General features: G+C 73.5%; 50 protein-coding genes, 1 tRNA gene and 1 pseudogene (1 of these 52 only partly in view). 36 read left to right on the forward strand and 16 right to left on the reverse strand.

Translation table 11 applies throughout. The features are described from left to right. Window positions 1–120: 120 nt before the first annotated feature. On the forward strand, window positions 121–1,569 hold the full coding sequence (locus tag IE180_RS05525; protein ID WP_190155596.1) for an MFS transporter: 1,449 nt from the start codon (window positions 121–123) through the stop codon (window positions 1,567–1,569). 129 nt (window positions 1,570–1,698) lie between these two features. Here IE180_RS05525 and IE180_RS05530 read toward each other — a convergent pair whose 3' ends face one another. Continuing rightward, complete coding sequence (locus IE180_RS05530) at window positions 1,699–2,118, reverse strand: DUF3151 domain-containing protein (protein WP_190155597.1); 420 nt, start codon at window positions 2,116–2,118, stop codon at window positions 1,699–1,701. A gap of 237 nt (window positions 2,119–2,355) precedes the next feature. Between IE180_RS05530 and IE180_RS05535 the strand changes: the two genes are divergently transcribed. The 8 genes from IE180_RS05535 to IE180_RS05570 all read left to right on the forward strand — a co-directional run bounded on the left by IE180_RS05535 (window position 2,356) and on the right by IE180_RS05570 (window position 12,129). After that, window positions 2,356–3,264: a DUF3152 domain-containing protein gene (locus tag IE180_RS05535; protein WP_190155598.1), complete on the forward strand. Its 909-nt coding sequence runs from the start codon at window positions 2,356–2,358 to the stop codon at window positions 3,262–3,264. A gap of 119 nt (window positions 3,265–3,383) precedes the next feature. Continuing rightward, the gene (locus IE180_RS05540; RefSeq protein ID WP_190155599.1) at window positions 3,384–4,235 is read left to right on the forward strand and encodes a tryptophan 2,3-dioxygenase family protein; all 852 of its coding nucleotides are present in this window, start codon (window positions 3,384–3,386) and stop codon (window positions 4,233–4,235) included. Beyond that, on the forward strand, window positions 4,228–5,430 hold the full coding sequence (gene kynU / locus IE180_RS05545) for a kynureninase (RefSeq protein ID WP_190155600.1): 1,203 nt from the start codon (window positions 4,228–4,230) through the stop codon (window positions 5,428–5,430). The genes IE180_RS05540 and kynU overlap by 8 nt, the downstream gene beginning before the upstream one ends. Before the next feature lie 93 nt (window positions 5,431–5,523). After that, window positions 5,524–6,393 (forward strand): alpha/beta hydrolase, encoded by an 870-nt coding sequence (locus tag IE180_RS05550; RefSeq protein WP_190155601.1) that lies wholly within the window; start codon window positions 5,524–5,526, stop codon window positions 6,391–6,393. A 128-nt stretch (window positions 6,394–6,521) separates the two neighbouring features. Then, the gene (locus tag IE180_RS05555; RefSeq protein WP_190155602.1) at window positions 6,522–8,768 is read left to right on the forward strand and encodes an FG-GAP repeat domain-containing protein; all 2,247 of its coding nucleotides are present in this window, start codon (window positions 6,522–6,524) and stop codon (window positions 8,766–8,768) included. 74 nt (window positions 8,769–8,842) lie between these two features. Beyond that, window positions 8,843–10,156 (forward strand): sensor histidine kinase, encoded by a 1,314-nt coding sequence (locus tag IE180_RS05560; RefSeq protein ID WP_190155603.1) that lies wholly within the window; start codon window positions 8,843–8,845, stop codon window positions 10,154–10,156. Beyond that, entirely contained in the window at window positions 10,153–10,815 is a 663-nt protein-coding gene (locus tag IE180_RS05565; RefSeq protein WP_190155604.1) for a response regulator, read from the forward strand. Before IE180_RS05560 ends, IE180_RS05565 begins: the two co-directional genes overlap by 4 nt. Before the next feature lie 117 nt (window positions 10,816–10,932). Then, the gene (locus tag IE180_RS05570; RefSeq protein WP_190155605.1) at window positions 10,933–12,129 is read left to right on the forward strand and encodes a cytochrome P450; all 1,197 of its coding nucleotides are present in this window, start codon (window positions 10,933–10,935) and stop codon (window positions 12,127–12,129) included. Window positions 12,130–12,132: 3 nt separating this feature from the next. Here IE180_RS05570 and IE180_RS05575 read toward each other — a convergent pair whose 3' ends face one another. Both IE180_RS05575 and IE180_RS05580 read right to left on the reverse strand, forming a co-directional pair. Further along, window positions 12,133–13,734: an ABC transporter permease gene (locus IE180_RS05575; RefSeq protein ID WP_190155606.1), complete on the reverse strand. Its 1,602-nt coding sequence runs from the start codon at window positions 13,732–13,734 to the stop codon at window positions 12,133–12,135. Beyond that, window positions 13,731–14,630 carry an ABC transporter ATP-binding protein gene (locus IE180_RS05580; RefSeq protein ID WP_190155607.1) on the reverse strand — a complete coding sequence of 300 codons (900 nt, stop codon included), beginning with the start codon at window positions 14,628–14,630 and terminating at the stop codon, window positions 13,731–13,733. The genes IE180_RS05575 and IE180_RS05580 overlap by 4 nt, the downstream gene beginning before the upstream one ends. A gap of 62 nt (window positions 14,631–14,692) precedes the next feature. Here IE180_RS05580 and IE180_RS05585 point away from each other — a divergent pair, with 62 nt between their 5' ends. Then, on the forward strand, window positions 14,693–15,214 hold the full coding sequence (locus IE180_RS05585) for a GbsR/MarR family transcriptional regulator (RefSeq protein WP_190155608.1): 522 nt from the start codon (window positions 14,693–14,695) through the stop codon (window positions 15,212–15,214). Here IE180_RS05585 and IE180_RS05590 read toward each other — a convergent pair whose 3' ends face one another. Then, window positions 15,215–16,525 (reverse strand): hypothetical protein, encoded by a 1,311-nt coding sequence (locus IE180_RS05590; RefSeq protein ID WP_190155609.1) that lies wholly within the window; start codon window positions 16,523–16,525, stop codon window positions 15,215–15,217. Window positions 16,526–16,615: 90 nt separating this feature from the next. After that, window positions 16,616–17,419 (reverse strand): diacylglycerol kinase family protein, encoded by an 804-nt coding sequence (locus IE180_RS05595; RefSeq protein ID WP_229860306.1) that lies wholly within the window; start codon window positions 17,417–17,419, stop codon window positions 16,616–16,618. Window positions 17,420–17,562: 143 nt separating this feature from the next. Here IE180_RS05595 and IE180_RS05600 point away from each other — a divergent pair, with 143 nt between their 5' ends. Continuing rightward, entirely contained in the window at window positions 17,563–18,846 is a 1,284-nt protein-coding gene (locus tag IE180_RS05600; RefSeq protein WP_190155611.1) for an adenylosuccinate synthase, read from the forward strand. A gap of 109 nt (window positions 18,847–18,955) precedes the next feature. Here IE180_RS05600 and IE180_RS05605 read toward each other — a convergent pair whose 3' ends face one another. Further along, window positions 18,956–19,786: an oxidoreductase gene (locus IE180_RS05605; protein WP_190155612.1), complete on the reverse strand. Its 831-nt coding sequence runs from the start codon at window positions 19,784–19,786 to the stop codon at window positions 18,956–18,958. Window positions 19,787–19,887: 101 nt separating this feature from the next. On the opposite strand from IE180_RS05605, the gene IE180_RS05610 reads away from it, so the two are divergent. The 3 genes from IE180_RS05610 to IE180_RS05620 all read left to right on the forward strand — a co-directional run bounded on the left by IE180_RS05610 (window position 19,888) and on the right by IE180_RS05620 (window position 21,790). Next, window positions 19,888–20,793: a LysR family transcriptional regulator gene (locus tag IE180_RS05610; protein ID WP_190155613.1), complete on the forward strand. Its 906-nt coding sequence runs from the start codon at window positions 19,888–19,890 to the stop codon at window positions 20,791–20,793. 74 nt (window positions 20,794–20,867) lie between these two features. Continuing rightward, complete coding sequence (locus IE180_RS05615) at window positions 20,868–21,458, forward strand: DUF6232 family protein (protein WP_229860307.1); 591 nt, start codon at window positions 20,868–20,870, stop codon at window positions 21,456–21,458. Continuing rightward, the gene (locus IE180_RS05620) at window positions 21,455–21,790 is read left to right on the forward strand and encodes a hypothetical protein (RefSeq protein WP_229860308.1); all 336 of its coding nucleotides are present in this window, start codon (window positions 21,455–21,457) and stop codon (window positions 21,788–21,790) included. Before IE180_RS05615 ends, IE180_RS05620 begins: the two co-directional genes overlap by 4 nt. Here IE180_RS05620 and IE180_RS37095 read toward each other — a convergent pair. Then, a complete protein-coding gene (locus tag IE180_RS37095) occupies window positions 21,787–23,682 on the reverse strand; it encodes a serine/threonine-protein kinase (protein ID WP_190155614.1) in 1,896 nt (631 codons plus the stop codon). The two genes, IE180_RS05620 and IE180_RS37095, sit on opposite strands and share 4 nt — an antisense overlap. 227 nt (window positions 23,683–23,909) lie before the next feature. Then, window positions 23,910–25,436: a substrate-binding domain-containing protein gene (locus IE180_RS05630; protein ID WP_190155615.1), complete on the reverse strand. Its 1,527-nt coding sequence runs from the start codon at window positions 25,434–25,436 to the stop codon at window positions 23,910–23,912. A gap of 194 nt (window positions 25,437–25,630) precedes the next feature. On the opposite strand from IE180_RS05630, the gene IE180_RS05635 reads away from it, so the two are divergent. From IE180_RS05635 to IE180_RS05660, 6 genes are all read left to right on the forward strand, one after another. Beyond that, window positions 25,631–26,581 carry an NADP-dependent oxidoreductase gene (locus IE180_RS05635; RefSeq protein ID WP_229860309.1) on the forward strand — a complete coding sequence of 317 codons (951 nt, stop codon included), beginning with the start codon at window positions 25,631–25,633 and terminating at the stop codon, window positions 26,579–26,581. Window positions 26,582–26,674: 93 nt separating this feature from the next. Continuing rightward, window positions 26,675–27,325 carry an FMN-dependent NADH-azoreductase gene (locus IE180_RS05640; protein WP_190155616.1) on the forward strand — a complete coding sequence of 217 codons (651 nt, stop codon included), beginning with the start codon at window positions 26,675–26,677 and terminating at the stop codon, window positions 27,323–27,325. Window positions 27,326–27,705: 380 nt separating this feature from the next. Beyond that, on the forward strand, window positions 27,706–28,116 hold the full coding sequence (locus IE180_RS05645; RefSeq protein ID WP_190155617.1) for a hypothetical protein: 411 nt from the start codon (window positions 27,706–27,708) through the stop codon (window positions 28,114–28,116). Window positions 28,117–28,645: 529 nt separating this feature from the next. After that, a complete protein-coding gene (locus IE180_RS05650) occupies window positions 28,646–30,007 on the forward strand; it encodes an aspartate aminotransferase family protein (protein ID WP_190155618.1) in 1,362 nt (453 codons plus the stop codon). Window positions 30,008–30,077: 70 nt separating this feature from the next. Next, entirely contained in the window at window positions 30,078–30,788 is a 711-nt protein-coding gene (locus tag IE180_RS05655; protein WP_190155619.1) for a GntR family transcriptional regulator, read from the forward strand. A 141-nt stretch (window positions 30,789–30,929) separates the two neighbouring features. Further along, window positions 30,930–31,580, forward strand: coding sequence for a putative DNA-mimic protein (locus IE180_RS05660; RefSeq protein ID WP_190155620.1), 651 nt, complete (start codon window positions 30,930–30,932; stop codon window positions 31,578–31,580). A gap of 30 nt (window positions 31,581–31,610) precedes the next feature. On the opposite strand, the gene IE180_RS05665 is transcribed toward IE180_RS05660, so the two are convergent. Then, window positions 31,611–32,315, reverse strand: a complete 705-nt coding sequence (locus tag IE180_RS05665) for an SLATT domain-containing protein (RefSeq protein ID WP_229860339.1) — start codon at window positions 32,313–32,315, stop codon at window positions 31,611–31,613. Between the two features lie 260 nt (window positions 32,316–32,575). Between IE180_RS05665 and IE180_RS05670 the strand changes: the two genes are divergently transcribed. From IE180_RS05670 to IE180_RS05710, 9 genes are all read left to right on the forward strand, one after another. Continuing rightward, on the forward strand, window positions 32,576–32,911 hold the full coding sequence (locus IE180_RS05670) for a YbaB/EbfC family nucleoid-associated protein (RefSeq protein ID WP_190155622.1): 336 nt from the start codon (window positions 32,576–32,578) through the stop codon (window positions 32,909–32,911). Between the two features lie 65 nt (window positions 32,912–32,976). Then, window positions 32,977–33,576, forward strand: a complete 600-nt coding sequence (gene recR / locus IE180_RS05675; RefSeq protein ID WP_188271073.1) for a recombination mediator RecR — start codon at window positions 32,977–32,979, stop codon at window positions 33,574–33,576. Between the two features lie 44 nt (window positions 33,577–33,620). Next, the gene (locus tag IE180_RS05680; protein ID WP_190155623.1) at window positions 33,621–34,289 is read left to right on the forward strand and encodes a DUF5063 domain-containing protein; all 669 of its coding nucleotides are present in this window, start codon (window positions 33,621–33,623) and stop codon (window positions 34,287–34,289) included. A gap of 204 nt (window positions 34,290–34,493) precedes the next feature. After that, the gene (locus IE180_RS05685; RefSeq protein ID WP_190155624.1) at window positions 34,494–34,898 is read left to right on the forward strand and encodes a hypothetical protein; all 405 of its coding nucleotides are present in this window, start codon (window positions 34,494–34,496) and stop codon (window positions 34,896–34,898) included. Continuing rightward, entirely contained in the window at window positions 34,895–36,787 is a 1,893-nt protein-coding gene (locus tag IE180_RS05690; RefSeq protein WP_190155625.1) for a tetratricopeptide repeat protein, read from the forward strand. The genes IE180_RS05685 and IE180_RS05690 overlap by 4 nt, the downstream gene beginning before the upstream one ends. Window positions 36,788–36,902: 115 nt before the next feature. Beyond that, window positions 36,903–38,183 (forward strand): aspartate kinase, encoded by a 1,281-nt coding sequence (locus IE180_RS05695; protein WP_190155626.1) that lies wholly within the window; start codon window positions 36,903–36,905, stop codon window positions 38,181–38,183. Between the two features lie 7 nt (window positions 38,184–38,190). Beyond that, window positions 38,191–39,297: an aspartate-semialdehyde dehydrogenase gene (locus tag IE180_RS05700; protein WP_190155627.1), complete on the forward strand. Its 1,107-nt coding sequence runs from the start codon at window positions 38,191–38,193 to the stop codon at window positions 39,295–39,297. 252 nt (window positions 39,298–39,549) lie between these two features. Further along, window positions 39,550–40,278, forward strand: a complete 729-nt coding sequence (locus tag IE180_RS05705; RefSeq protein WP_190155628.1) for a SigE family RNA polymerase sigma factor — start codon at window positions 39,550–39,552, stop codon at window positions 40,276–40,278. Further along, window positions 40,275–41,543, forward strand: coding sequence for a hypothetical protein (locus IE180_RS05710; protein WP_229860310.1), 1,269 nt, complete (start codon window positions 40,275–40,277; stop codon window positions 41,541–41,543). The genes IE180_RS05705 and IE180_RS05710 overlap by 4 nt, the downstream gene beginning before the upstream one ends. A 296-nt stretch (window positions 41,544–41,839) precedes the next feature. Here the strand turns inward: IE180_RS05710 and IE180_RS05715 are convergent, their stop codons facing one another. Further along, window positions 41,840–42,580, reverse strand: a complete 741-nt coding sequence (locus IE180_RS05715) for an SURF1 family protein (protein ID WP_190155629.1) — start codon at window positions 42,578–42,580, stop codon at window positions 41,840–41,842. A 283-nt stretch (window positions 42,581–42,863) separates the two neighbouring features. Then, the gene (locus IE180_RS05720; RefSeq protein ID WP_373302676.1) at window positions 42,864–44,711 is read right to left on the reverse strand and encodes a S9 family peptidase; all 1,848 of its coding nucleotides are present in this window, start codon (window positions 44,709–44,711) and stop codon (window positions 42,864–42,866) included. Window positions 44,712–44,773: 62 nt separating this feature from the next. Between IE180_RS05720 and IE180_RS05725 the strand changes: the two genes are divergently transcribed. After that, a complete protein-coding gene (locus tag IE180_RS05725) occupies window positions 44,774–45,604 on the forward strand; it encodes a class I SAM-dependent methyltransferase (RefSeq protein WP_190155631.1) in 831 nt (276 codons plus the stop codon). 91 nt (window positions 45,605–45,695) lie between these two features. On the opposite strand, the gene IE180_RS05730 is transcribed toward IE180_RS05725, so the two are convergent. Continuing rightward, window positions 45,696–46,730 (reverse strand): Lrp/AsnC family transcriptional regulator, encoded by a 1,035-nt coding sequence (locus IE180_RS05730; RefSeq protein WP_190155632.1) that lies wholly within the window; start codon window positions 46,728–46,730, stop codon window positions 45,696–45,698. Between the two features lie 142 nt (window positions 46,731–46,872). Here IE180_RS05730 and IE180_RS05735 point away from each other — a divergent pair, with 142 nt between their 5' ends. Next, window positions 46,873–48,318, forward strand: a complete 1,446-nt coding sequence (locus IE180_RS05735; RefSeq protein ID WP_229860311.1) for a tetratricopeptide repeat protein — start codon at window positions 46,873–46,875, stop codon at window positions 48,316–48,318. Window positions 48,319–48,500: 182 nt separating this feature from the next. Continuing rightward, window positions 48,501–48,782, forward strand: a complete 282-nt coding sequence (locus tag IE180_RS05740; protein WP_190155633.1) for a hypothetical protein — start codon at window positions 48,501–48,503, stop codon at window positions 48,780–48,782. A gap of 130 nt (window positions 48,783–48,912) precedes the next feature. Here the strand turns inward: IE180_RS05740 and IE180_RS05745 are convergent, their stop codons facing one another. Further along, entirely contained in the window at window positions 48,913–50,070 is a 1,158-nt protein-coding gene (locus tag IE180_RS05745) for a serine/threonine-protein kinase (protein WP_190155634.1), read from the reverse strand. Between the two features lie 208 nt (window positions 50,071–50,278). On the opposite strand from IE180_RS05745, the gene IE180_RS05750 reads away from it, so the two are divergent. Together IE180_RS05750 and IE180_RS05755 are read left to right on the forward strand one after the other, a co-directional pair. After that, on the forward strand, window positions 50,279–51,157 hold the full coding sequence (locus IE180_RS05750; RefSeq protein ID WP_190155635.1) for a glycosyltransferase family 2 protein: 879 nt from the start codon (window positions 50,279–50,281) through the stop codon (window positions 51,155–51,157). A gap of 42 nt (window positions 51,158–51,199) precedes the next feature. Continuing rightward, window positions 51,200–51,535: pseudogene (locus tag IE180_RS05755) on the forward strand (tyrosine-type recombinase/integrase); the annotation flags it as partial. Between the two features lie 96 nt (window positions 51,536–51,631). Here the strand turns inward: IE180_RS05755 and IE180_RS05760 are convergent. Next, window positions 51,632–51,705, reverse strand: a tRNA-Pro gene (locus tag IE180_RS05760). 512 nt (window positions 51,706–52,217) lie between these two features. Beyond that, the gene (locus IE180_RS05765; protein WP_190155636.1) at window positions 52,218–53,156 is read right to left on the reverse strand and encodes a metallophosphoesterase; all 939 of its coding nucleotides are present in this window, start codon (window positions 53,154–53,156) and stop codon (window positions 52,218–52,220) included. Window positions 53,157–53,230: 74 nt separating this feature from the next. Here IE180_RS05765 and IE180_RS05770 point away from each other — a divergent pair, with 74 nt between their 5' ends. Further along, entirely contained in the window at window positions 53,231–53,695 is a 465-nt protein-coding gene (locus IE180_RS05770) for a GatB/YqeY domain-containing protein (protein ID WP_190155637.1), read from the forward strand. Between the two features lie 67 nt (window positions 53,696–53,762). Here the strand turns inward: IE180_RS05770 and IE180_RS05775 are convergent, their stop codons facing one another. Continuing rightward, window positions 53,763–55,997 (reverse strand): transglycosylase domain-containing protein, encoded by a 2,235-nt coding sequence (locus IE180_RS05775; protein ID WP_190155638.1) that lies wholly within the window; start codon window positions 55,995–55,997, stop codon window positions 53,763–53,765. A 1,010-nt stretch (window positions 55,998–57,007) separates the two neighbouring features. On the opposite strand from IE180_RS05775, the gene IE180_RS05780 reads away from it, so the two are divergent. Beyond that, window positions 57,008–57,030: the 5' portion of a WhiB family transcriptional regulator gene (locus IE180_RS05780; protein ID WP_015034550.1), read on the forward strand. The gene runs 322 nt beyond the window's last position; only the first 23 of its 345 coding nucleotides appear in the window; its start codon is at window positions 57,008–57,010; its stop codon lies off the right edge, out of view.

Raw genomic sequence — 57,030 nt, forward strand, 5'->3', positions numbered from 1 at the left:
CGTGCGGGGCGGCGGTCACCGGCCGGACCGGGACACCGGGCTCGCGCTCTCCGCCGCCCCGTCCGCCGTTTCCCCGGATTCCGGTGGGCGGGGCTCCGGCGTTCGCGGGATCATGCAGCCATGGACATCCGGATGAACTCCGGTACGGGACGCTGGATCGTCTTCACGACCGTGCTCGGGTCCGGGATGGCGCTGCTCGACTCGACCGTCGTCAACGTCGCCCTGCCGCACATCGGCGAGGACCTGGGCGCCGACCTCGCCGTCCTCCAGTGGACGGTCAACGCCTACATGCTGACCCTGGCCGGGCTGATCCTCCTCGGCGGCTCGCTCGGCGACCGCTTCGGGAGACGCCGGGTCTTCGTGATCGGGGTGGCGTGGTTCGCGCTCGCCTCCCTGCTCTGCGGCCTCGCCCCGAACGCCGGGGTGCTGATCGCGGCCCGCGCCCTCCAGGGGGTGGGCGGGGCGCTGCTCACGCCCGGCTCCCTCGCACTGATCCAGGCGAGCTTCCACGAGGACGACCGGGCGCGGGCCGTCGGGCTCTGGTCGGGCTTCGGCGGCGTGGGCGCGGCGATCGGGCCGTTCGTGGGCGGCTGGCTGGTGGACGGGCCCGGCTGGCGGTGGGTGTTCCTGCTGAACGTGCCGCTCGCCGCCCTCTGCGTGCCGGTCGCCCTGCGGCACGTGCCGGAGTCGCGGGACGACACCGCGCGCGGCCGCTTCGACGTGTTCGGCGCGGTCCTGGGCGCCGCGGCGCTCGCCCTCGTCACGTACGCGCTGATCGGCGCGGTCTGGTGGGCCGGGGTGGCCGGGGTGCTGGTCGGGGCCGGGTTCGTGGTCGTGGAACGGCGGCGCGGGGAACGGGCGATGGTGCCGCCGTCGGTCTTCCGCTCGCGGCTGTTCACCGCGGTCAACCTGGTCACCCTGTGCGTGTACGCGGCGTTCGGCGGCTTCTTCTTCCTGGCGGCCCTCCAGCTCCAGGTGGTCGCCGGCTACTCGGCGCTCGGCGCCGGCACGGCCCTGCTGCCGACGACCGTGCTCATGCTGCTGCTGTCGGCGAAGTCCGGGGAACTGGGGGAGCGGACCGGGCCCCGGCTCCCGCTCACGGTGGGGCCGCTGCTGTGCGCCGGCGGGATGCTGCTGATGCTGAGGGTCGGGGAGGACGCCTCGTACGTACGGGACGTGCTGCCGGCGGTGCTCGTCCTCGGGCTCGGCATGACGACCCTGGTCGCTCCGCTGACCGCGACCGTCCTCGCCTCGGTGGACGTGTCCAGGGCGGGCCTCGCGAGCGGCATCAACAACGCGGCCGCCCGCGCGGCCGGGCTGATCGCGGTGGCCGCGCTGCCGCTGCTCACCGGGATGGGCCCGGAGACGTACCGCTCGGCGCAGGAGTTCGAGGAGACGTTCCGGCGGGCGATGCCCATGTGCGCGGGGATCCTGGTGGTCGGCGGGGTCCTCGCCTGGACGACCATGCGGACCCCGGCCGCGCCGGCGGGCTGCCACCCGGAGTGCAGGGTCCACTGCGGGGTGCAGTCCCCGCCCCTGGACCCGGGCCGACGGGACGCGACGCCCTGAGCCCGGGGGCTCCGGCCCGGCCCGGGGGCCTGAGCCAGAGGGGCCCCGACCCGGGGCCCGAGCCCGGGGCCCCGGCCTGCGGCTCCTCGACCTGACGGCCGGGCTCCCGGCCCGCGCCCTCGGCCGCCGCTACTTCGAGAGCTCGGCGTACGCCTCGGCGCTGCTGTCCTTCAGGAACTGCCCGCAGCGCTCGGCCTCGTCCTGCTCGCCGATCGCCCCCGCGGCGCGGGCGAGCGCGGCCAGGCAGCGCAGGAAACCGCGGTTGGCGGCGTGCTCCCAGGGGATGGGGCCGTGGCCCTTCCAGCCCGCGCGGCGCAGCGCGTCGAGACCCCGGTGGTAGCCGGTGCGGGCGTAGGCGTACGACTCGACCACGCGGCCCGCCTCCCACGCCTCGTCGGCGAGCAGGGCCCAGGCCAGGGAGAAGGTGGGGTGGGCCGCGACGACCTCGACCGGCGGCTTCGACTCCTCGACGAGCAGGCGGTTCGCCTCCTCGTTCTCCGGGAGGTAGGTCGGGTTCGGCCCGCTCAGCAGGTTCTGGTGAATGTCCATGCGTGCAGTCTGCCACCAGGGAACCGGCGGCCGGCCGGGCGCCGAGGGGCCGTGACGGGGCCGGTCCGCCGGTCCTCCCGGCCCCCGGCCCGTCCCGACCGGCCTGTCCCGCCGGGCCCGTCCGCCTGGCCCGTCCGGCCCGTCCGCCCGGCCCGTCCCGACCGGCCCATTTCGTTCGAAGGCGTTCGAAGCGGCCGGTACGATCGCGGAACCGCAGGACCCAGGGGGGAGTCTGTCGTGGGAGAACGTGCCCGGCCCGCAGGACGGCGGCGTGCCTTATCCGCCGGACGAGGGGGAGCGAGAAGGAAGCGCGGGCGGGGCTCCCGCCTCGTCCTCACGGCCCTGACCCTGGTGACGGTCTCGCTCGGCGCCGGGGCCGCGTTCGCGCACCTGCGGGGCGGGGCCCCGGCCGGGACGGCGGCCACCGGGGCGGCGCCCCCGGCGGCGGGACCGCCGACGGCCGCCCCGGCCGCCCCGCCCACGACGGCGAACCCGAAGCCGCCGCCGAAGCCGCCCAGGACCGCCCCCGAAAGGACACGGCGCCCCACGCCCACGCCCCCGCCGAGGCGGAGCACCGTCCCGCAGTCCGGCTCCGGCACCTTCATCACCGCGCGGGCCTCCGGCGAGCCCGTCGGCCACGGCGGCACCCTGCGCCGCTACCGGGTCCAGGTCGAGGACGGCATCGCGCTCTCGGCGCGCGGGGCGGCCGCGGAGATCCAGCGGATCCTGGCCCATCCGCGGAGCTGGGCCGCGCACGGCCGGGGCCGGTTCCAGCTGGTCTCGGAGAACGCCGACTTCGTCATCAGGATCGCCACCCCGGACACCGCCGACGCCCTCTGCGCGCGGCAGGGCTACGACACGCACGGCGAGCTGAACTGCGAGACCGCCGACGGCGTCGTGGTGAACCTCAAGCGGTGGATGCTCGGCTCGCCGACCTTCGCGGGGGAGCCGGCGGAGTACCGGCACCTGATCATCAACCACGAGGTGGGACACGAGATCGGCATCCGCTCGCACATGGGCTGCCCGGGCCCGGGCAGGCCCGCGCCCGCGATGATGCAGCAGATCAAAGGCCTGAACGGCTGCCGTTCGAACGCTTTTCCGTATGACGAAGAGGGGATCTACATCACGGGCCCGATCGTGTCATGATGCGCTTGGGACGCGCGCGAAGAAGCACGCCTCCCGAGGGGACCGGAGCTCCCGTGGCGCCCAGCAGAGCGCACGGTGGAGCGGACCGCTACCCGGTAGCCCGTATCGAGGAGACAGAAATGTCCACCTTCCCCGATGCCTCCGGAGCCGGCTCGGTCGTCGACGACCCGAACCTCGACTTCGCGGGCACGACGCCGTACGAGGACTACGTCCAGGCGGACGTCCTCACCCACCTCCAGCACCTCCGCTCGGACGACCCGGGCGAGATGGTCTTCCTGGTCACGACCCAGGTCATGGAGCTGTGGTTCACGGTGATCGTCCACGAGTGGGAGACCGCGAGCCGCGCCCTGCGCGAGGACCGGGTCCCCGTCGCGATGGACGCGCTCAAGCGCTCGGTGCGCGAGCTGGAGGCCCTCAACCACTCCTGGCGGCCGCTCGCCCAGCTCACCCCCGGCCAGTTCAACGCCTACCGGGCGGCGCTCGGCGAGGGCTCCGGCTTCCAGTCGGCCATGTACCGGCGGATGGAGTTCCTGCTCGGCGAGAAGTCCGCCTCCATGCTCGTCCCGCACCGGGGAGCGCCCCGCGTCCACGCCGAGCTGGAGAAGGCGCTGCACGAGCCCAGCCTGTACGACGAGGTCCTCGGCTTCCTCGCCCGGCGCGGCCTGCCCGTCCCGCAGGACGTCCTCGGCCGTGACCTGGCGCAGCGGTACGAGCCCTCGCCCGAGGTCGAGGCGGTCTGGGCCGGCATCTACGCGGACGCCGACCAGAACGGCGAGCTCGTCCGGCTCGGCGAGGCCCTGAGCGACGTCGCCGAACTGGTCTGGCGCTGGCGCAATGACCACCTGGTGGCGACCCGGCGCGCGATGGGCGCGAAGACCGGCACCGGCGGCTCCGCGGGCGTGGCCTGGCTGGAGAAGCGGGCCCAGAAGAACGTGTTCCCCGAGCTCTGGACGGCCCGCAGCCATGTCTGACGACCTCCTGCAGCGGGCCCTGGAGCTCGACGCCGCCGACGCCCTCGCCGGGCACCGCGCGAAGTTCGCCCTCGACGAGGAGACCGTCTACCTCGACGGAAACTCCCTCGGAGCGCTGCCCGCGCACGTCCCGGCCCGCATGGCCGACGTCATCACCCGCGAGTGGGGCGAGCTGCGCATCCGTTCCTGGGACGAGTCCGGCTGGTGGACCGCGCCCGAGCGGATCGGCGACCGGATCGCCCCGATCGTCGGCGCCGCCCCGGGGCAGATCGTGGTCGGCGACTCGACGAGCGTGAACGTCTTCAAGGCGGTCGTCGCGGCCGCCCGGCTGAACGGCGACGACCGCGACGAGATCCTCGTCGACGCGACGACCTTTCCCACGGACGGGTACATCGCCGGGTCCGCGGCGCGGTTGACGGGTCACGAGATCGTGGCGTGCGACCCGGCCGACATGGCGGCCGCGGTGAGCGACCGCACGGCCCTCGCGCTCGTCAACCACGTCGACTACCGCACGGGCCGGCTCCAGGACCTGCCCGGCCTCACCGCCGCGCTCCACGCGGCGGGCGCGCTCGCGGTCTGGGACCTGTGCCACAGCGCGGGCGCCCTGCCCGTCGGCCTGGACGCCCACGGGGTCGACCTGGCCGTCGGCTGCACCTACAAGTACCTGAACGGCGGCCCCGGTTCGCCCGCGTACCTGTACGTCGCCGAGCGCCACCAGGCCGCCTTCGACTCGCCGCTGCCCGGCTGGAACTCGCACGCCGACCCGTTCGGCATGACCCCCGGCTACGAGGCGGCGTCCGGTGCGCTCCGGGGCCGGGTCGGCACGCCCGACATCCTGTCCATGCTGGCCCTCGAAGCGGCGCTCGACGTCTGGGACGGCGTCGCGGTCGAGGACGTGCGGGCCAAGTCGCTGGCGCTGACGGACTTCTTCCTGGAGTGCGTCGAGGCGTACGTCCCCGAGGGCCGCGTCACCTCCGTGACCCCCGGGGCGCACGGTGAGCGCGGCAGTCAGGTGGCGCTGCGCTGCGCGGAGGCGCCCGCCGTCATGACGGAGCTGATCAAGCGCGGGGTCGTGGGCGACCTGCGCCGTCCGGACGTCCTGCGGTTCGGCTTCACCCCGCTGTACGTGGGCTTCGCGGACGCGGAGCGGGCGGCCCGGATCCTCGCGGACGTCCTCGGGGGCCTCGGCGGCTGATCGGACGATCGTCTGATCTGCGGGGGTTCCGGTGCTGGTACCGTCCCCGCAGGTCAGGCCAATTCGGCCCCGCACCCGAGAGGTTGGAACAGCATGCCGGACCCCGCCGCGCGCGATGCCGCCGAAGAGGCGTCGGCCTTCTCGCACCCGGCCGTCGCGCCGGACGCCACCGCCGCGTACGGCGACCACCCGGACCAGGTGGTCGACTTCTACGCCCCGCGCGACGGGCGCACCCGGGCCCCGCTCGTCGTCGCCCTGCACGGCGGCGCCTGGCGGGCGCCGTACGACCGGCGGCACCTGACCCCCTTCGTGGACTTCCTGGCCCGCCGGGGCTTCGCCGTGGCCAACGTCGAGTACCGGCGCGGCCCCGGCCTCCCCCACCAGGGGGGTGCGGCCCCGGTCGCCGGGCGCTGGCCGGAGACCTTCGACGACGTGGCGGCGGCGCTCGACGCCGTGCCGGACCTGGCCGCCGAGCACCTTCCGCAGGCCGACCCGCGGCGGACCGTCCTCACCGGCCACTCGGCGGGCGGCCACCTCGCGCTGTGGGCCGCCGCCCGGCACGTGCTGCCCGCGGACTCGCGCTGGCGCCTGTCGGCCCCGCCGGAGCTGCGCGGAGTCGTCGCCCTCGCCCCGATCGCCCACTTCGGGCGGGCGGTGGAGCTCGGGGTGTGCGGCGGGGCGGTCACGGAACTCCTGGGCGGCGAGGGGGAGTACGCGGCCAGGGCGGCGTCCGCGGACCCCGCCGCCCTCCTGCCGACCGGCATCGCGACGACCCTCGTCCAGGGCCGCGAGGACGTCGTCGTGCCGTACGCGGTGGCCGACGCGTACGCGGAGGCGGCGGCGAAGGCGGGCGAGGAGGTCGGCCTGACGCTCCTGGAGGACATCGGCCACTTCCCGCTGATCGACCCGGCGGCGGACGCGTGCGCGGTGGTGGCGGAGGAGATCGCCCAGCTGGCGTGGTGAGCGACGGGCGGTGAGCGACGGGCCTGGAATCTGAGATTCCCCTGATTTCCCGTACAACTCTTCGAATCCGTCGCGAGTCTGATCGGGCACACGCTCCCGTGCCCGATCTTCCTCGTGGGGGTTCCACCTTGCAGCTCCGTTCCACCGGCACCCGTCTCGCCACCGCCGTCACGGTCGTCCTCGCCGTCACCGCCCTCGGCGCCGGCACGCTCGCCACCGCCCCGGCCGCCTTCGCGGCGACCTCGGCCACCTCGGCCGACCAGGCCACCGCGGGCCTTCCCGTCTTCCCCGAAGGCTCCGAGCTGGGAGGCGTGGGCACCTCCGGTTTCCTCAGCTACTCCTTCGCCCCCGACACCACCCGGGAGCTGACGTGGACGCCGTACGACGGCGGCGCCGCGGTTCCGCTCCAGGACCCCGAGGGCTGGGCCACGGGCGCCGGTGACGTCGTCGTCCTCGGCGACGCCTCCTGGTCCGCCGACTCCCGTTCGATCACCCTGCGGAACATGGCCGACCCCGCCGCCCCCGCCGTGTCCCTCGACCTCGGCGCGCTGAACGGCACCTACGTGGCCGTGCTGAGCCCGACGAGCGTGCTCGCGCAGGTCATCGACGAGGTCGGGCAGTCCGAACTGCACGTCGTCACCAAGGACGGCGCCACGACGACCAGCCGCAAGATCGCGGGCCTGCCGGCGGACGCCACCGACTTCTTCGGCTCGCCGGCCCACGACGGCTCCGTCCTCGTCGGGTACGAGACGGGACCGGAGGGCGAGCGGACCGGCGGCCGGGCCCTGGTCGACGTGGCGGCCGGGACGGTCACCGCGACGTACGCCTCCCCCGAGTCCGGGTTCGGGTACGGCGGCCTGGACTTCTCCGGTACGCACGTGACCTGGTTCAACTACGAGGCCGGTGTCGGCGACACCATCACCTCCGTCGACCGCAAGACGGGCGAGCAGAAGAAGACCGTCCTGGGCGCCCACACCGACGAGTGGTACAGCAGCCTCGTCGGCGAGTGGCTGGTCTACGGCAACGCCGACCACCCCGCCAAGGCCGTGTCCCTGACCGGCGGCCAGACCGTCGACCTCGGCGTCTCGGCCTCGGGCTCGGCGGCCTCGTCCGACGGCGGCGCCGTGCTGCGCGGCAGCCGGGCCGCCGACGGCGACGGCCTGTTCCGCGTCGCGGCCGGTGCGGACGGCGCCCCGACGGTCACCAAGATCGCGGAGACGGGCACGCCGCCGGTGATCGTGCAGCCGCTGAAGATCCAGCAGGTCCACGTCCCCGACTCGGTCGACCTCGACAAGTCCGGCGGCAAGGTGACCCTGGGCTGGACGCTGTCGCGCGCCGACGCCTACCTGGACGTCACGCTGACGCACATCGCCACCGGCAAGGAGATCAAGAAGCGTCTGACCGCCCCCACGGCCGGCACCGAGTTCTCCTTCGTCTGGCACGGCGAAATCGAGCAGGCGGACGGAGACGTGGACGCGCCGAACGGCAAGTACGCCGTGGAGGCCGAGGCGACGCTGCTCGACGGCTCCGGCGAGCCCGCTTACCAGGGCTGGTCCATGAACCTCACCCGGGCGTACAACCCGCACGACTTCAACGACAACGGCTCCACCGATGTCCTCTACCGGGACCCCGAGGGGGTGCTGTGGCGCGAGGACCTGAAGGACCGTACTCCGCTGTACGGCGAGGTCAGCACCGCCAAGAACACCCGCATCGGCGCGGGTTGGGGGATCTACAAGCAGATCGAGGCCGTCGGCAACGTGGGCGGCGCCGCCCACGGTGACGTGGTCGCGGTCGACGGCTCCGGCGTGCAGTGGCTCTACCTGGGCAAGGGCGACGGCACGTTCGCCCCCCGCGTGCAGGTCGGCACGGGCTGGCAGATCTACAACAAGATCGCCGCTGGTTCGGACCTCGACGGCGACGGCCGTGCCGACCTGGTGGCCACGGACAGCGCCGGCGTCCTGTGGTTCTACAAGGGCACGGGCAGCTACGCGAAGCCGTACGCGCCCCGGGTCCGGGTCGGCGGGGGCTGGCAGGTCTACAACCACCTCGCCGCCGTCGGGAACATCACCGGCACGGCCGCCGGGGACCTGGTCGCCCGCGACACCTCCGGCGTCCTCTGGCTGTACCAGGGCAACGGCCGCGGCGGCTTCACCCCCCGTGTGAGGATCGGTGGCGGCTGGAGCGCCTACTCCCAGCTCATCGGCGCCGACGACCTCAACAATGACGGACGCCCCGACCTGATTGCATATGGGACGAGCGGCGAGTACGGCGCGTACGTCTACCGCTCCACGGGCGACGCCACGGCCCCCTTCCGCAGCCGTCAGACGACGGGTCTCTTCAGGTACGACGGCCTCAGGTACAGCAGCGTCGCCTAGTCCTCAAGGGGGACCCGGAAGGATCCGCATCCAGCGGGACGACCGGGTCCCCCGCCCCCCGTACCGTTTTCGGTGTGACCCAGACACAGTCCCCCGAGACGAGCCGCAGCCCCGAGTTCCGCCTGGTGCAGGTGGCGCTCGGCGGGCTGCGCCAGGAACTCTTCCACGACGCCTTCGCCTACCGGCCGCTCACGCGCACGGACGCGAACGGCGGGCCGACGCGCTTCCTGCCCGAGCGGATACGGGTGTACGCCGGTCTGCTGCCGCACGCGGTCGTCGCCTTCGCGGCGATGATCGTCTTCCTCATCGGGATGGAGCGCCATCACGGCGTCATCGGTCCGTTCGGGTTCCTGACCGCCCTCGCGCCGGCCGCGATCGTGCTGCTTACCCTGGTCCGGCCGGTCCTCGCCTTCTGGGCCTCGCTCGGCACGGCCCCCTTCGTGGGGTACCTCGCCGGCTACGAGGTCGGCTGGCCCTGGGCGGCGAACTCGCTGGCCGCGCACCTCGTGGTCCTCGTCGTCGTCGCCGCCCGCACCCGGCCCCGTACCGCCGCCTGGATGTGGCTGGTGACGGCGGGCTACTGCTTCTTCGCCGAGGTGTTCCTCGGCGTCGGTGTCACCTCCGACTCGATACCGATGCTCTTCGTCGCCGCGCTCGCCCTCCTCACCGTCACCGTCTTCCAGGTCCGCCGCCAGGCGACCCGCGAGGTCACCGCCCAGCAGACCGTCACCGCGCAGGAGCGTTCGAAGCGGACCCTCCTGGAGGAGCGGACGACCATCGCGCGGGAGCTGCACGACGTCGTCGCCCACCACATGTCGGTGGTCGCCATCCAGGCGGAGGCCGCGCCGTACCGGGTGGAGAACCCTCCGCCGGAGCTGGAGCAGGCGTTCCTCACCATCCGGGAGAACGCCGTCGCCGCGCTGACCGAGCTGCGCCGCATCCTCGGGGTCGTCCGGGCCGAGGACTACGAGGCGCCCGACGCGCCGCAGCCGACCCTCGCCGACCTGGACACGCTGGTCCGCAACGTGCAGGAGGCCGGGCTCGTCGTCGAGAAGACGGTGACCGGCGCGGTGCGCGAGCTGCCGCAGGGCGTGGAGCTCTCCGCGTACCGGATCGTCCAGGAGGCCCTGTCGAACGTGCTGCGGCACGCGCCGGGCGCGGCGGCGAAGGTCGAGGTCAGCTACGTCCTGGGCGGGCTGGGCCTGCGGATCGCCAACGGGCCCGCACGCGGTCTCGTCAAGCCCTCACCGGGCGCCGGGCACGGCATCACCGGCATGCGGGAGCGTGTGACGATGCTGGGCGGGGAGATGACGGCCGAGGCGACCGACGACGGCGGCTACGAGGTGACGGCCTTCGTGCCCGTGAGCCGCGAGGAGAGCGTGGAATGAGCATCAAGGTGCTGATCGTCGACGACCAGATGATGGTCCGCGAGGGCTTCTCGGTGCTGCTCGGCGCGATGCCGGACATCGAGGTCGTCGGCGAGGCGGTCAACGGCCGGGAGGCGATCGCGCAGGTCGCCGCCCTCCGGCCCGACGTGGTCCTCATGGACATCCGGATGCCCGAGCTGAACGGCATCGAGGCCACCCGGGAGATCGTCGCCGCCGACGCGGACGCGAAGGTGCTGGTCCTGACCACCTTCGACCTCGACGAGTACGTGTACCAGGCGCTGCGCGCGGGGGCCTCCGGCTTCCTCCTCAAGGACGCCTCGGCCCGGCAGCTCGCGGACGGCGTCCGGGTGGTCGCGGCCGGCGAGGCGCTGCTCGCGCCGACGGTCACCAAGCGGCTGATCACCGAGTTCGCGAAGGCGCCGGGCTCTCCGCGGCCGCCGGCGACGGCGCAGGTCGGGGAGCTGACCGAGCGGGAGACGGAGGTCCTCGTCCTCATCGCACAGGGCCTGTCGAACGCCGAGATCGCCGATCACCTCGTCGTCGCCGAGTCGACGATCAAGACGCACGTCAGCCGGATCCTGGTGAAGCTGGGCCTGCGCGACCGCACGCAGGCGGCGGTCTTCGCGTACGAGGCGGGACTGGTGCGGGCCGGCGGCTGAGGCCCCGGTACGGGGGGCGGCGCCGGGCCCCGGACGGGCTCCGGTACGGGGATGGCGCCGGGCCCCGGACGGGCTCCGGTACGGGGATGGTGTCCGGTCCGGGGGTAGCGTCCGGACATGGATGCTGTTGACGCCGTGTACGACCCCTGGTCGGCGGAGTTCGTCGCCGACCCGTACCCCGCCTACGCCGAGCTGCGCGCCACCGGCCGCGCCCACTGGCACGCGCCGACCCGCCAGTGGCTGATCCCGCACCACGCGGACGTCTCCGCCCTGCTCCGGGACCGGCGTCTGGGCCGGACGTACACCCATCGCTTCACGCACGAGGAGTTCGGGCGGGAGGCGCCGGACGCCGCGTACGAGCCGTTCCACACGCTCAACGACCACGGACTGCTCGATCTGGAGGCGGCCGACCACACCCGGATCCGGCGGCTGGTGTCGAAGGCGTTCACGCCGAGGACGGTGGAGGACCTGGCGCCGACGGTACGGGCCCTGGCCGCCGGTCTCGTCGGTGACCTGGTCGCGGCGGGCGGCGGCGATCTGCTGTCGGTCGTCGCCGAGCCGCTGCCGGTCGCGGTGATCGCCGAGATGCTCGGCATCCCGGCCGAGGACGAGGAACGGGGGCGGCTGCGTCCCTGGTCGGCGGCGATCTGCGGGATGTTCGAGCTCAATCCCCCGCCGGAGACGGCCCGGCGGGCGGTCGAGGCCTCGGTGGAGTTCTCGGACTATCTGCGGGAGCTGATCGCGCGGCGGCGGAAGAGTCCGGGAAACGACCTGATCTCGTCCCTGATCGCGGTGGAGGAGCTGACGGAACAGGAGATGATCTCCACCTGCGTCCTGCTCCTCAACGCGGGCCACGAGGCCACGGTGAACACCACGGTCAACGGCTGGTGGACGCTGCTCGAGGAGGGCGTACGGCCGGATCCCGAAAAGTTGTCCACAGCTGTGGAAGAACTTCTGCGCCACGACACCCCGCTCCAGATGTTCGAGCGCTGGGTCCTCGACGACATCGAGCTCGGCGGCGTCACCCTCCCGCGCGGCTCCGAGGTCGCCCTCCTGTTCGGCTCCGCCAACCGCGACCCCGCCCGCTTCGGCCCCACCGCCGACGTCCTCGACCTCGAACGGGCCGACAACCCGCACGTCAGCTTCGGCGCCGGCATCCACTACTGCCTCGGCGCCCCGCTCGCCCGTCTCGAACTGACCGCGGTCTTCGGTGAGTTGCTGAGGCAGGCGCCGGGGATGAGGCTCGCGGCGGAACCGGTGCGGAAGCCGGGGTACGTCATCCGGGGCTTCGAGGAGCTGCTCGTGGAGGTGTGACGCTCAGCCGCCGATGTCCCGGCGGCGCAGCCCCGCCAGGCCCGCCGCCGTCAGGGCCGCCGCCAGGGCCGTCAGGACCAGGACCGGGGTCCAGACCACGTCCGGGCCCGGCAGCCTCGGCAGGTGCCCGAAGGGGGAGGCGTCCAGGACGGTCTGCGGCAGGTCGAGGGCGGGGCCGATCCAGCCGAGGGCCAGGCAGAGCCCGGCCGCGCCCCACGCGGCGGTCGCGGTCTTCGGCGCGGCGCCCCAGAGCAGGACCGCGAGCCCGGCGAGCGTCCAGACGGCCGGGAGCTGGACGAGCGCGGCGCCCAGGACCGGGCCGGGCTCGTGCCCGTACGCGAGGGTCAGGCCGAGCCCGCCGAGGAGCAGGATCAGGGCCGAGCCGCCGAAGGCGATCACCAGGTGCCCGGCGGCCCAGCGGAGCCGGCCGAGGGAGCCCGCGAGGAGCGGTTCGGCCCGGCCCGAGGTCTCCTCCCCGTGCGCCCGCAGCACGGACCCGACCGCGTACAGGGCCGCGAGCATCCCGAGGAGGGAGGCCATGGTGGCGAGGAAGGCGTCGGTCAGCGCGCTCTGGCCGCCCATCCGCTCGAAGATCTCCCGGGCCCGTTCGTTGTCGCCGACGATGCCGGCCGCGCCCTCGGCCATCCCGCCGAAGACGAGCCCGCCGAGCAGGAAGCCGAGGGACCAGCCGAGGAGCGTGCCGCGCTGGAGCCGCCACGCGAGCGCCCCGGCCGTCGCGAGCCGTCCCTCCGCCGGGCCGGGCCGGGTCGGGAAGAAGCTCGCGCCGACGTCCCGGCGGGCGGTCAGCACGTACGCCGCCGCCGTCTGGGCCAGGGCGGCGGCGAGGATCAGGAGCAGCACCCACCAGCGCTCGCCGGCGAAGGCGCGGACGTGCTCGGCCCAGCCGACCGGCGAGAGCCAGGTCAGGACCGAGTCGCCGTCCGCCCTGCCGGAGTCGCCGGCCGCCCGCAGGGCGAACGCGAGGCCCAGGACCGCCGCCGACAGGCCCTTGGCGAGCCGGGCGCTCTCCGTGAACTGGGCGGCGAGCGCGGCCGTCGCCGCGAAGACCATGCCGGTGCCGCCGATCGCCAGACCGAGCGCGAGCGCCCCGGCTGCGCCCTGTCCGGCGAGGCCGGCGGTGACGAGGAGGGCGACGGCCGTGTTGAGGACGAGGGCGGTGAGGAGCGCCGCCGTCAGCGGCGCCCGGCGGCCCACCGCCCCTGCGGACAGCATCTCCTGACGGCCCGTCTCCTCCTCCTCGCGGGTGTGCCGGACCACCACGATCAGGCTCGCGACGGCGGCGAGGACCGCGCCGAAGGTGCCGAAGCGCCAGGCGACGAGGCCGCCGAGGGAGTCGCCGAAGACCGGCCCGTACAGCGCGCGCATCGAACTGTTGGCGGTCATGGAGGCGGCGAGCCCGGCCCGTTCGGCGGCCGTGGAGTACAGCCCGCCCAGGGAGCCCGCGCCGCTCGCGACCAGGCCGCCGGTGACGAGCGCCCAGACGGGGAGCGTCAGCCGGTCGCGGCGGAGCGCGAGCCGGGTGAGGACGCCGGTGCCGGCGAGGGGCCCGCTCCGGGCGGGGACGGCGGTGCCGGCGAGGGTCATGACGCCACCTCGTCCGTGTAGTGCCGGAGGAAGAGCTCCTCCAGGGTGGGCGGGGTGGACGTCAGGCTCCGTACGCCCGAGGCGGTCAGGGAGCGGAGGACGGCGTCGAGCTTGTCGGTGTCGACCTGGAACTTCACCCGGGCCCCCCGCACGTCGAATCCGTGGACGCCCGGCAGGTGGGCGAGGCTGTCGGGCGGTCCGGCGAGTTCGGCGGTGACGCTGGTGCGGGTCAGGTGCCGCAGCTGCGCGAGCGAACCCGACTCCACGGTCCGGCCCTTGCGGACGATGCTGATCCGGTCGCAGAGCGCCTCGACCTCGCTGAGGATGTGGCTCGACAGCAGGACGGTCCGGCCCCGGTCGCGGGCCTCCTCGACGCAGCTCTGGAAGACCTCCTCCATCAGCGGGTCGAGGCCGCTGGTCGGCTCGTCGAGGACGAGCAGGTCGACGTCGGCGGCGAAGGCGGCGACCAGGGCGACCTTCTGCCGGTTGCCCTTGGAGTAGGTGCGGCCCTTCTTGGTGGGGTCGAGCTCGAAGCGTTCGATCAGCTCGGCCCGCCGGGCCCCGTCGAGGCGGCCGCTCCCGCGCAGCCGGCCGTACAGGTCGATGACCTCGCCGCCGGAGAGGTTGCGCCAGAGCGTCACGTCGCCGGGGACGTACGCGATCCGGCGGTGGAGTTCGACGGCGTCGCGCCAGGGGTCGCGGCCGAGGAGCCGGGCGGCGCCGGAGTCGGGCCGCAGCAGGCCCAGGAGGACCCGGATGGCGGTGGACTTCCCGGCGCCGTTGGGGCCGAGGAAGCCGTGGACCTCGCCGGCCTCGACGGTGAGGTCGAGGCCGGCGAGGGCGTGGGTGCGCCCGAAGGACTTGTGGAGTCCGCTGACGCTGATCGCCTTCGTCATGCTTCTGAACGTACGGTAGTTTCACAAATTTGTGAAGTTAAGGAACCGTATAAAATCATGGGATGGGCGAGAGCGAGATGACGACGAAGACCGACGGGACGGACGGGGCCGGAGGAACCCGCGACGAGGCGGTCTCCCGCTTCGTGGAGCGCTTCGCCGCCGAGATGACCGCCGCCGGCATGCAGCGCATGGGAAGCCGCGTCTTCGCGGCCCTCCTCGCCTCCGAGACGGCCTCCATGACCTCGGCGGAGCTGGCCGAGCAGCTGCGGATCAGCCCGGCCGCCGTCTCCGGCGCGATCCGCTACCTCACCCAGGTCGGCATGGTCAGCCGCGAGCGCGACCCCGGCACCCGCCGCGAGCGCTACGTCCTCCACAACGAGCTCTGGTACGAGACCTTCACCCGCCGCGACCAGGTCCTCACCCGCTGGGAGAAGGTCCTCGACGAGGGCGCCGCGACCCTCGGGACGGACAGCGCGGCGGGCCGCCGCATCGCGGAGACGGCCGAGTTCTTCGTGTTCCTGCACGGCGAGATGAACAGGATCATGGACCGCTGGCGCGCCCGCAAGGACGCGCAGACGGGCTGATCAGGGCGCCCGGGTCTCCAGCGGCGGAGCGAGCCGCTCCAGGAGCGCGGTGAACTCCGGCCGCCCGTCGGCCTCCCGGTACGGCCCCGCCGCCCACAGCGGGCGCCCGTCGATCCAGGGCACGACGAACGGCATGCGGCCGTCGGGGGTGAAGTCCCGCCGGCCGTGCAGCCAGGCGGTGCCGACGGGCCGGGCCGGCAACCCGCGGCGCGGCCTCTTCGGCGGGCCCGGCGGGATCAGCGGGAGCAGCCCCTCGGGCTGGACGTACAGGCCGCCGTGGACGGGGAACAGCACCAGGACGGGGCCGCCGCCGTGCGGGTCGTACAGCAGGACGTACCGGCGCGGGGTGGGCGGGGAGGCGGTCGCGGCCCGGGCCATCAGCCGCGCCGCGGGCCTGCCGGCGGTCACCAGCTGGTGGCAGGAGTACACGAAGGCCCCCAGGACCAGGACGCCGATGCCGTACAGCTTCGGGACGTCCCCCTCCGGCGGCCCGGTCAGCGCGGCCGCGCCGACGGCCGCGCAGAACGCGAACGCGACCAGCACCCGGGGCACCCCGGCGACCCTCCGCAGGCTCCGCACCCGCCACCAGGGCACCTCGCGCACGTCCGCCTCCGGGCGGAGCGCCTCGTCCTGGGGAACGGCCTGCCGCCGGGCGTGCGCGGCGAGCGCCGCGTACATCGGCCCGGCCGCGCGGGGCAGCTCGCCGAGGCGTACGGAAAGGCCGTCCACGGTGACGTGCTCGGTGACGCTCGCCGGCCCCTGCGGCTGCTTCGGGGCGGCCCGGCGCATCAGGCCCTCCGCCTCCGCGCGCGCCACGATCCGGCGGCGCACGCGCCCGCCGCGCATCGGCTTCGCCCAGATCAGCGGCCCGCCGCCGGGCGGGGCGAGGACCCCGCCCGCGCGCGGGTCGCCGCACCACCACAGCACGCCGTCCGGACCCGGCCGCAGCAGCTCGTAGCGCTGCCGGGTCGCGATCACCGTCAGCGGCCACGCCTCGTCGCCGTCCGGGGAGCGCAGCACCACGCTCGTCGCGTACCGGCTCTCGCCGACCCCCACGGCGGGATGCGCCGACCAGACGCCCGCGCCGAGGACCCGCCGCATCCGCCGCGCGAGGACCAGCGAGCCGGCCCCGGCGCCCACCGCGACGATCCCGAGCGCGAGGATCCAGGAGACCGGGGCGGGGACCCCGGTGCTCCCGACGACGGCGCCCAGGGCGAGCGTCACGCCACCCGCACCGATCAGCCACCCCGCTCTTCGCCGGTACCGCCCCAGCGCCCCCGCCGTCTCCTCGACGTCCAGCGCACACGTCATCACACGTCCCCCCGCCCCTCCGGTCACCCTGCGTCGACGCTAGGGCCTGAGGAACGCGGCGCGCCAGCGGCAATCGGGCGAGGGCCTCGACTAGGCGGCGTCCCGGGGCAGGACCAGCCCCCACGCCCCCGCCCGGACCGTCCACGTCCGCCGCCGCACCGGCCCCGTGATCCGGCCGTCCGCGCGGTAACGGAAGTCGGGGCCCGAGACGGTGAGGGTGCGGGCGGTCGCGTGGCGCGGCGGGGCCGCCGACGGATGGACGGTCACCTCCGCCGTACCGCCCGTGAAACGGACCGACAGGCCCTCCACCGGCGCGTCGACGTCGGCGAGCAGCACCCCGTCCGCCTCCACCCGCAGCCGGTGCGTGCGGACGGCGAGGGCGGCCGGGGCGGGGCGGACCAAGATGCGGACGAGGGAGCGGCAGGTGCCCCAGACGGACGGCGCCGCCGGGACGAGGTCGGGCAGGCACGGCACCAGGAGGTCGCCGAGGACGACGCCGTCGCTGTCGTCGACGAGCAGGTCGAAACGGCGCACGGCCCCGTGGAGGACCGCCCGCGCCGCCGCCGGCGTGGAGCGCGGCACGCCGAGCGCGCGGGCCACTTCCAGGTCGTCGGGGGCGCCGATCGGAACGAGCGAGAGGGCCCCCTCGGCGAGCTCCCGCTCGCGGTGCAGCAGGGCCACCGTACGGAGCAGCGCGCGGTCGTCGCCGAGGACGACGGGGCGCCGGGAGCCGCGCCGGGCCAGGGCCCGGCAGAATTCCTCGGGGCCGTCCGGCAGGCAGATCTTCGCCTCCGCGCCCGCGGACAGCACGTCTTTCGCGATCCGTACGGACTCGCCGTCATTTCGGCGGGCGACCGGGTCGACGATGACCAGCAGCTGGTCGTGATCCGACACCTCGGTCCTTCCTCGGGTAGCATCTTTGTGCAAGAGCCCCTTGCGCTATTGCGCCAGGGGCTTCGTCTATTCCGGGGCACACCGGTGAGGCGGCGTACGCCCCCTGACCTTGGACATGCCCCACCCGGAAGGGGTGTACGCCTGTGCCCGCACTTGTGCTGCTCGGTGCTCAGTGGGGTGACGAGGGCAAGGGAAAGGCCACCGACCTCCTCGGTGGATCCGTGGACTACGTGGTGCGTTACCAGGGCGGCAACAATGCCGGCCACACGGTCGTCGTCGGCGACCAGAAGTACGCGCTGCATCTCCTCCCTTCCGGAATCCTCTCACCGGGGTGCACCCCGGTGATCGGGAACGGTGTCGTCGTCGACCCGGCGGTCCTGCTCTCCGAGCTGAGCGGACTGAACGAGCGAGGCGTCGACACGTCGAAGCTCCTGATCAGCGGCAACGCCCATCTGATCACCCCGTACAACGTCACCCTCGACAAGGTGACGGAACGGTTCCTCGGCAAGCGCAAGATCGGCACCACGGGTCGCGGCATCGGTCCGACCTACGCCGACAAGATCAACCGCGTCGGCATCCGGGTCCAGGACCTGTACGACGAGTCGATCCTCACCCAGAAGGTCGAGGCGGCGCTGGAGGGCAAGAACCAGCTCCTCGCCAAGCTGTACAACCGCCGCGCGATCGACGCCGCGCAGATCGTCGAGGAGATGCTCCAGTACGCGGAGCAGATCAAGCCGTACGTGGCGGACACCACCCTGATCCTCAACAACGCGCTCGACGAGGACAAGGTCGTGCTCTTCGAGGGCGGCCAGGGCACGCTCCTCGACGTCGACCACGGCACGTACCCCTTCGTCACCTCCTCGAACCCGACCGCGGGCGGCGCCTGCACGGGCGCGGGCGTGGGCCCGACGAAGATCTCCCGCGTCATCGGCATCCTCAAGGCGTACACGACCCGCGTCGGCGCCGGCCCGTTCCCGACGGAGCTGTTCGACGAGGACGGCGAGGCGCTGCGCCGCATCGGCGGCGAGCGCGGCGTCACCACCGGCCGCGACCGCCGCTGCGGCTGGTTCGACGCGGTCATCGCCCGCTACGCGACCCGGGTCAACGGCCTGACGGACTTCTTCCTCACCAAGCTCGACGTGCTGACGGGCTGGGAGCAGATCCCGGTCTGCGTCGCGTACGAGATCGACGGCAAGCGCGTCGAGGAGCTGCCGTACTCGCAGACCGACTTCCACCACGCGAAGCCGGTCTACGAGATGCTGCCGGGCTGGTCCGAGGACATCACCAAGGCGAAGACCTTCGCGGACCTGCCGAAGAACGCCCAGGCGTACGTGAAGGCGCTGGAGGAGATGTCGGGCGCCCCGATCTCCGCGATCGGCGTGGGCCCCGGCCGCACGGAGACGATCGAGATCAACTCCTTCCTGTAGGCCTGTAGGCCTGTGGGCCTGTGGGCCTGTGGGCCTGTGGGCCTGCAGGCCTTCGTGCGGCGAGGGCCCGCACCCCGGTTCGCCGGGGCGCGGGCCCTTCTCGTGTCCGTCAGGCGCCCACCTTCGTGTCCCGCCCGACCTTCTCCCACGTGGTGAGGTCCGACCGGACCTGGTCCAGGTGGGCGTGGATCGCGTCGATCGAGTCCGAGCCCAGCGCCAGCCGCAGCGGCGTCTCGTCGGCGTTCAGGGCCGCGAGGACCGCCGCGGCGGCCTTCGCCGGGTCGCCCTCCTCGGTGCCGCCGCCGGTCTCGACGTAGGCGCGGGTGGCGCCGACGGTGTCGGCGTAGTCCTCGATGGAGCCCCCGCTGACGCCGCCGCTTCCCAGGAGGCCGGTGCGGAAGGCGCCGGGTTCGACGACGAGGACGTCGATGCCGAGCGGCCGGACCTCGGCGGCGAGGGCCTCGGAGAGGCCCTCCAGGGCGAACTTGGTCGCGCTGTAGGCGCCGAAACCGGGCAGCGACATCTGGCCGCCCATGCTGCTGATCTGCACGATCGCGCCCGAACGGCGGGCCCGCATGTGGGGCAGGACGGCGCGGGTGAGGGCGGCGGGGCCGAAGACGTGCACGTCGAAGAGCGAGCGGAGCTCCTCGTCGGTGGTCTCCTCGACGGACCCGACGTGGGTGCGGCCCGCGTTGTTGACGAGGACGTCGACGCGGCCGTGGCGCTCGACGAGTCCGGCGACGACCCGGTCGATCGCCGCCGTGTCGGTGACGTCCAGGGCGACCGGGTCGACCTGGTCGGGGTGGGCGGCGACCAGGTCGTCCAGGGCCTCGGTGCGGCGGGCCGCGGCGACGACGACGTCGCCGGCGGCGATCGCGGCCTCGGCGAAGGCGCGCCCGAAGCCGCTGCTCGCGCCGGTGATCAGCCAGACCTTGCTCATGTTCGTGCTCCCCCTCGTGGGTGCCGCCGGGTGGCGGCTCGCTGTCCCGACAAGCTTGGGACGGGGGGACGTTGTCCGTCCAAGATCCGGCGTGATAGCCCATGGTCATGGATGTGCACGGGCGGGACCTCCGCTACTTCCTCGCGGTCGCCGAAGAGCTCCACTTCACGCGGGCCGCCGAGCGGCTGTACGTCTCGCAGCCCGCGCTCAGCAAGCAGATCCGCGCCCTGGAACGGCAGCTCGGCGCGCCGCTCTTCGACCGCGGGCGGCAGGGCGTGGCCCTCACCCCCGTCGGCACGGCCCTGCTGCCGCACGCGCGGGCCGTGCTCGCCGCGTGGGAGGAGGGCCGGGAGGCCTTACGGCGGGCGAGGGCGGCCGCCGACGGCACCCTGGTCGTCGGCATGAGCACCAGCCCCGGCCGCGGCGGGCTGCTGCCCGCGATCCGTTCCCGGTTCACCGAGGCGCACCCGGAGGCCCGGCTCAGGCTGCGCCAGGTGGGCTGGGAGGACCCCACGGCGGGCCTCGCGGACGGCACCAGCGATGTGGCCTTCGTGTGGCTGCCGCTGGTCGGGGCGGACCGTTTCCGCCGGGTCGTCGTCGCGACCGAGCCCCGGCTCGTCGCCCTGCCCGAGACGCATCCGCTGGCCGCCCGGGACGGCGTGGACTTCGCCGAGCTGCTCGACGAACCCTTCCTCGCCCTCCCCGCCACCGGCCCCGAACTCCGCGACCACTGGCTGGCCGTGGAGGCCCGGGGCGGCCGCCCGCCGGTCGTCGGCGCCGAGATCGCCAGCGCGGACGAGGCGTACGAGGCGCTGGTCGACGGCCTGGGTGTCTGCCTGGTCGCCGCCGGCAACGCCTCGCTCCTCACCCGCGGCGGCGTCGTCACCCGCCCCGTCCACGGCGTCGGCCCGAGCCGCTTCGCCCTCGCCTGGCGCACCGCCGACCCCCGCCCCCTGGTCCACGACTACGCCCGCGCGGCGTCCGAAGTCGTCGCGCGTGAGGCCTGAACTCGCCTTGTGCTGCTGGTGGTTCGGCTTCGTAATGAGGGTCACGTCGTAGCGGTTCCATCTCGGGGGGACACATGGAAACGAACGGAACGCCGCCACCCAGACCGGCCCTGCCGCCGGTCCCGCCCGGCCCGCCGCCCCGGTACGGGCTGGTCATCAGCAAGCGGCTGCTCTGGGTGCACGGGGGCGCCTATCCGCTGGAGAACATCGTCCGCGTCTACACCTTCGTGCTCCGGCCCCGGCGCGGGGATGCGTTCGCCCGGTTCCTGAAACGGGGTGGGTTCACGCTCGCCCTGTTCCTGTTCCTGGCGTACCTCTCGAACCCGTCGTCGGGCGGCAGCGACATGGAGGGCTCCCTCGGGACCGTCCTGTTCGTCGTCGGGATGGTGCTGGTCTACTACTTCGGAGACATGGCCTCCGTGGTCTTCGCCCGGTCCCACCACGTCCTCGCCGTCGAGACGAACGGACGCTCCACGGCCCTGGTGACCGGGAAGCGCGAACACCTGAACCAGCTCGTCCGCTCGATCGCCGAGGCGATCGACGAGCCGGACGCGGAATTCAAGGCCTCGGTGGAGACGCTGGCGGTCACCAACTACGGCAACTACTTCTTCGGGGACTCCGTCAACATGTACGGCGGCAGCGGCAACACGGGGGTGGCGAAGTGAGGGCCGGGGACAACCACCACGGCGACGTCGTGAACATGCACGGCGGACACCACAACCAGGGCATCGTGCACCACCACGCCCCGCGGCCCACCCCGGAGGAGACCCTGCGGGCCGTCGTGGAGCTGGCGCGGGCGCTGCGCGGCGAGGTGCCGGAGGAGGACCGCGCTTCCATCGACGACGCGCTGCCCGTCCTCGCCGCCGGTCCGTCCGCCGGGCCGACGGCCCGACGACGCTCGCTGATGGCGCTCGCGGCGGTCGCCGCCACCGTCGGCGCCATCGGCCAGCCCCTCCTGGACTCCGTCCGGGCCGCGCTCGAACTCATCGCCCGCTAGGGGGCGTCCGGCTGGTCCCGGACGAACTCGGCCGGTTCCCCGTCCGCCGTCATCCCGTACACCTGGAGCCGTTCCTCGCCCCGCCGGCGGGTGACGCGGAGGTTGCTGGAGCCGTTCTCGGCGCAGTCCGGGTCCCAGCTGTCCGGGTCGCGGGTCTCCGGGCCGAGGACGAGGAGGGAGCCCGCGCCGCCGACGACGGCGGTGGTGGCGCAGCGGACGTCGTCGGCGAGCAGGTTCCCCTGGTCGTCCGTGCGCGGGTACGCCTGCTCGAAGCGGGCGAGCGGGGCGCCGACCGGGCCCTGGGCGATGGTGAGCCGGTAGGACCAGCGGTCGGGTTCGGGCTGGGTCACCGTGTCCGGCGCCTGCTTCCAGGTGCCGACGTAGGCGGCGGGGACGGCGTCCGGACCGGCCTTGACCCGCTGGAAGGTGCTCCTGGCGACGCCGGAGCCCCATTCGACGACGTCGGTCGAGCGCAGCCTGAGGGTCTGGCGGGCGGCCGGGGTGCAGCGCCGGGCGGGCACGCTCTCGGTGATCTCGGCCTCGCCGAGGACGAGTTCGCCGTCGGTGGCGGAGATCAGGGTGGCCCGGCCGATGCACAGCAGTTCGCCGGTGACGTGGGTGTAGACCGCGGCCCTGGCGCCCGCGGGGCCCTGGGCGATCTCGATCCGGCTGGTCTCGTAGGGCGCGTTCGCCGTGCCCTTGAGGACGCCTTCCCAGGCGCCGAGGAAGGCGGCGGGGACGATCCCGGTGGCGGAACGGCCGGTGCCGCCCTTCCCGCCGCCGGCCGCGGTCCCGCCCGTGCCGCCGGAGCCGTCGCCCCGGCCGGGCCAGTAGGCGTACGCGACGGTGGCGGCCGCCGCGACGACGAGGGCCGTGGCGGCGGCGAGGAGGGCGGTGCGCCCCCGGCGCCGGGGCGCGGCGGGCTCGGTGGGCCCGGCGGGGGCGCCACCGGCCGGCGGGGGAGGGCCGGAGGCGGCCGGGGCGCTCCCCACGGGGGCGGTCCCCTCCGCTTCGAGCAGCCGCGCCGCGTGCCGGCCGAGCCGCGCCAGGACGTCCGCCGGGAGCCAGGGGTCGGCGACCGGGAGGGTCTCGACGATCTCGGCCGCCGTGGGCCGGACCGCCGGGTCCTTGGCGAGGCAGGCCCGGATGAGCCCGGAGAGTTCGGGCGGCAGGTCCGTCAGGTCGGGCTCGTCGTGGGCGATGCGGAACATGGTGGCGTGGACGCCGCTGTCCGCCGTGCCGAAGGGGGCGCGGCCGGTCGCCGCGTACGCGAGCACGGACCCGAGGCAGAAGACGTCCGACGCGGGGCCGACCCGGTCGCCGCGGACCTGCTCGGGCGACATGAAGCCGGGGGAGCCGACGACCGCTCCGGTGGTGGTCAGGTTGCCGCCGTCGGCGACGGTGTCGACGGCGCGGGCGATGCCGAAGTCGATGATCCGCGGCCCGTCGACGGTCAGCAGCACGTTGGACGGCTTGAGGTCGCGGTGGACGAGCCCGGCGGCGTGGATGTGGTCGAGGGCGCGGGCGAGCCCGGACGCCAGGGCCCGTACGGTCGCGGGCGGCAGTGGCCCGAACTCGTCGCCGACGACGGTCCGCAGCGAGGGACCCGGTACGTATCCGATGGCGACCCACGGCGAGTCGGCGGTGGTGTCCGAGCCGAGGACGGGCGCGGTGCCGGTGCCGCCGACCCGTTCCAGGGCGGCGACCTCGCGGGCGAAGCGGCGCCGGAACTCGTCCTGGGCGGCCAGCTCGGCGTGCACGACCTTGACCGCGACGGTCCGCCCGCCGGCCGAGCGCGCCAGGAACACCCGGCCCATTCCGCCGACCCCGAGGCGGCCGATCAGACGGAACGGGCCGACGCCGACCGGATCTTCCGCGTGCAATGACTCCACGTCGCCAGAGCATGCCAGACGAGCGGATCGGCCGTCCCGGAGAGGCGTTCACCCCTCCCCGCCTCCGCCGTCCCCCTTTCCCGGCTCCGCCGTTCACCCCTCCCCACCTCCGCCGTCCCCCTTTCCCGGCTCCGCCGATCACCCCTCCCCGCCTCCGCCGTCCCCTTTCCCCGCTCCGCCGATCACCCCTCCCCGCCTCCACCGTCCCCCTTTCCCACCTCCGCCGTTCACCCCTCCCCGCACACCACCAGCCCCTTCGGGGTCGCACACGGCAGGTGCCCGTGGGCGCTGATGACGTCCTGGCCGCGTCCCGCCCGGAGGTACGTGAGGAAGCTGGAGGTCAGGGAGTCGGCCGGGGGCAGGCCCCGGGTGTAGGCGTACTCGATCTCCCGGTACGGATAGCCGGACTCGCCCAGCTCCTCCACGAGGGGCCGCCGCCCGTCGAGGGCCACCCGGTGCAGGCCCTCGCGCCCTTCGGTGGCGCGGAGTTCGGCGTAGCCGACGGCGCCGGGGAGCTTGGCGACGGTGGCGAGGACCTGTTCGGTGGAGTCGAGTTCGCAGCGGACGACCTTCGACTCGGGGTCGTCGGAGGTCCGGCAGTCCTGCGAGGAGTTGGCGGGCTCGTTGCGGTCGAGGATCCGGCGCTGGAAGACCTGGCGGGTGCCGGAGTCGGCGTCCCGGCTGACGAGGAGGACCGGCCGGTCGAGGCCGGGGACGAGCTGGCCCCAGTTGCGGATCTCGCCCCGGTAGACGCGGCGCACCTGGTCCAGGGTGAGGTCGTCGACGGGCACGCCGTCGTTCACGACGAGGGTGAACAGGGAGACGGCGACCCTGTTCTCCCGCAGTTCGGGGAAGCCGCCGGGCTTGCGCCCGTCGGAGAAGGCGATGACCGCCTCCTTCCCGGGGCCGGCCTGGGCGAGCTCCCGGATCCCGGCGGTCGAACCGTGCACGTCCACGGTCACGGTGGAGTCCTCGCAGTCCTCCTCGTACTGCCGGGCCGCCGCCCGCAGGGCGGGGGCGAAGGCCGTCGAGCCGGTGACGGTGAGGGTGCCCCGGGCGCAGCCGATGGGCGGCGGGGTCTGCTCGCGGACGATGATCGCGGCCAGGGCCACCACGCAGGCCGTCAGGACGATGACGACGTTCCGGGAGGTCGGACTGAACCTGGCCGGCTTCTCGTCGGGCGTGGTGCTCCGGTTGCGCCGGATCGTGCCGCCCTGGAGGCTTCCGTCGATCTTCACGTCCCGGTCGGCGACGCCGCCGGAGAGCTGGACGAGCAGCTTGAAGTACTGGCCGCGTTCGAGGGCCACCTTGGGGACGAGGACGGCGTTGCCGTCCCGGCCGAGCCCGGGGGCGCGCTCCAGGTCGTCCCGGACGGGCTCCCAGCCCGCCGGGACGGTGGCGACCACGCCCTGGACGGTCCGCTCCCCGAAGGTGATCTTCAGGCCGTGGGGTTCGGTGGAGGCGCCGTAGTCCTCGGAGCTGATGTCGAGCTCGCGGTCGTTCTCGATGCGCAGGAGGACGAGCGTGGAGCCGTTCGCGGGGGCGACCACCCCCACGACCTGGCCCTCCCGCACCGTCATGACCTCGCTGTCTCGGTTCTCCTCCCGGTGGAGCGGGGTGTTGAGCTGCACGCGGTAGCCGAGCCGCCTGCGCTGCGGCGAGAAGCGGTCGATCCAGACGACGGCGAGGGTGACCAGGACACCGACGAGGGCCGTCCCCACGGCGATGACGTTCTCTGCGGTGATCCACTCCATGCCCGGCACGGTACGGACGCCAGTGCGAGGGCGGGGGCGGCGTAGCGGGCCGCCATCCGGACTTCGCCCTTCGTTCAGGAAGCCCTGCGGAGGACCTGCGGGGATGCCCACCCGGGTGGACGGGCAGGGGTTGCCGGGGGTCTGGAGCGTGGGTGTAATGGCCACGAGGGGGCCTTCCGTGTGAGGAGTACCCCATGCGCTCGATGCGTGTCGTCGAAGTGACCGCCTACGGAGGACCCGAGGTCCTCAGGATGGCCCGCCGGCCCGAACCGGAGGCCGGGGCCGTGCCGGGCAAGGTGCGGGTGCGGCTGAAGGCGGCCGGAGTGAACCAGGCGGACCTGCGGATCCGCGCGGGCCGGTACGCCGACGCGGTCGGCGACCTCAGGCCCCCGTTCGTCCTGGGGACGGACTTCGCGGGCAAGCTCCTCGACCCCGTGGCCGGGATGGAGCCCGGCGCCCGGGTGGCCGGCTTCGTGCCGTGGTTCGAGATGCTGACGGGCGACGGCACGTACGCCGAGATCATCTGGGTCGACCCGGAGTGGCTGGCCCCGATCCCCGACGACGTGGACTTCACGGTGGCCGCGTCCCTCCCGCTGGCCTCGGCCACCGCCCAGCAGGGTCTCGACCGGCTGGGCCTTCCGGCGGGGGCGACGCTGCTCGTGACCGGTGCGAGCGCGGTGGTGGGCCGCCTGGCGGTCCAGTACGCCCATGCCGCCGGACTGCGCGTGGTGGCCGTCGCCCACGAGGGCGACGAGCCCGAGCTGAGGGTCCTCGGCGCGGATCACGTCGTCACGCGCGGCGTCCCCGAGGACGTGGTCGCGAAGGTGCGCGCGGGCGACCCGGACGGGGTGGACGCGGTCTTCGACGGGGCGCTCGTCGGCGCCGAGCTGCTCCCGGTGGTCAAGGACGGCGGCGCGTTCGCCGCGCTCGCCCCCGACCGGGTCCCGGTCGCCGAGCGGGACATCCGCGTCGAGACCGTACGGGCCAAGCCGGACGCGACCCGGCTCGCGGAGAGCCTGCGGAGGGTGGCGGACCGGGAGCTGACCACCCGGGTGGCCGACGTCATGCCCCTGGAGGAGGTCGCGGAGGCCCACCGCAGGGCGGAGGCGGGGCACCGGCCGGGCCGGATGATCCTGATGATCTGAGGGTGATCCGGGTCACAGGGGCTGGACCTCAACTTTGGTTGAGGAAGAAGGATTCCTCTCACCAGCCCCCGTGACTCCCAGGAGACGATCCCCATGGCCACGCTGCTCCACATCGACACGTCCTTCAACGGCGACGCCTCCCACTCCCGCGCCGTCACCGCCGCCTTCCGCGAGGTCTGGGAGGCGGAGCACCCCGAGGGGACGGTGATCCACCGCGACCTCGTGGCGGAACCGATCCCCCACCTGGAGGCCGCCGCCTACTACGCGGGCGGCACCGCCCCCGCCGAGCAGTCGCCCGAGCAGCGCGCGGCCTTCGCCCTGCGCGCCGAACTGATCGAGGAGGCCGAGCGGGCGGACGTGATCCTCATCGGCGCCCCGATGTACAACTACACGATCCCCTCGACGCTGAAGGCGTGGATCGACCACGTCTTCCTCGTGGGCCGCACCTCGGTGACCGCGCACCCCTCGCTGGCCGGCAAGCGGGCCGTCGTCGTCGCCAGCCGCGGCGGCTCCTACCGCGAGGGCACGCCGATGCACGGCAACGACTACGTCGAGAGCTACCTGCGGCAGGCGCTCGGGGGCGGCTTCGGCCTGGACGTCAGCTTCATCGTCCCCGAACTGACCCACGCCCCGTTCGTCCCGGCGATGGCCGGACTCGTCCCGCTGCACGAGGCCTCCCGCGCGGAGTCCCTCGCGACGGCGCGGTCCCTGGCGAAGGAACTGGCGGTTCAGCCGACCGCGTAGGCGGGGAAGGCGCTCCATGGGGACGGCTCCACGGCGGACGTGGGGCCGTCCGGGGCCTTGGGATCCCGGAGGTGGACGGCGCTGGGGGCAGACGGCGACTTCCCCGCAGTTGCCGCCGCTGCCGCTGCCGCTGCCGCTGCCGCTGCCGTCGTCGGCGGGCCGACCGTTTCCCTGTTTTCCGCTCGTGCCGTTCGTGCTCCCGTTCGTGCTCCCGTCCGGACTCGACCGATCTCGACCGGTCCCAACTGCTCCCCGCCGAATTCGCCTGCGTACGAGGCGCGTTGGCGCAGGTCAGGGGGGAGACGACGCGCCCGCCGCAGTCGTGGAAAACGCCGGCGCCGACGCGCGAACATGGTCGCGTGAAGGAAGAGGATCGGGAAGTGAAGGTGGATTGGATTCCAGTTTCCGGATTCCAACTCCGCAAGGCCGGCGTGGAATTCGACGCCGTTCGCGTGGACGGCGACGAAGGGCGCCGACTGGCCGACCGGATGGAGGCGCTCACCGGGGGAGACCCGGGACCGGTGGTCGTCGAGGCGAACGGGCGGCGAGGGGTGTACTTCCTCGTTCCGCCCGGCACCACGGCGCGCAGGACCTGGCCGCGCGGGGTGACCCGTTTCCACGCGGGCCCGGCGCACATCGGCTACGTACCGGTCCCGGCCCTCACCGGCCGGACCTGGCCCCTGGCGTGGCGCTTCCCGCCGACCGCCGCGGACCGCTTCGTGCACCCGCTGCTCCTGCGGAGCACGGTGACGGAACTGTTCGCCGACCCGTACGCCGCCGGGGCGCGGTGAAGCCGGGCCGTTCCGGGACCTCCCTCGATCCGGTACGCGGACTGCGGTCGGTACACGTCCATGAAGCGCACGAACGTGTACGCCGACCCCGAGGACCTCGCGACCGTCCAAGAGGCCGCCTGGCCGAACTCGACCACGTGGCCCCGCCGCCGCACACGACACGGACGCGATCCTCACCCTCGACCGCCGCGACTCCCGTGCCCCGCGTCCGCTCGGGCGGCACAAGGCGTTCCGGGTGCTCCCCGACGACCTTCCGCTCCGATGCACCGTCCCCCCAGCCGGTGACCCGGGCGGCGCCGCCGCGCCCGGCGTGATCCTGCGCCGCGGGCCCGGGAAGCGCCCGGGCCCCGGGCCGGGGGCGTCCGAGCCGTGGCCCGGGGATGTCCGAGCCGTGGCCCGGGAGCGCCTCCGAGCCACGGTCCCGGAGGCGCCCGCGCCGCCCCACCCCGCAACGTGTCGGGTCCGCCACGGTCTCGGTGGACAAGATGGTGATGGCCGGTCCCACCTGCGGTTCCTTACCCTCGACGCCATGACCCCTCATGTCGAACCCGACCCCCAGGCCGGCGCGGCCGTCAAGGCCGCCGACCGCGCGCACGTCTTCCACTCCTGGTCCGCCCAGGGCCTGATCGACCCGCTCGCCGTGGCCGGCGCGGAGGGTTCGTACTTCTGGGACTACGACGGCAACCGCTACCTCGACTTCACCAGCGGCCTCGTCTACACGAACATCGGCTACCAGCACCCCAAGGTCGTCGCCGCCATCCAGGAGCAGGCCGGGAAGCTCGCGACCTTCGCGCCCGCCTTCGCCGTGGACGTCCGCTCCGAGGCCGCACGCCTCATCGCCGAGCGCACCCCGGGCGACCTGGACAAGATCTTCTTCACCAACGGCGGCGCCGAGGCCGTCGAGAACGCCGTCCGCATGGCCCGGCTGCACACCGGCCGCACGAAGCTGCTCTCCGCCTACCGCTCGTACCACGGCGCCACCTCCACCGCGATCAACCTGACCGGCGACCCGCGCCGCTGGGCCTCCGACACCGCCTCCGCGGGCGTCGTGCACTTCTGGGCGCCGTTCCTCTACCGCTCGCCCTTCTACGCCACCACCGAGGCGGAGGAGAGCGCGCGGGCCCTCCAGCACCTGGAGGACACGATCGCCTTCGAGGGTCCGGCGACGATCGCCGCGATCATCCTGGAGACCGTGCCCGGCACCGCCGGCATCATGACCCCGCCGCCCGGCTACCTCGCCGGCGTCCGCGAGATCTGCGACAAGTACGGCATCGTCTTCATCCTGGACGAGGTCATGGCCGGCTTCGGCCGCACCGGCAAGTGGTTCGCCTCCGAGCACTTCGACGTCGTGCCCGACCTGATGACCTTCGCCAAGGGCGTGAACTCGGGCTACGTGCCGCTCGGCGGCGTCGCCATCAACGCCGAGATCGCCGCCACCTTCGACAAGCGCCCCTACCCCGGCGGCCTGACCTACTCCGGTCACCCGCTGGCCTGCGCCGCCGCCGTCGCCACCCTCCGGGTGATGGAGGACGAGAAGGTCGTCGAGCACGCCGCCCACATCGGCGAGAACGTCCTCGGCCCGGGCCTGCGCGAGCTCGCCGAGCGCCACCCGTCCGTGGGCGAGGTCCGCGGCACGGGCGTCTTCTGGGCGCTCGACCTGGTCAAGAACAAGGAGACCCGCGAGCCGCTCGTCCCGTACAACGCGGCCGGCGAGGCCAACGCGCCGATGGCCGCCTTCGGCGCGGCGGCGAAGAAGAACGGTCTGTGGCCCTTCATCAACATGAACCGCACCCACGCCGTTCCCGCCTGCAACGTCTCCGAGGCCGAGGCCAAGGAGGGTCTGGCGGCCCTGGACGCGGCCCTCGCGGTCGCCGACGAGCACACCGCGTAACCGCAGGACCCGGGGAGGCTCCCTCCGTCTGGACTAGGGTGTCCGGAACCGGACGGAGGGGACCGACCACATGCCCGCGAGCGGAGCTGTCACGCGCAGCACCTTGCGACAGCAGATCGCGGACGCGCTCCGTGACGAAGTGCTCGCGGGCCGTCTCCAGCCCGGTGAGGAATTCACCGTCAAGCAGATCGCCGAGCAGTACGGCGTCTCCGCGACGCCCGTCCGCGAAGCGCTCGTCGACCTCTGCGCCCAGGGCCTCCTCGACTCCGACCAGCACCGCGGCTTCCGCGTCCACCAGTACTCGATCGACGACTACCGGGGCATGGTCGAGGCCCGGATGCTCGTCGTCGACGGCATCTTCCGCCGCCACGCCCCCTCGACGACCCCGCCGCCGCCCGCCCCCGAGCCCGAGCTCGGCCTCGGCGTCGCGCTCGTCTCCGTGCGCCGCCGGGGCGAGGCCGCGGCCCGCGCGGCCCGCGCCGGGGACCTCGACGTCCTCATCGGCTACGACATCCGCTACTGGCGCGAGCTGGGCCGCCTCGTCTCCGCCAACGACCACATCGCCGACTTCCTGCACCGGCTCCGCGTCCAGGCCTGGGTCTTCTCCGTGCCCTACCTGCGCTCCGAGCGGGACCTCCTCGGCTGGCTGTGGAGCGGGCACGTGGACCTGGTCGACGCGATCACCCGCGGTGACGCGGAGGCGGCCGTCGAGGTCGTACGGGCCTACAACGCCCACTCGCTGGAATGGGCCGACCGCCTGGAGGCCCGGGCCCCGCGCTGACGTGCGGGCCGGCCGGGGCGGTCCCGAGGGGGACCTTCGGGTTGAGGCCGGGCATCGGGGGGCAGGTCATCGGCGGGTGGGCGTCGTCGGCGCGGCCGACTACCCTGGCCGTCCCTGCAACTGACGGAGAGCGAGCCTCCCTTGGCCTGTGACCTGTGGCTGGTCCCCCTCGTCGACGTGCTGTGCCACAGCCCCGACAACCCCTTCGCCGAAGAGATAGCCGCCTACGACGCCGTGCTGAGCGCCTCGGGCCTGCCGACCGTGCCCGTCTACGCGTACATGCCGGGGCTCTCCGGCGACGTCGCCCCGGTCGCCGGCTTCGACTACACGGCCCTGCACTTCCTGCGCCGCGCCTATCTGCTCCGGATGTGCGGACTGCCGGTCGAGCCCGTCGACGAGCTCGGCGGGGACTACGAACAGCTCCTGGAGATGTTCGAGGCGACCGCCCAGCAGTCCCACCTGGTCTGGCACTACGACCACGCGGGCGCGTACGTGCCGGTGGACTTCCCCGTGCCGCTCGCCAACGACGAGCTCCTCGAAGGCGGCGGCCCGCTCGGCTCCTCGTACGGGCTGCTGCGGGAGCTGGAGCTCGTGGCGCCCTCGATCGGCATCGACCCGGCGAACCCGCCCGCGGCCCCGCGGCCGCCGGAGCGGCCCACCACCCTGGAGGAGCCGGCCGTGGCCGTGCCGTACGACGGCCACCCCTTCGCCCGGGAGCGGCACGTCTGGCTGGGGCTCCACGCGGCGGCGACCCGGAGCCTCGCCCAGGGCTCGATGATCGTCCTGAGCTGAGGGCCGTCCGCTCCCACCGGAGGCCCGCGCTCAGCGGGCCTCCGGTGGCCGCTGACGCGGCATGTTCGGCCGGGTGACCGGCGGCAGCGGGAAACGGCCGGACGGAGGGGCCACCTCCGGCCTGGGCGGTACGACCCCGACCGACTGGAGCGCCAGCGGCGCCGGGCCCGAGCGGAACTCGACCATCCAGTCCGCGGTCTCCGCCCGCACCAGCTCCGTCACGTCCTCCGAGAAGCGCCGCAGCACCCCGAGACACCGCTCGGCGGCCTCGCTCGCGGTCCCCTCCGTCGGCCCGAGCACCTCCCGCACGCTCTCCGAGGCCCAGTCGAACTGCAGCGCCTGCAGCCGGCGCTGCACGGCCTGCGCCGTCGCCACGTCCCTTATCCAGCCGGACGTCAGCCCGAAGTACCGGTCGCAGGCGATGCAGGCGGCGCCGAGCAGCAGCGACAGGTAGCCCCAGCCCGCGGTGCCCTCGGCGACCCCGGTCAGGTCGAGCAGCGGGAGCGCGGCGCCCGCGATCACCCCCGCGGCCGTGCCGATCCGCAGGATCCGGGCGGCCCGGCGCTTCCAGACGCGGTCGGAGAGGTACCACTCGGCGGTGCGCAGGGCGTTGTTCTCGACCCAGCGGTACAGCTCGTCGAGCCGCTCGGCCGGCTCGCCCCAGTCGCCCAGGGGGAAGGGCGTACCGGTCAGATCGCGGTGGACGTCTCCCCCGGGGGGTCCCGGTGGCTGCATCTCCGGCTGCTGGCTCACCGGGGGACTCCTCTGTTCAGCTCAGTGCTCGTGTCCTTCTGTGACGTGCGGTGCACGTGGTGCCTGCCCTTCCTACCGCCGAATGGTGGGCGATGGGCCCGGAATCCCGGGATTTCCGCCCGCAAGAGGGTGTTGATCAGGTAGAGGAGCCCGCAGTTTCTCACTCGAAAGAGTTGCGTCGGCGTCGCGGTCCGCGACCACGTAGGCTCGGCATACCGACATATCGAACCTGAGGAGTGACCGTGATCCCCGGTGGTGGCCAGCCCAACATGCAGCAGCTTCTCCAGCAGGCCCAGAAGATGCAGCAGGATCTCGCCCGCGCCCAGCAGGAGCTCGCGGCGACCCTGGTCGACGGGCAGGCGGGCGGCGGCCTGGTCAAGGCGACCGTCACCGGCGCCGGCGAGCTCCGTGCCCTGCAGATCGACCCCAAGGCGGTCGACCCCGAGGACACCGAGACGCTGGCCGACCTGATCGTCGCCGCCGTGCAGGCCGCCAACGACAACGCGCAGCAGCTCCAGCAGACCAAGCTCGGCCCGCTCGCGCAGGGCATGGGCGGCATGCCGGGGCTCGGCTTCTGAACCCCTTCTAAGGCTCGCTTCCAGCCACTACCGTAAGAATCAAGCACTCCGAGAGAGGCGTTCCGTTGTACGAAGGCGTGGTTCAGGACCTCATCGACGAACTGGGCAGGCTTCCCGGCGTCGGTCCCAAGAGCGCGCAGCGGATCGCCTTCCACGTCCTCCAGGCGGAGCCCACGGACGTCCGGCGCCTCGCGCACGCCCTCCTGGAGGTCAAGGAGAAGGTCAGGTTCTGCGCGGTCTGCGGGAACGTGGCGCAGCAGGAGCAGTGCAACATCTGCCGCGACCCGCGCCGCGACCTGACCGTCATCTGCGTGGTCGAGGAGCCCAAGGACGTCGTGGCGATCGAGCGGACGCGAGAGTTCCGTGGCCGGTACCACGTCCTCGGCGGCGCGATCAGCCCCATCGAAGGGGTCGGCCCGGACGACCTGCGCATCCGCGAGCTGCTCGCGCGGCTCGCCGACGGCACCGTCACCGAGCTGATCCTCGCGACCGACCCGAACCTGGAGGGCGAGGCCACCGCGACGTACCTGGCGCGGATGATCAAGCCCATGGGGCTCAGGGTGACCCGGCTCGCCAGCGGCCTCCCGGTCGGCGGCGACCTGGAGTACGCCGACGAGGTGACCCTCGGCCGTGCCTTCGAGGGGCGGCGGCTGCTAGATGTATGACGACAGGGCCGGCGCGCGCCACGCGTTCTCAGGGAGGCTTCTCGATGTCTGATCCCACACTGCACTCCGTCACGCAGGACCCGGACGACTTCGCGGTCCAGATCGCCGACTCGATCGAGAGCTTCATCGTCGCGACGACCGAGGTCGCCAAGGGCGACGAGCCGGACAGCGCGGTGCCCTTCCTGCTCCTGGAGATCTCCCAGCTCCTCCTGGCGGGCGGCCGGCTCGGCGCGCACGAGGACATCGTCCCGGACGAGCGGTACGAGACGGACACGGGCCCCGAGCCGGACGTCGACGACCTGCGCGAACGGTTCGCGGTGATGCTGGAGCCGGTCGACGTCTTCTCCGAGGTCTTCGACCCGTACGAGCCGCGCAAGGCCCCGGTGCCGGCCCGGATCTCCGACAACCTCGCCGACATCGTCACCGACCTCCGCCACGGGCTCGCCCACTACCGCGCGGGCCGCACCAGCGAAGCCCTCTGGTGGTGGCAGTTCTCGTACTTCTCCAACTGGGGCCCCACCGCCTCGGCCACCCTCCGCGCCCTCCAGTCCCTCGTCGCCCACGTCCGCCTCGACCAGCCCCTCGCGGCCCTCGACGGCCTCGACACCGACGAGGACCTCACCGAGGACGACCTCGCGGAGGAGGCGGGCCGCGTGATGCTGGAGGAGATCGCCACCCCCCTGGGCCTGCGGATCCGGTCTCTGAGGAAGTGACGGACCGCTCTCCGTCCGCCCTGCCGCCCTCCCCGTCGTGACGCCATGAGGCCATGACGGGGAGGGCGGACGCGTCCTCGGCCGACACGAGAGCTGCTCCCCGCCGGCCGAACCGCCCCGGGCGAGGGCTGGATGACTCAACTCGTCCGACAACTCTCCTGAGAGCGGCTGCCCTTGGGCGCACGAGTCCCGCATCATGGCTTCATGGCAGCCACCACTCCCTCAAAGCCCCTTCTCTGGACCGGAGTCGGTGTCGCCGTGACCGGCGTCGTCGCCCTCCTCCTCGTCGCCGTCACCGACCTCGGCAAGGCCGACCAGATCGCCAGCGTCGTCGGAGCCGTACTCGCCGCCGCAGGGCTCGGGCTCTCCCTGTGGGCGCAGTCCGGGCGACGCCCCACCGGGGTGGAGGCCACCGGGAACCGGTCCGTCGCGGTCGGCGGAAGCATCGGAACGGTGGTCACCGGCGACGGGGCGCAGGCCCCGTCCGCGCCGCCCGCCATGCCGGCCGGCGGCGCCACCGCCACCCCCACCGGCCCCGTCACCGCCTCCGGCGAGCGGTCCGTCGCCGCCGGCGGGGACATCGGGAGCGTGTCGACGGGCGACGCGTGAGCGGGGGCGTCGAGGCCTCCGGCGAGCGGTCCGTCGCGGCCGGCGGGAACATCGGGTGGGTCCACACCGGCGACCGCGTCACCGTCCTGCCGCCCGAGGCCTCGGCCCCCGTCCGCTGCCCCGCGGGGCTGGTCGCCGTCCCCCGTAGATCGGCCCACTTCGTCGGGCGCACGACGGAACTCGACGTGCTGGAGGGAGCGGAGGAACCCGTCGTCGTCTGCGGCCTCGGCGGGGTCGGCAAGTCCTCGCTCGTCGCCCGCTGGGCCCTGCGCCAGGCGTCGGTCCGCAACCCCGTCTGGTGGATCACGGCCGAGACCCGAGCCGACGTCGACGCGGGTCTCGCGGGCCTCGCCGCCGCGATGCAGCCGGAGCTGATCGACGTCCTCCCGCAGGAGGCGCTGCGCGAGCGGGCCCTGCAGTGGCTGTCGGCGCACGACGGCTGGCTGCTCGTCCTGGACAACGTCACCGGTCCGGAGGACGTGGAGGACCTGCTCGCCCGGACCGGCCGGGGGCGGGTCGTCCTGACGAGCCGGACGACGGACGCCTGGTACGGGATCGGGCGGGTCCTGACGCTGCCGGTGCTGTCCGGCGGCGAGGCGGTCGAGCTGTTCACCCGGGTCGCCACCCACACCGGCCCCCGGGACACCACCGGCGCCGACCGGCTCTGCGAGGCCCTCGGCCAGCTGCCGCTGGCCGTCGAGATCGCTGCCGCGTACTGCGGCCGCACGGCCACGCCCCCGCTCGCGTACCTGGCGGAGCTGGTGAGCGGCAGCGGGCGCGGGAACGCGGAGGAGGCCGTCGCCCGGACCCTGCGCGTCACGCTCGACCGGCTCGCCGCGTCCGACCCGTACGCGGGCGGGATCCTGCGGCTGCTCGCCTGGTTCGCCCCGGACCGGATCCCCGCGCTGCTGCTGCCGTCGACTCCGGACGCGCGCGAGGCCGTCGGGAAGCTGGCCGCGCACAGCATGGTCACCCTGCACGAGGACGGTTCGGTCTCCGTCCACCGGCTGGTGCAGGCGGTCGCCCGGCGGCCGGACCCCGGGGACCCGCACCGGGAGCCGGGGCGGATCGAACAGGCCCGGCTGGCGGCGGAGGCGGCCCTGGGCCGTGCCGTACCGCTGCACAGCGAACAACCGGTGCCGTGGGAGACGTGGCGCGGGTTGATGGCCCACGTCGAGGCGTATCTGCGGCACACCGACCCGCGGGAGGACGGCGAGTCGTTGCTCGGGACGATGGCGGCGGCGGGCGGTTATCTGGACCTGCACGGGCTGTACGAGTCGGCGATCGGCATGTACGAGCGGGCGCTGGCCGGCACCGAGCGTCTCCTCGGCCCGAACGCCCCGTTCACCCTCACCGTGCGCGGCGCGCTCGTGTACAGCCTCGGCTGGGCCGGGCGTCCGGAAGCGGTCGAGCGGGCGGCCGAGCTGCTGCGGACCCTGACCGGGGCGCTCGGGCCGGACCACAGGTTCACGCTTCTGGCGCGGAGGACCCTCGCACACGCCCACCGGCAGGCCGGACTGCCCGACGAGGCGGTCGCCCTCCAGGAGGAGGCGCTCGCGGACATGGTCCGCGTCCTGGGGGCGAGCGACCGGGAGACCCTGATGGCTTCGGTCGAGCTCGCCTCCCTCTACACGGCCGCGCGCCGCGTCCCCGACGCCGTCCCGGTGTGCGCGCACGCGGTGGCCGAGCTGCGGCTGTTGCTCGGCAAGGAACATCCGGACACCCTGCAGGCGCGCATCAACCTGGCCGGTCTGTACGCGGGCGCCGGGAAGAGACGCCGTTCCCGGGCCGAGTACCGTGCCCTGCTGCCCGTCTGCGAGCGTGTCTTCGGTGCGAACCATCCGCACACGCTCTTCGTGGCGGCCGCCCTCGGGGTGTCGCCCGAATGATCACCTGCTGAGCGGTGAGTCTCACCATGCGATATCACCCTGGTGTTTCCGGGTCCCTCGATAGACTGAGGCGATCGCAGCGCCGGCTGCGGCACAGACTGAGCGAGGAGCGCACGTGGGCCTTGTCGTGCAGAAGTACGGAGGCTCCTCCGTTGCCGATGCCGAAGGCATCAAGCGCGTCGCCAAGCGAATCGTGGACGCCAAGAAGAACGGCCACCAGGTGGTCGTCGTGGTTTCCGCGATGGGCGACACGACGGACGAGCTGATCGATCTCGCCGAGCAGGTATCCCCGATCCCTGCCGGACGTGAGTTCGACATGCTGCTGACCGCCGGAGAGCGGATCTCCATGGCCCTGCTGGCCATGGCGATCAAAAACCTGGGCCACGAGGCCCAGTCGTTCACGGGCAGCCAGGCAGGCGTCATCACCGACTCGGTCCACAACAAAGCGCGCATCATCGATGTCACGCCGGGCCGGATCCGTACCGCCCTCGACGAGGGCAACATCGCCATCGTCGCCGGCTTCCAGGGCGTGTCCCAGGACAAGAAGGACATCACCACGCTGGGCCGCGGCGGCTCCGACACCACCGCCGTCGCGCTCGCCGCGGCGCTCGACGCCGAGGTCTGCGAGATCTACACCGACGTCGACGGCGTGTTCACGGCCGACCCGCGCGTCGTGAAGAAGGCGAAGAAGATCGACTGGATCTCCTTCGAGGACATGCTGGAGCTCGCCGCCTCCGGCTCCAAGGTGCTGCTGCACCGCTGCGTCGAATACGCACGCCGTTACAACATCCCGATCCACGTCCGCTCGTCCTTCTCGGGGCTGCAGGGCACCTGGGTCAGCAACGAGCCACACTCCGACGAAAAGGGTCCCAAGGTGGAGCAGGCCATCATCTCGGGCGTCGCACACGACACCTCCGAGGCGAAGATCACCGTCGTCGGCGTGCCGGACAAGCCGGGCGAGGCCGCGGCCATCTTCCGTGCCGTCGCGGACGCCGAGATCAACATCGACATGATCGTGCAGAACGTGTCCGCGGCCTCCACCGGCCTCACGGACATCTCCTTCACCCTCCCCAAGGCCGAGGGCCGCAAGGCCATCGACGAGCTGGAGAAGGCGAAGGCCGCGATCGGCTTCGACTCGCTGCGCTACGACGACCAGATCGGCAAGATCTCCCTGGTCGGCGCGGGCATGAAGACGAACCCGGGCGTCACCGCCGACTTCTTCAAGGCGCTGTCCGACGCGGGCGTGAACATCGAGCTCATCTCGACCTCCGAGATCCGCATCTCGGTCGTCACCCGCGCCGACGACGTCAACGAGGCCGTGCGCGCCGTCCACACCGCCTTCGGTCTGGACAGCGACTCGGACGAGGCAGTCGTCTACGGCGGCACCGGACGGTGATCCGCCCGTGACACCGAAGCCGACGCTCGCGGTCGTGGGAGCGACCGGAGCGGTCGGCTCGGTGATGCTCCAGATGCTCACGCACCACGCGGACGTCTGGGGCGAGATCCGCCTTCTCGCCTCCCCCCGCCCGGCCGGCCTCCCCCGAGCCCTCGACCCCGCTCGAGCAGGGGGAACCCGCCTGGCCGGCGTGCGGGGGGAGGAGTGCGAGGTCCTCGCACTCCACGAAGAGGCCTTCGAGGGCGTCGACCTGGCCCTCTTCCTCGTGCCCGAGGACGTCGCCGCCCACTGGGCGCCGATCGCCGTCTCCAAGGGCGCCGTCGTCGTGGACACATCCGCCGCCTTCCGCGCCGACCCCGACGTGCCGCTCGTCGTCCCCGAACTCAACGCACACGCCGCACGGCTGCGCCCCCGGGGCATCGTCGCCGCCCCCGGCTCCACCACCCTCGCGCTGATCGTCGCCGTGGGCTCCCTGCACGCCGAGTTCGGGCTCGACGAACTCGTCGTCACCGCCCAGCAGGCCGCCGGCGGCGACGAGGCCGGACAGGCGGGCGTCGACGCGCTCCGCGCCCAGCTCGGCCTGGTGGCCGCCGACCACGACCTGGGCACCCGCCCCGGAGACGTACGGCGCGCCGTCGGCGAGAACACCGGCCCCTTCCCCGGCCCCCTCGCGCTCAACGTCCTGCCCTGGTCGGGCACCCCCGGCGCCGACGGCGCCTCCTCCGAGGAGGAACGCGTCCGCGACGAGACCCGCCGCGTCCTCGGCCTCCCCGGCCTCCGGATCTCCGCCACCTGCGTCCGCGTCCCCGTCGTGACCGGGCACTCCGTCTCCGTGCACGCGCGCTTCGAGCACCCCGTCCCGGTCGGCCGCGCCCACGAGGTCCTGGCCACCTCGCCGGGGGTCGTGCTCTGCGACGACCCGGCGGCCGGCGACTTCCCCACCCCCGCCGACGTCGTCGGCACCGACCCCGCCTGGGTCGGCCGGGTCCGGCGCTCCCTCGACGACGAGCGCGCCCTCGACTTCTTCGTCTGCGCCGACAACCTCCGCAAGGGCGCGGCCCTGAACGCCCTTCAGATCGCGGAATCGCTTGTCACGGATTTGCGCGTTCTGTGAACGACCTGTGAGCAAAAAGGCGTCAGATATCCCTTGAACTGCGGCGATGCCGTGGTTGACGATGCACTTCCCCCGTACTGCAACCAGAGTTGGGCGGGGCGCGTCTCTGCGTGCACCCACGACCGAGTGGCGCGGGACACGCTGAGGGCGGGGCACCGGGGGAGAACGGTTACGCATGAGGACGAACGAGGCGCCGTCGAAAAAGGCGGCGTACGCGTACAACCCTGCCGGGGGGCGGCGTGTCCAACAAGCGTGGCAGAGGTACTCGACATCGCAACCATCGCCCCGCTGCGCGGCGCGGGCACGGCGGTGCTCCCCGTGCGGAGCGGCGCCGTCGTCCCCGTGCGCGGCACCGCGGTCCGTCCGCTCAGGCGCCCGCGTGCTCTCGGCGGCATGCCGGTGATCGCCCCCGTGCCCACCGGATCCCGCACCGGCGGCGTGGACGGCATCCCGTCGCCCCGCCGGAGCACCGAGACCGCCCCGGCCGCCGGCACCACCGTCGACCACCTCACCGAGACCTACCGCGCCCACTACCGGTCGCTCCTCGGCCTCGCCGCGCTGCTCCTCGACGACACGGCCTCCTGTGAGGACGTCGTCCAGGAGGCCTTCATCCGCGTCCACTCGGCCCGCAAGCGGGTGCGCGAGCCCGAGAAGACGCTCGCCTACCTGCGCCAGACCGTGGTGAACCTCTCCCGGTCCGCGCTCCGCCGCCGCATCCTCGGCCTGAAGCTCCTGTCCAAGCCGATGCCGGACATGGCCAGCGCGGAGGAGGGGGCGTACGAGCAGCTGGAGCGCGAGGACCTGATCAAGGCGATGCGCGGACTCCAGCGGCGCCAGCGCGAGGTGCTCGCCCTGCGGTACTTCTCCGACATGACCGAGGTCCAGGTCGCCGAGACGCTCGGAATCTCCCTGGGCTCGGTGAAGGCGTACGGTTCGCGGGGCATCGCGGCGCTGCGCGTCGCGATGGGAGCGACGGCATGAGCGAGGCACCCCGCGGGGACGGCGTGGCCCACGAGAACCGTGACGGCGACGACGCCCCCCAGAGGCATGCCGCCGGGACGGCCCGCGAGGACGGCACCGCGCCCGCCGCTCCGGCCCCCGCCCCGGAGAACCCCGACGCCCTGGACGAACGTGACGAGCCGAGTGGACAGCGCATGGTGAACATCGAGCCCGGACCCGGCGAGGGAGACGACGAGCTCGCGCTGCGGAGGCTCTTCCAGAGCGCCGTGGGCGGCCTGGAGCCCTCCCTCGGCTCGCTGGAGCACCTGCGCCGTGCCGTGCCCGCGCGGCGCGCCCGCAAGCGCCAGGCCCTCGTCGGCGCCGCGGCCGCCGCCGTCCTCATCGGCACGGCCGTCCCCGCCTTCGTGCACGTCGCCTCCTCGGGCGGCCTCTCCGCCGCCAACCCGGTGAACGCCGGCCACGGCGAGCAGGCCCAGGGCGGCACCGGGACCGAGACCGGCGTCGAGGGCGGTCAGAGCTCCAAGGCCCCCGCGAGCAGCGTCTCCCCGAGCCCCGACGGGGCCGACGGCGCCTCCGGCAAGCCGCAGCACCCGGGAGCCGGCGCCTCCGGCGACGGCTCGCACGGGACGCTGGGCGTCGCCCCCGGCTCCGCCCCGCGGTGCACCGCCGACCAGCTCGGCGCCGCCGGCGGGGGAGCGGACGGCGCCGACGCCGAGGGCAGGGTCTACGGCACCTTCCGCATCGCCAACGTCTCCGGCCGGACCTGTCTGGTGGACGGCGCGGGCCTCGTCGGCTTCGAGGTCAGGGGGGCGGCGGACCCGGGCCGCATCTCGGTGGTCCGGCACACCTCGGGCGACGGCAGCGGACTGCCCGACCCCTCGCAGGAGGCGTCCACGATCGCCCTGGAGCCCAGCGGCAGCTACGCGGTGAAGTTCGTCTGGGTGCCGAGCGACACCTGCCCGACGACCGGCGGCACCCCGACGCCCACGCCGACCTCCCCGACCGAACCCCCCGCCACCCCGGACCCGACCCCGACCCCGACGCAGCCCCGCCCGACGGACGACCCGACGAGCGGTGCGGGCGGCACCGAGACCGGCGGCGCCGGCACGGAGGCGGGCACGGGCTCGGACGTCGCGCCCCAGCTGCTCGGCGAGGACGGCGCCCCGGCGGACGGCAGCATCGTGGTCACCCACACCGCGGAGCCGGGCGGTCCCACGGCCTCGGCCGTCATCCCGAACGCCTGCGCCGGCACCCTCTACCGCACCGGAGTCCTGGCGGGCTCCTAGCCCGCCGACCGCTGCCGGAGCGACCTGACGGCCACCGGCCCGGAGCTGGTGGCCAGGACGCCGGACCACCGGCCCGGCAGATCCCTGCGGGGGGCCGCCGGTCCGCCAGAGCCCTGGGGGGCGTCGGTCCGCCAGAGCTCCACGGGTCGCCGGGCCACGCCCTACCGGGCCACGCCCTACCGGGCCTGCCGTCCTGTGCCCTGCCGAGCCGTCGGCCCGTGCCTCACCGAGCCGTCGGTCCGCGCCCTGCCGAGCTGCCGGGCCGGCAGCCGGTCCGCGCCCAGCCGGTCCGCGCCCTACAGACCCAGCGCCTCGTCGCGGGAGGCCTCCGCCTCGCGACGTACGAGGCGGAACCACATGAAGACGACGAAGCCCGCGAAGACGAACCACTCCGCCGTGTAGCCGAGGTTCTGGAAGGCCTTCGCGTCCAGGCTCGTGCCCGCCGCGGCCACCGCCGGGACCGGCGTGAGTCCGGCGGGGGAGTCCGCGAGGGTGATCCAGGCGTCGTAGACGTCGTCCGTGACCACGTTCACCAGGGACGCCGCGCTGATCATGCCGAGCTGCCCCTCGGGGAGCCCGCCCTCTGCGTGCACGCCCTTCGTGCCGGGGTTCTCCGAGGCCTGGAGCGCACCCACCACCGTCACCTCGCCCGACGGCGGGGCGGGGGCCTTCGCCCCCGTGGGGAGCCAGCCCCGGACCACCGGCAGCGACCGGCCGCCGTCGGTCTTGAGCAGCGTCAGGACGTACGAACCGGTGCGCCCGTCCAGCTCGCGGTCCGGCACGAGGAACTGCTCCCCGAACCGGCCGCGCGCCTGCGCCGAGCGGCCCGAGGTCTCCTTGTCCACCGGCAGCAGGGAGTCCAGCGGCTCGGTCTTCTCCGTGCTCGCGGCGGGCCGCCGCTCGGCCTCCCGATGGGAGTCGACGCGATCCTCGAACTTGCCGAGCTGCCAGGTCCCCATGAAGACGCAGAACGGGATCGCGAGGAGGACGAAGACGTTGATCCCCCACCAGCGGGGCGTTCTCAGGAACCGGTACACGCCCCCACGGTACGCAAGCGGCCCGACCCTCCGACGCCGACCCCCTTCGACGACCTCCCCGGACGCCTCCGAGGACCACCCCTCCCGACGACTGTCCTCCCCGGGCTGTTCTCCCCGGGCGGCCACCTGGACGGCCCCCGGGTGTCCACCCCCTTCCGACAGTCACCCCCTTCCGACGCTCCTGGCGACCGGCCCCCTGTGACCGGCCCCCCTGTGACCGACCTCCCGGCGACCGGTCCCTCGCCGGCCGCCCCTTGTCAGCCGCCGGCCGCCGGCCGCCCGGTCAGGCCGAGTTCGTGGCGGCTCCCCGGATCGGCGGGGTGGTCCCCAGGTGCCGTGCCGCGAAGTCCAGATCCAGGGCGACCTGCTTGATCCGCTCCTCCACCACCAGGGAGCCGTGGCCCGCGTCGTACCGGTACACCTCGTGGACCGCCCCCCGCGCCGCCAGCCGGTCGACGTAGTTGTCGATCTGCCGGATCGGGCAGCGCGGGTCGTTGACACCGGCCGACACGTGCACCGGAGCCTTGACCGCGTCCACGTACGTCAGCGGCGACGAGGCCGCGTACCGCTCGGGCACCTCCTCCGGGGAACCGCCCAGGAGCGTCCGGTCCAGAGCCTTCAGGGCCTCCATCTCGTCCTCGTACGCCGTGACGTAGTCCGCGACGGGCACGGCCGCGAGACCGACCGCCCAGTCGTCCGGCTGGGTGCCCAGACCGAGCAGCGTGAGGTAGCCGCCCCAGGAGCCGCCTGCCAGCACGAGCCGCGCCGGGTCCGCGAGGCCGCTCTCCACGGCCCAGGAGCGGACCGCCGCGATGTCCTCCAGCTCGATCAGGCCGACCCGGTGCTTGAGCGCGTCCGTCCACTCCCGGCCGTACCCCGTGGAGCCCCGGTAGTTGACCCGCACCACCGCGTACCCGTGGTCCACCCAGGCCGCCGGGCCCGACGCGAAGGCGTCGCTGTCGTGCCAGGCCGGGCCGCCGTGCACCTCGAAGACCGTCGGGAAGGGGCCCCCGCCCTCCGTCGGGCGCTGCACGAGCGCGTGGATCCTGCCGCCGGGGCCGTCCACCCACACGTCCTGCACGGGCACCGACGGCGGTGCCTTCGGGCCGGGCGGGTCGAGGACGACGCCGCCGGCCGTGGAGCGCACCACCGGCGGCTCGGCGGCCGAGGACCACAGGTACTCCACGGAGCCGTCGGGCCGGGCCGTCGCGCTCGACACCGAACCGGTCGGGGTCTCCACCCGGACCAGGGCACCGGTCGCGATCTCGTACCGCCACAGCTCGCTGCGGGCCTCGAAGCCGTGCACGATCAGCAGGCCCGAGCCGTCCGGATACCACTCCGCCGACACGTCACCCGGCAGGTCGAGCCGCAGGTCGGTCTCGGCGCCCGTCGCCACGTCCCAGAGCATCGGCTCCCAGCGGCCGCGCCGCTGGTGGCCGACGAGCAGCCGGGTGTCCCCGGCCAGCGGGGCGAAGCCGAGGACCGTGAGCCCCAGCTCCTCCGTGCCGCCCTTGGTGTCGTCGAGCTCGGCCACCACGCCCGCGTCCGAGGCGCGCAGCACGCGCAGCGCCGAGTGCATCGCGTCGCCGTGCTCGGTGTGCTCGATCGCGATCAGCGAGCCGTCGTAGGACAGGTCGCCGACGCCGGCCGACTCCCGGTGCCGGTAGATCTCGACCGGGGCGTCGGCCCCGGGCCGTACGAGATGGACCGTCGAACCCTCCTCGTCCGTGGACCGGCCCACCACGACCGTGCCCTCCCGGCCGATGGCGAGCCCGGCGGGATAGGACGGGCCGAGGCCGGGCACGGCCGGCTCGTCCTCGCCGCCCGCGAACGGCTGGCGCATCCACACTCCGAACTCGTCCCCGTCGGTGTCCGCGAACCACCAGATCGAGGCGCCGTCCGGCGACAGCGTCCCGTCCGTCGTCCCGTTGGGCCGGTCCGTGACCTGCCGCTGTCCGCCGCTCGCCCGGTCCCAGGCGTACAGCTCGTACGTCCCCGTCGCGTTGGACACGAAGAGTGAACGGTCCGGGGCCTCCTCGGCCCATTCGGGCAGGGAGACGCGGGGAGCCCGGAAGCGCTGCTCCCAGACAGGGGTGTCGATGTGCTTGCTCTCGGTAGTCATGGCATCCATCATGCTCCGCGCCGCCGACAATCGGGTCGCGTCGCCCGCAGCCTGTGGATAACCTCGCCGACATGTACTCTCCGACGCCCGAGGACTGGCACGAGGCCAATCGCGCGAAGTGGGACGAGCGCGTTCCGATCCACGCCGCCAGCGAGTTCTACGACCTCGACGCCTTCCGCGCGGGCAAGGACGCCCTGCGGGACTTCGAGCTCGCGGAGGTCGGCGACGTCACCGGGCGTTCCCTGCTCCACCTCCAGTGCCACATCGGCCTGGACACCCTCTCCTGGGCCCGGCACGGCGCCTCGCACGTCGTCGGCCTGGACTTCTCCGAGCCGGCCGTCGAGGCCGCCCGCTCGCTCGCCGCCGACCTGGGCCTCTCACAGGACCGGGCCGCCTTCGTCGCCGCCGACGTGTACGACGCCGCCGAGGCCGTCCCGGACCGGTCGTACGACATCGTCTACACCGGGAGCGGCGCGCTGTGCTGGCTGCCCGACATCGAGCGCTGGGCGGAGACCGCCGCCGCCCTCGTCGCCCCGGGCGGCTTCCTCTACGTGGCGGAGTTCCATCCGCTGACCGACTCGCTCGACGACGAGACCGGCAGCAGGGTCGTGCACGACTACTTCGTCCGCGACCCGTGGGTGGACACCACCCCGGGGACGTACGCCGACCTCGACGCCGTCACCGTCCACAACCGCAGCGTGGAGTGGGTGCACCCGGTCGGCGAGGTCGTCACGGCCCTCGCGAAGGCCGGTCTGCGCATCGAGTTCCTGCACGAGCACGACGCCTCGCTCTTCCCCCGCTACGGCGCCCTCCACCGGCACGAGGACGGCTACTACCGCTTCCCCGCGGACCGCCCCCGCATCCCCCTCATGTACTCGGTGAAGGCGTCCCGCCCGGCCTGATGCCGGGGCACCCCGTCAGGGCGCGCCGCCCGGCCCGGTCCCGATGACGGCCCGCCCGCCGGCGCACTCCGCGCGCCCGCCGGAACACGCCTCACGCGGGCGCGTCAGGACGTATGTGGTGGGTGCGCCGACCGTCCGGCCCGAGGACCTGCGCGCCGATCTTGTGGGTGCGCAGGGACACCGCCGTGCCCGTGATCCGCAGCGCCGGCGCGGCCCGCACCAGCGCCGCCGTCACGTCGTGGAGTTCCTCGACCGTGCGGAGCCACATCGCGAGGGCCAGGTTGTGCGGACCGGTGACCGAGGTGATCACGCGGGTCTGGCGGAGCCGGGTCAGCGAGGCCACCGACCCGGCCGCCTCCAGGGGCGGTACGTCCGCCGTGACCAGCGCCCACACCGGCCGCCCGGAGAAGCGCGGGGCCGGCAGGCAGTGGTGGTGGACGGCGCCGGCCGCGCCGAGGACGTCCAGCCTGCGACGTACGGTCGACTCGCTGGTGCCGCACTGCCGGGCCAGCTCGGCGGCGCTGCGCCGGGCGTCTCCCGCCAGTTCCGCGACGATCCGCTGGTCGAGTTCCGTGACGAGCGGGTACGCGCGCGTGGAGGGCCGGGCCCGCCGGTCGCCGCCGGTGAGCTCGGTGAGGTGCTGCGTCTGTGCCGGGGTGAGCTGCTCGATCCGTGAGCGGTACGGGCGGTTGTGCAGCTGGGTGACGACCTGTGTGCGGGCCCTGAGCACCCCGGGGAGCCGCCGCACCCGGCCGGCGAGGTAGCCGTCGAGGGCGTGGAGGTCCGGACAGCTGACGAGCAGCACCAGATCGGCCTCGCCGGTCACCTGGTGGACGCCGAGGGTGCACGGATCGCCCGCGACCTCGATCGCGGTGGCCTCGGCGGCTCCGGCGACGCACTCCAGCTCCACCCACGCGTACAGGGCGGCCTCCGTGCCGCGCCGGGCGGCGAGCAGCGAACTCCAGGCGTAACCCCCGGCGGTGAGGGACTCCCAGCGCCGGGCGAGCGTGTCCGGGCTCACCGCGAGCACGCCGGAGAGCTGCGTCCAGCTGGCCCGCGGCGCCAGCTGCAGTGCGTGGATCAGCGCCAGATCCACCTCGCCCAGGACGGATTCCCTGGTATGCATGTGCCTCCTTGGTCGATCCCTGGGAAACCCTGGGTGCGGGCACGGGAAGGCCCCAGGATGTGGACCGGGGCAAATGCATTCAAGCCGTGGCGTCGGCCGTTTTCCATCGAATCCGTCCTGAATCACAGGAGAGGGCGGAGAAGTGACACGGGGGCTGGAGTACATGTGGGGCGGAGAACCACCGGAGACCGAATGCCTGTGGGGCGGAGCGCCACCGGAGACCGAGTGCCTGTGGGGCGAACACGTCGCCCTTGACCAGATCGCCGCGGCCGAGCGCGGCTACGAGAGCTGCGGCCCGGCCGAACGGCTCCTGTGGGAGCGGCTGTCCGTCTTCGAAGGGACCTTCGGCCGGGAGGCCGTCCGCGAGGTCTGCGCCTCCGGGACGCTGCCCGCCGGGGCGGTCCAGCGGGTCCTGGACCGGCTCGCCCCCCTCGCCCTCCTCCCCGTCGACGACCTCTTCGACGGCGAGGACGGCCTGCCCCGCTACTGGATGCCGCACCCGATGCGTGCCGTCGGCGCCCGCAGGCTCACCGCGCGCGGCGACCGCCGGGCCGTCCTCCTGCACCACCGCAGGTGGTGCGCGAAGGTGGCCCGGCGGGCCTCCGACCGGTGGCAGCGGGGCCGGCAGCTCGACGCCCGGGACCTCGCGCTGCGCGAACTCCCCGACCTGGCGGCCGCCATGGACCCGACGACCGCGCCGCTGTCGCCGAGCGCCGAGGCCGAGACGTCCGTCGAGATCGTGGTCTCCCTGTGGTTCCTGTGGGTGGCCTGCGGGCGGACCGTCGAGGGCCGCGCCCGGCTGAGGCACGCCCTCAGCCTGCACGCCGGCCCGCCGCCCGCCCGCGCCCTGTGGCTGGCGGCTTTCCTGGAGCTGGAGTCGGGCCGTCCCGAGGACGCCGACCCGCTCCTCGCACGGGCCTGGGCGGCGGCCGTACGGGACGGCGACGGGCGCTGCCTGTCGCTCCTGGCCCATCTGCGCGGCGCGACGGCCCTCTACCAGGGGCGTACGCGCGCGGCGGCGGCCGAGTTCCGGGAGGCCCTCGCGCTGATGGGGGAGCACCCGGAGTTCGGGCCGAGCCGACGGGCGTGCTGGGTCGGCCTCGCGCTCTCCCTGTGCCGCTCCGACCCGGAGGGCGCGCAGGAGGCGCTGGACCAGGGGGACCCGGACCGGGAGGGCCGACGGGCGCGGGTGGGCCGTGACGCGTTCGCCGAGGCCTGGGCGGACCACGTGCGGGCCGAGCTCGGCGCCCGGTACGGGGACCGGGCGCGTGCCGCGGAGCACGCCCGGCGGGCCCTGCGCGAGCATCTGCGGCTCGGTTCCGCGGTGGGCGCGGCCTGCGCGGCGGAACTCCTGGCCCAGATGAGGGCGATGGACGGCCGGCGCGACGCGGCGGCTCATCTCTTCGGCGCGGTCGACCTGTTGCGGACCTCGGCCTTCGACTCCTCGTACCGGCCGGCGGAGCACTGCGTGGTCACGCGCGCGCGTGGGGAGGAGGCGCTCGGGGCGCCCCTCGGCGACCCGCTCCTGCGGGAGGCCTACGAAGAGGGCGCGAGGCGGGGCCTGTTCACCCTGGCGGGCGAGATTTAGGAACGCCCAGGAGGTCCCGATCGGAGCCCCGGAGACCGGCCGCTCTTCGAAGCGTCGCGCCCGATCGTCCGCGCACCGGAGGTCACCGTCCGGCTGCGCGAAGCGGGAATCCGGCCGTCTGCCCTGGGGGCGCGCGCCCCGCTCCGGCGGTACGCGTCCACCCCGGCGTACGGAGGCGGCCCATGGGAGCACGCCACCACTTCCCCGTCGACCACCTCGGACGCTCGGTCTCCGTGACCGTCCGGACCGGGCACGCCCCGGCCGCCGAGGTCCTCGTCGACGGCAAGGAGACCGGCCGTGCCACGGGCCAGGACGACCGCCCGGTCACCGTCACGATCGAGCTGCCGACCGACCCACCGACGCCGGTGACCGTGCGCGCGACGCCGGGGCCCGGTGTACCGCGCTGCCTGCTGCTCGGGGCGGCGGACGAGGAGCCGCAGGTGAGGGCGCCGAGACCGTACTGAGCCACCCCGGAGCCCTGCCGGGCAGAGCCGGGCCCCTCCCCGCGCCGAACCCCGTACCGAGCCGCTCCGGGCCGCCGTCGGGACAGCCGGCACCTCCCGTGCCGAAGCGTCGAACCGGCCCGGACCGCCCTCAGGACAGCCAGGCCATCCCGATGATCAGGAAGACCACGAAGGCGATGGCACCGGCCACCGCGGCCGTCTTGCGCGGGCGGCGCCGGGAGAGTTCCGCGAGCCCCCCGCCGCTGCTCGCCGGGGCCTGGCGGCGCCGGGTGGCCGGCGCGGGCCGGGGCGCCGGCGGCCGGTTCGTCGGCGGCGGGGTCGGCGCGGACGTGTGCACCGGCGCGGGCATGGGCATGGGGGCGGCCCCGGTCGACCGGTGGGAGCCGTGGGGCGCGTGCGTCAGGACGGTGCCGGGTCCGGCGGGCTGGTGGGGCGCGTGGGGCCGGCCCGCGACGGGGGCGGCCCCGGGGTATCCGGACCCCCGCCAGGCGCCGGAGGAGAACCAGTCCGCGATCGCCTGCGCCGAGGGACGCTGTTCCGGCTGCTTGGCGAGCAGGCTCAGCAGGTACGTCTCGAAGTCGGACGGCAGCGCGGCCCCGAGGCGGCTCGGAGGCACCGGCGCGGTGTCGATGTGCTGGTACAGCAGGGCGGTCGCGGTGTCCGCGCGGAACGGCGGTCTTCCGGTGACCAGTTGGTAGAGCACACAGCCCAGTGAGTACACGTCGGAGGCGGGCGAGGCGGGCTGTCCGAGGGCCCGCTCGGGCGCGAGGTACAGCCCCGTGCCCACGATCTGACCGGTCGTCGTGAGCGCGGCCGAGGGGTCGTCGACGAACCGCGCGATGCCGAAGTCGGCCAGTTTGACCGTGCCTTCGGCGTCGACGAGCAGGTTCCCCGGCTTGATGTCCCGGTGCACCACGCCCTGCCGGTGCGCGGCCGCGAGCCCGGCGGCGGCGTGCGCGGCGACGACGGCGACGCGCTCGGCGGGCAGGATCAGCGGATCGGACGGGCTCCCCTGGAGACTGTCGCCCTCCACCAACTCCATGACCAGGAACAGCTTTCCGTCCCAGGTGCCGAAGTCGAAGACGCCCACCACGTGCGGGTGGCTCAGCCGCGCGGCGGTCTGCGCCTCCAGGCGGAAGCGGTCGCCTGCGGAGGGGTCGGTCGACTGCGCCAGCATCAGCTTCACGGCCACGGCCCGCCCCAGGACCTCGTCGGTGGCCTGCCACACCTCGCCCATGCCGCCCCGGCCGATACACACATGAAGCCGATATCGGTCCGCGACCAGCACCTGGAGACCACCCTTTCGACGATCGATCAACCTGACGGAAGGGAACCAGCGTAGAGCCGCCCGGCCCCGTCCCTCGCCGCGCTCCCCCCTCCGCGCCTCCCCGGGGTGCACGACACCCGTGGTCCGGGTGAACGGAAGGTGTCCCGGACGGTTAGCATCGCGGCCCGGAGCAGGTTCTGGTGCACAGGTTCATGGGACGGAGTGGGTCGTGGCGCGACCTCGTGTGGGTGTGGCGGTACTGACGATGGGGACGCGCCCCGCCGAGCTGCGGGCGCTGCTCGACGCCGTGGCGGGCCAGGACGAGCCCGCGTCCCGGATCGTCGTCGTCGGCAACGGCACGGGTTCGCTCCCGGACCTGCCCGAGGGCGTCACCGGCGTCGAACTCCCCGAGAACCGGGGCGTCTCCGGCGGGCGGAACGTCGCGATCGAGACGCTGCGCTCCTTCGGTGACGTCGACATCGTGGTGGACCTCGACGACGACGGCCTGCTCGTCGACACGGACGTCTTCCGCCGCCTCGCCGACCTGTACGAGGCGGACCCGCGCCTCGGCATCGTCTCGTTCCGCATCGCCGACGAGACCGGCGAGACCCAGCGCCGGCACGTCCCGCGCCTCGGGGCGAAGGACCCGCTGCGCGGCGGCGAGGTGACCACCTTCCTCGGCGGCGGCCACGGCCTGTCGATGCCGATGCTCGACCGGATCGGCGGCTGGCCGGAGGACTTCTTCTTCACCCACGAGGAGACGGACCTCGCCTGGCGGGCCCTCGACGCGGGCTGGAAGGTCCTGTACGCGCCGGAACTCCTGCTCCAGCATCCCAGGACCAGCCCGGCCCGCCACGCCGTCTACTACCGGATGACGGCCCGCAACCGCGTCTGGCTGGCCAAGCGCAACCTGCCGGTCCCGCTCGTCCCCGTCTACCTCGGCGTATGGACCCTCCTGACCCTGGCCCGCACCCGCTCGCTGCCGGGCCTGAAGGCCTGGTTCGGCGGCTTCGCGGAGGGCGTCCGCCGCTCCGGCGGCCCCCGCGCCCCGATGCGCTGGACCACGGTCCTCCGCATGACCCGCCTGGGCCGTCCGCCGGTGATCTAGGTCCACTGCTCGGACGGCCTGACGCCCGGCAGGGGCTTGCCGATCAGCGCCGGCGGGAAGTGGGAGGAGCACGGCCTCGTCTTCTCCTCGGCCGTGGGCAAGCCGCTCGACGCGGCCGACGTCCGCCGTGCCTTCCGTCAGGCGCTCAAGGGCATCGACGGGATCAACCCCGACGAGTGGACGCCCCGGGAGCTCCGGCACAGCTTCGTGTCCCTGCTCTCCGACCGTGGCGTCCCTCTGGAGGTGATCTCCCAGCTCGTCGGGCACTCGGGGACGGCCGTGACCGAGGAGGTCTACCGGAAGCGGATCCGGCCCGTGATCCAGACCGGTGCCGTGGTCACGGACGGGATCTTCGGCGCCGATCCGCAACAGTCGTAGGCGCGCGGGAGCGGTGGTCACGCAGATAGACACGCAAGCAGAAACAGGTGAGGCACCTACTCCTGAGAGTAGGTGCCTCACCTGCTGTTTCGGCTGTCGGGGTGGCGGGATTTGAACCCACGACCTCTTCGTCCCGAACGAAGCGCGCTGCCAAGCTGCGCTACACCCCGATGTCGCTGCTTTGTTCTTCATGTCGCGGCGACATCGATTACTTTAGCCCACGCGCGCGCTCAGACGAAATCCGGTATTCGGAGGGCCTCGGCGCAGGTCGGATGCGGTCCGGGGCGATGATCGCGAGACCGGGGGCGTAGAAGGCGGTGCCGAGGGCGTCGGCGTCGGCGAGGACGCCGCCACGGCCGTGGGCGGTGACGCCGAGGAACGGGTACGTGCAGCGGGTGGTCGCGGCGGGGGAGAGCGGGGCGCCGCCGGTCCACGCCGCCGGTCCACGGCGCCGGCAGCGGCGGCAGGCGGCGGCTCCGGGGGGCGGACGGCGCCCAGGCCCGGAGCGGCGGCGACCAGGATGTCGGACCGGAGGGTGCAGAAGCCCGGGGCGACGGGCACGTCGCCGTCCGCGCACTCGATGACCGGGCCGTGGCGGCGGACAGGGCGATCGGACCCCGGAGGGCCGCCGGGGGCCGGCGCGGCCGCGGTGGGGGCGCGAACGTGCCCTCACCGTAAGCGTTCAGGCACGCGCCGTCAGGGTGAGCAGGGTGGCCTCCGGCGGGCAGGCGAAGCGGACGGGGGTGAACCGGTTGGTGCCGCAGCCCGCCGAGACGTGGAGGTACGAGGTGCGGTCCTCCACCGTGTGGGTGGAGAGGCCCTTCACCCGGTCCGTGTCCAGGTCGCAGTTGGTGACGAGCGCCCCGTAGAAGGGGATGCACAGCTGGCCGCCGTGGGTGTGCCCGGCGAGGACCAGCTCGTACCCGTCGGCCGTGAAGGCGTCGAGCGAGCGCAGGTACGGGGCGTGCACGACGCCCACCGAGAAGTCGGCCGCCGCGTCGGGGCCGCCGGCCACCTTGTCGTACCGGTCGCGCTTGATGTGCGGGTCGTCCAGGCCGGTGAAGGCGAGCTCGGCCTGCGGCAGCTTCAGCCGGCCGCGGGTGTTGGTGAGGTTGACCCAGCCGACCGCGTCGAAGGCGTCCCTGAGGTCCTCCCACGGGTTGTGGATGGCGCCGACCACCGGCGGGTTGCCGTTGAGGCCGTGGCGGCCCTGCACCTTCTCCAGCAGGTAGCGGGCGGGATTGCGCAGCCGGGGACCGTAGTAGTCGTTGGAGCCGAAGACGTACACACCGGGGAACTCCATCAGCGGCCCGAGCGCGTCGAGGACCTCCGGCACGGCGTCCGTGTCGGAGAGGTTGTCGCCGGTGTTGACGACGAAGTCCGGGCGGAGCCCCGCGAGGGACTGCAGCCAGGCGCGCTTCTTGCGCTGGCCGCTCACCATGTGGATGTCGGAGACCTGGAGGACCCGCAGGTCGCGCATGCCGCGCGGGAGGACCGGGACCGTGACCCGGCGGAGTCGGAAGGAGCGGGCCTCGATGCCGGCCGCGTAGGCGACTCCGGCCGCCGCGGTCGCCGTGAGGCCTGCCGTGATCTTCAGGGGGATGCCGTACCGTGCGCGCATCCCCCCATCGTCGCAGACCCGCCGACCCTAAATGCGCGGGCGGCACGGGGGGCGCACCTGCGACACTTGGCCCCATGACCACGCTCAAGGCGAAGCTCCAGGACGACCTCAACGCCGCGATCCGGGAGCGCGACGAACTGCGCTCCTCGACCCTGCGGCTGACCATCACCGCGATCACGAAGGAGGAGGTCGCGGGTACGACGAAGCGCGAACTCTCCGACGACGAGGTGCAGAAGGTGATCGCGAAGGAGGCGAAGAAGCGCCGCGAGGCCGCGGACGCCTTCGCCAAGGGCGGTCGCCACGAGTCCGCCGAGCGCGAGAAGGCCGAGGGCCTCATCCTCGACGCGTACCTCCCGAAGCAGCTCAGCGACGAGGAGCTCGACTCCATCGTCGCGGCGGCCGTCGAGGAGGCGAAGGCGGCGGGCGCCGAGGGGCCGCGCGCCATGGGCGCCGTCATGAAGATCGTGAACCCGAAGGTGGCCGGCCGGGCCGAGGGCGGCCGTGTCGCCGCCGCGGTGAAGAAGCTGCTCGCGGGCTGATCCGCGGAGCGGGTACGAGGAAGGGCGCCCCACCGTCAGGCGGGGCGCCCTTCCTCGTGTCACCGCGTCAGTGGTTTCCGCGCGGCTTGTCGCGTCCGTCCCCGCCGCCGAACAGGTCCGTGGGGAACGTGAAGCCGGGGCTCGGGTCCGTGTCGCCCGGCTTGTTGTCGGCCGGCTTGCGGGGCTTGTTCGGGCCCTCGTCGCCGCCCTTCTCCTCCTCCTTGGGCTTCTGGGCCCGCGGTACGGAGACGGGGACGAAGCCGGGCGTCTGACCGGCGTCCAGGGCGCCCGTCATCGCGATCTTCCAGATCGGGCCGGGGAGGCAGCCGCCGCAGACCTTGTCGTAGTACTCGCCGCCGATGGTGATGTCGTACATCGACTTCTTCTCGCCGACGTCGTCACCGACCCAGACGGCGGTGGACAGGTTCGGGGTGTAGCCCACGAACCAGGCGTCCTTGCGGTCGTTGGTCGTACCGGTCTTGCCCGCGTTGTCGCGGTCGCTGAGACCGGCCTTCGTACCGGTGCCGTCCTCGACGACGCCCTTCAGCATCTGGTTGATGGTGTCGGCGGTCCGGTCGCTCATGGCCCGCGTGCACTTGGTCTGCGGCACGTTCAGCTTGTCGCCGTTGGCGGCCTTGATCGACTCGATGGCGATCGGGGTGCAGTAGATGCCGCGGTTGGCGAAGGTCGCGTAGACGGACGCCATGTCGAGCGGGGTGCTCTCGATGCTGCCGAGGGTGACCGACGGGCTCGGCTTGATGGGCTTGCCCAGCTCGCGCTCGTAGCCGACGTTCTTCGCCATCGTCAGCGTCTCGCACAGGCCGGCCATCTGCTCCAGCTTGGCGAAGTACGTGTTGATGGACTTGCCGAGGGCGCTCGTCATGTCGAAGACGCCCTTCTCCGACTTCATCTCGTTGTTGACCTCCCAGTTGGCGTAGCCCGCGGGCTTGCCGTCACAACGGGTGTAGTCGCTCTCCGGGATGTTGATCTGCGCCGGCGTGTCGAAGCTCTGCGCCGGGCTCAGGCCCTTCTCCAGCGCCGCCGCGGCCGTGATCGGCTTGAAGGTCGAGCCGACCTGGAAGCCGTACGTCGTGCCGCCCATCTTGCTGCCGACGGCGAGGTTCAGCGTCGTCTGGTGCTGCCTCTGGTCCAGTCCGTACGGGCGGGACTGGCCCATCGACAGGATGCGGCCGGTCTTGGGCTGGACCTGCACCACCGAGGCGGCGACCGGGTCGTCCTTGTCGACCTTCGCCACGGCGGCCTCGTTGGCGGCGGCCTGCGCGCGGGGGTCGAGCGTGGTCTTGATGGTGAGGCCGCCCAGGTTCCACAGCTTCGTCCGCTCCTCGGCCGTCTTGCCGAAGGTCGGGTCGTTGAGGATCGTCTTGCGGACGTAGTCGCAGAAGAAGCCGGCGCCGTCGACGGCGGTGATGCAGCCGTTCTTCGGGGTCTTCACCTTCAGCTTGATCGGCTTGGCCTTGGCGGCGTCCGCCTCGGCCTGGCTGATGTCCTTCACGTCGGCCATCCGCTGGAGGACCGTGTTGCGGCGCTTGGTGGCTTCCTGGATGTCGTTGATCGGGTCGTAGCGGCTCGGCGACTGGACGAGACCGGCCATCATCGCCGCCTCGCCCAGCTCCAGGTCGGCCGCGGGCTTGGAGAAGTACCGCTGGGAGGCGGCCTCGATGCCGTAGGCCTGCTGCCCGAAGAACGTGATGTTGAGGTAGTTCTCCAGGATCTTCTTCTTGCCCAGCTCCTCCTCGACCTGGATCGCGAACTTCAGCTCGCGGACCTTGCGGCCGATGGTCTGCTGGGTGGCCTGCGCGACCTTCTCGGGGTCGTCACCGGCCTCCTCGACGAAGACGTTCTTCACGTACTGCTGGGTCAGCGTGGACGCGCCCTGCGCGACCCCGCCCGACTGCGCGTTCCGGTTGATGGCGCGCAGCACGCCCTTGAGGTCGATCGCCCCGTGCTCGTAGAAGCGCCCGTCCTCGATCGCGACGATCGCCTTCTGCATGTACGGGGAGATCTTGTCGATCGGCACGACCTTCCGGTCCCGCGAGTACACCGTGGCGATCACGCCGCCCTCGGCGTCCAGGATCGTGGTGCGCTGACTCAGCGGCGGGGTCTTCAGGTTGGAGGGGATCTCGTCGAACCCCTCGACCGTGCCCTTCGCGGCCAGTCCGAGTGCACCGGCGGCGGGCAGGGCGATGCCCGCCAGCACGGTTCCGGCGAGCACACTGACACCGAGGAACTTTGCGGCCTGCTGGGTCCCGGTCAGACCACCGCCCGAGCGCTTCTTTGCCATGGGGGCAGCCTAATCCGTAGTCATGTGCGATCCGCAGGAGCAGGGGCCTCTCGGAGCGTTCGAGTACCAGACCGTGACATCCGGGTGGGGCCGGGCCCCAGGAGGCCTCCGCGTGGACCGGTGCACGGTCGTGGTGCTCCCCGTGCCGGCGCTCCCCCGGGGTGGCGGTCGCGTGGGGGCCGGGTTCCTGTCTCCACGACGCGTGGTCGCGGTCGGTGGGGAGCGGGGCGGGGTTCGAGTGCGGCTCGCCGGTGCGGCGGCGGGTGGTCGCCGAGGGGGCTTCGCGGGGGCCGTGCCCGCCCTCGCGCATCCGGCCCCGTTCGTCCGTGTCGAACCACCGCTCGTCGACGGCCCGCGTCGGGCGTCCCTGGAACAGGTGTCGGGCCGGCGCCTGCGAACCCCTCGGCCGGGTCCGCCGAGCACGCGGGCCGGAAGTCCGGCCCCTCCACGAGCGGATGCCCGTCCGCGGCGGGGGACGAGGAGTGCCCGTGCCGTGCCGTCACCACGCGGGGCGCTCTCCGGTCCGGCACCGGACCGTCCGAAGCCCGGCCTTCACGGCCGACAGGCTCGCGGCATGGCAAGGTGAAGTGAGGTGGGGTGCCTGCGTTCCCATTCGCCGGACACACGTATATGCCTTGGCCTAAGCTGCTCCCGACTGTCACAGCAGTGCGGTCCGGCATCAAGACCCGGGTGTGACGTCGGCAGGGATTCCCGTGACCCCGAAACGCGGGAAGCCTCGTGTCCGATTCCTGTTCATGTGTCATGCGGGACCCTGGAATGACCCTGCCGGGAAAGGGCGTATCCCTGAGATATGTCCGCTATCACCCGCATGTCCTTCGATCACTCCCCTGGGTGATCTGACGTACACGCATAGTCCGTTCGGACCATTCAAGATTGGGCCCGAAGGGGGTGTTGCGCTGTGCCCACCTTCCGTAACGTCCCAACTGGCAGCGGTGAATATGCCGCTGCCGCCGTGGGGGAGCCTCGATTCGGGAGAGGACGGCGCCGGTATGGGCTGGGTAGCTGACTGGAG

Source organism: Streptomyces litmocidini (genome assembly GCF_014649755.1).
Classification (GTDB): Bacteria; Actinomycetota; Actinomycetes; order Streptomycetales; family Streptomycetaceae; genus Streptomyces; species Streptomyces litmocidini.

Coding starts and splice junctions, on each gene's coding strand:
- IE180_RS05575 (WP_190155606.1), bottom strand. CDS start 13,734: ATGACCCTCGCCGGCACCGCCGTCCCCGCCCGGAGCGGGCCCCTCGCC.
- IE180_RS05775 (WP_190155638.1), bottom strand. CDS start 55,997: ATGGCAAAGAAGCGCTCGGGCGGTGGTCTGACCGGGACCCAGCAGGCC.
- IE180_RS05730 (WP_190155632.1), bottom strand. CDS start 46,730: ATGCATACCAGGGAATCCGTCCTGGGCGAGGTGGATCTGGCGCTGATC.
- IE180_RS05635 (WP_229860309.1), top strand. CDS start 25,631: ATGCGCTCGATGCGTGTCGTCGAAGTGACCGCCTACGGAGGACCCGAG.
- IE180_RS05610 (WP_190155613.1), top strand. CDS start 19,888: ATGGTCATGGATGTGCACGGGCGGGACCTCCGCTACTTCCTCGCGGTC.
- IE180_RS05720 (WP_373302676.1), bottom strand. CDS start 44,711: ATGGATGCCATGACTACCGAGAGCAAGCACATCGACACCCCTGTCTGG.
- IE180_RS05580 (WP_190155607.1), bottom strand. CDS start 14,630: ATGACGAAGGCGATCAGCGTCAGCGGACTCCACAAGTCCTTCGGGCGC.
- IE180_RS05680 (WP_190155623.1), top strand. CDS start 33,621: ATGTCTGATCCCACACTGCACTCCGTCACGCAGGACCCGGACGACTTC.
- IE180_RS05550 (WP_190155601.1), top strand. CDS start 5,524: ATGCCGGACCCCGCCGCGCGCGATGCCGCCGAAGAGGCGTCGGCCTTC.
- IE180_RS05525 (WP_190155596.1), top strand. CDS start 121: ATGGACATCCGGATGAACTCCGGTACGGGACGCTGGATCGTCTTCACG.
- IE180_RS05615 (WP_229860307.1), top strand. CDS start 20,868: ATGGAAACGAACGGAACGCCGCCACCCAGACCGGCCCTGCCGCCGGTC.
- kynU (WP_190155600.1), top strand. CDS start 4,228: ATGTCTGACGACCTCCTGCAGCGGGCCCTGGAGCTCGACGCCGCCGAC.
- IE180_RS05570 (WP_190155605.1), top strand. CDS start 10,933: ATGGATGCTGTTGACGCCGTGTACGACCCCTGGTCGGCGGAGTTCGTC.
- IE180_RS05725 (WP_190155631.1), top strand. CDS start 44,774: ATGTACTCTCCGACGCCCGAGGACTGGCACGAGGCCAATCGCGCGAAG.
- IE180_RS05640 (WP_190155616.1), top strand. CDS start 26,675: ATGGCCACGCTGCTCCACATCGACACGTCCTTCAACGGCGACGCCTCC.
- IE180_RS05665 (WP_229860339.1), bottom strand. CDS start 32,315: ATGCAGCCACCGGGACCCCCCGGGGGAGACGTCCACCGCGATCTGACC.
- IE180_RS05540 (WP_190155599.1), top strand. CDS start 3,384: ATGTCCACCTTCCCCGATGCCTCCGGAGCCGGCTCGGTCGTCGACGAC.
- IE180_RS05655 (WP_190155619.1), top strand. CDS start 30,078: ATGCCCGCGAGCGGAGCTGTCACGCGCAGCACCTTGCGACAGCAGATC.
- IE180_RS05740 (WP_190155633.1), top strand. CDS start 48,501: ATGGGAGCACGCCACCACTTCCCCGTCGACCACCTCGGACGCTCGGTC.
- IE180_RS05650 (WP_190155618.1), top strand. CDS start 28,646: ATGACCCCTCATGTCGAACCCGACCCCCAGGCCGGCGCGGCCGTCAAG.
- IE180_RS05770 (WP_190155637.1), top strand. CDS start 53,231: ATGACCACGCTCAAGGCGAAGCTCCAGGACGACCTCAACGCCGCGATC.
- IE180_RS05565 (WP_190155604.1), top strand. CDS start 10,153: ATGAGCATCAAGGTGCTGATCGTCGACGACCAGATGATGGTCCGCGAG.
- IE180_RS05685 (WP_190155624.1), top strand. CDS start 34,494: ATGGCAGCCACCACTCCCTCAAAGCCCCTTCTCTGGACCGGAGTCGGT.
- IE180_RS05710 (WP_229860310.1), top strand. CDS start 40,275: ATGAGCGAGGCACCCCGCGGGGACGGCGTGGCCCACGAGAACCGTGAC.
- IE180_RS05605 (WP_190155612.1), bottom strand. CDS start 19,786: ATGAGCAAGGTCTGGCTGATCACCGGCGCGAGCAGCGGCTTCGGGCGC.
- IE180_RS05530 (WP_190155597.1), bottom strand. CDS start 2,118: ATGGACATTCACCAGAACCTGCTGAGCGGGCCGAACCCGACCTACCTC.
- IE180_RS05590 (WP_190155609.1), bottom strand. CDS start 16,525: ATGACGTGTGCGCTGGACGTCGAGGAGACGGCGGGGGCGCTGGGGCGG.
- IE180_RS05585 (WP_190155608.1), top strand. CDS start 14,693: ATGGGCGAGAGCGAGATGACGACGAAGACCGACGGGACGGACGGGGCC.
- IE180_RS05630 (WP_190155615.1), bottom strand. CDS start 25,436: ATGGAGTGGATCACCGCAGAGAACGTCATCGCCGTGGGGACGGCCCTC.
- IE180_RS05765 (WP_190155636.1), bottom strand. CDS start 53,156: ATGCGCGCACGGTACGGCATCCCCCTGAAGATCACGGCAGGCCTCACG.